A 44,880-nucleotide genomic window follows, 5' to 3' on the forward strand; every position below is an offset into this window, starting at 1 on the left:
GCCGCCGCCCTTGACATGCATTCCGTTCCCGCTTATACTGCAAGAAAGGGAGGCCGGAATAATCCGCCCTCCCGCAATATATTATTTTTGCTCTGTTTTACACCATGCTTCGGACTTTACACAAATTTTGGGACAGACCCTCGCCTTACGGCTCCTCGTCTTTCTCAAATTCGCACATATAACCTTCGTCATATTTTTTCGGGTGAAGTGTCACACATCATTGACGACTCTACAAATAAAAGCCAAAGCGAGGCTTTAATGATGTTGATTCTCCATGGATCGTTTGGTATAATAATAGTACCTTTAAAAATCCCTCCGTACCTGCCTTTGGCTCGGCCTTGAGCTTTGTCTGTATCTTTTCTATATTCTGCTCAAGTTCTTTTTTTCTGTTCGCAAGCTCCGCTGTAGGCGGCCCTATCTTCTCATACTCTTTATTGACCTTCTCAAGCTCGGCTTCCTCGGTTTTTAGCTGCTGTGTAAGCTTCTCAACGTCCTGTTGCTGCTTCTGATACGCACTCATGTCCTTCTGCACTTGATTAAGCTGCTTTATTTCCGCATTTAACCTTCCAAACTCCGTCTGTGCTCTCTGCAGCGAAGTCGCAAAAGCTCCGTTCAATTGTGCGCTGAGTTGGAAAAGGAGTTCATACGTTTTTCCCGCCATTTTATATGCTCGCCTTTTTTCATATATTGACATTTATTTAACTATGGTATATTATATAAATAGATAGATGATTGTTTAGTTCATATGAAGGGAGGGCTCGTAATGTCGATAGCATATTTCTTAATAAAAAAACACAGGGAAGAGAGAGAAAGAGAGCGCGAAGCAGAGCTTTGGGCAACTACGCCTTATGTTGTCTGCGAGCATAATTGCTACGACTGCAGAATAAACGCAAAAAATACATACGATATCTGCAACGATTTCGAAAAAGAAGATCTCTGGCTGCACTGTGGGCATTATTGCTACGACTGCCCCAAAGACATCTTCGACTCCTGCCATTATTCTCTTAAAGGCGTTTATAACAAATACTCGAACCCGATCCCTTTCAAAAAACCGCCCAAGATTATTCTGCCGTAGGGCAAATGACCGCGATCCAAGTAAGTTACAAAAGCCGGAGCAAAACGCTCCGGCTTTTTTACTTCCTCGCCTTCTCCCGCTCCCTCTCGATCTCATTGTGCGCCTGTATCCACCGCCCAAGCTCTCTAAGAGAGCACGATACGAAGAACTCAATCCCCGTATTGTTCCCACGGGCCATAAGAAGGCACTGCCTTCTTATCCATCCGCCGCCGTCTCCTGCTACGATCCCGCACGAAGCAAAAAAGAGCGCGTCTCGCTTCTTATCACCGAAAACGCCGCAAGCGGAAGCGACATGAATACGTCGCTTCCCAGCCTCCTGCCGTCCGCGCGCTTTGTCTCACATGCCCTCGCCGCTATCCTTATAAGATACTCGCCCGAAAATTTGGGCACCACCATATTTACGCCCGCGCCCCTAAGCTCTGCCTCAGCCGCAAGCGAATCCCTTGCCGTAAGCTTCCCGAAGTTGAATGTAAGCGCATCAAAGCTCTCGCCCTCAACGCTCCATCCGTTCTCAAATTTATATGTAAATACGTCCTTGCCGTTCATCTGCGCCTCGCGCTCGGCCTCTTCTATCTGTATTTTTCGCGCCCTTCCGGCAGCCGATCGATCGTCTTTGGGCGATAAAAGCCAAAGCGAACGCTTTAAGGATATTGATTCTCCATGTATCGTTTGGTATAATAATAGTATCTTTAAAAATCCCTCCGTACCTGCCGCAGCGCTTCTATGGAGGAATATAATACGGAGAACAAACAAAGTTATTCCGCAAAGAAATATGGAAAGGAGAAACAACCAATGAAATGCAAGCTTTTATCTATTGTTCTCGTTGCCATTCTTATGCTCTCGCTCTTTGTTCCTACTGCGATGGCGGAGGATTACTACTCCCCCTTCTCGGATGTGAGCCCCAACGATTATTTCTATAATCCGGTACTCTGGGCAGTGGGCGGCGACGTCACTCAAGGCGTCGGCGACGGCAAATTCGCACCCTACACCATCTGCACCCGCGGTCAGGTAGTTACCTTCCTCTGGCGGGCAATGGGCCAGCCGGAGCCGAACACCAAGACAAACCCCTTCACCGACGTGAATGAGAACAACTACTTCTACAAGCCGGTACTCTGGGCGGTGGAACAGGGCATTACGAACGGTACGACCGCCTCCGCCTTCTCGCCCGATCAGACCTGCTCATGCGCCCATATCATCACATTCCTCTGGCGCTCGATGGAAGCACCGGAGCCCGGCGCTCCAAGCACTGTCTCGGCACGTTTCCCGGACGGCTGGTACAGCGGCGCTGTGAGCTGGGCCGAGTATCAGGGACTGCTTTCGGGCTTTGAAGACGCCTTCGACATTAACGAGCCCTGCTCAAGGGCGCTCACCGTCACCTACCTCTTTAGAGCGCTTGTCTACAATCAGGCTCAGTGGGGCGGCGAATGGGATCCGACCGTCATACAGCGTCAGGTGCTTTTTGACGAGGACGTTCTCTGCGGCGCGGTGCTTGTCGGCGTCTTTGGCGACCAGCGCGGCCAAAATGAGATGATCAATGACATGGATTACTGGCGTCAGGTCATTGAGGACTCGGGACTTACGGAGGATTTTGAGTTTCTTCGGGAGCTGCCCGCAGGTCAGATCGTTCAGACCGGCGGGGGCCGTGAACTCTATCTCATAATCCCCACCGACCGCTTCGCCTCAGTTACGGTAAACAAATGGATAATGAACGAATCGAACGGCTGGGTCGGAGAGACCGGCGAGGTGCTCTACAAGAGCGACACCGGCAAGCCCTTCATTCTCTGCTGCAACTGGGTAGACAGCTACCCCGATGCACAGGTCATCATCGTAGACTCAAACGGCCGCGTCCTTGATTGGAAGCCGCAGCTCAGCATGATGGACGGTCATATGGTCACCGTCTCGAACGGCATGTATATCTACGATTTCACCAACTATCCCGGTGACGGCGGCGTGGGCTGATATCGCCTTAAGCACAGTATAAAATACAGAGGCTGCAGCGACATAAAAATCGCTGCAGCCTTTTTTGTATGCCCGATGCGATCACCCTGCGCCTTCGGCACGGGCATAAGTTCCGCCGTCCAATCACGCTTCGGCGCGGCCTCGCGCTCCCCGCGCGTCACTTATCGAACGGGTGCGTTCTCGTGTACATCCGTTATAATCCGAAACAGACACCCATGCGGGTGCCTGTTTCGGATGGTATGCCCGATGCGATTCGAACGCACGGCCTTTGGAGTCGGAGTCCAACGCTCTATCCAACTGAGCTACGGGCACATATGACAGGCGGACTTTAATATCCGCCTGTTTTTTTATTATCTCTTTTGTTCTGTTTAAGACTTAATTATATCGCATCGCCCGATGCGATTACCCTGCGCCTTCGGCGCGGGCATAAGTTCGGCTTCGCCAATCGTGCTTCGCCGCAGGCTCGCACTCTTGGAGCCTCACTTATCGAACGCACGGCCTTTGGAGTCGGAGTCCAACGCTCTATCCAACTGAGCTACGGGCACATATGACAGGCGGACTTGAAAATCCGCCTGTTTTTTTATTATACCGCAAACCGCAAGAAAAAGCAGTCTTTTTTTCTTACAGCTTTCGCCCTCCTCCGCCGAACGAGCCTCCGCTCGACGAATGGAACGTAGTGCTTCTTGAACCGCCGCCGAAGCCGCCGCTTCGTCCGCCGCCTCCGCCTCCGGATGCGCGCGGAATGCGCCTTCTTGAGCGTCTTGTGTCAATGTGTCTGTCTTCCCTGACATTCAGATCAAGAGAAGAATTGCCTCTGTAATCATAACTGTAGCGCTGCGTTGCAACAGTATACCCGCGGCGCGAAGCCGCACATACGATAAGACCAACGACTACGGCTATCGCTAAGAATATTACTGCCCACATAGGCGTAAGCCCGTGCTTCGGGCGCGAATACTCGCCCGTTTCCTCATCATAATACCGAAGGTCGTCCGGCTCTCCCTGTTCATAATAATAAACGGTACCGCTTATGAGAGAAAGCGTTGCATTATAATAATCCTTCTCTCCGGCGTAAACATACGCCTCGTCGAGCATATCGTTTATTCGGCTGTCGGTGAGATAATTAAGCGCCTTGCTCTTTGTCAAAATATACATCTCGCCGTTGTCAAAGTCGAAAATGTACATGACTCCCGTTTTATCTACGCCCCGGCCGAGGCCCTTGCTTTCGTAAAAATCCGCGCCGTACGTCCTCGTAGAATATCCTTCGGCGTCGTATATCGTAAGCACCGATATATCAAAGCCCGTCTGACTTTCTGCGCTCTCGATTCGGCTTTGTATCTGTGACGCCTCTTCATCCGAAAAAACGCCTGCGTAATCGTATACGCTTTCGTAATCTCCCGACGCGCCCGCCGCCGCAAGTGACAGCACGGCAATAAGCATTATCATAATCAGGGCCGCCGCTCTTTTTACGCTTTTTTTCATCATAACAAGAGCCCTCCCAAAATGCAGAGCGCCGCAAATATCGGAGCGGCCACGCATAAAAATCTTATCAAGAGCTTTTTCATGGATATCGGCACGTCGCCGCATATCTTGCCTGTCTGACCGTTCATCGCATAATAATATATCTTATCCTTGCCCTTATACGTAAGTACCCATACAGGCATGAGCGCATATTGATTTTTCCTGGCCTTAACGTGCGTCTCCACATGAACGGAGTGAAGCTCGTCGTAATTATCGAGCGTATCGCGCAGTATGTTTTCCGTATACTGCATTACCTCCGCCTTTATTTCTTCTTTAAAAGAATCTATCTCGAGATTTCGCTTTTCCGCAAAAAAGCCCGACAGATACGCCATGGAAAAGGGTTTCGACTTTTTCATGTCGAACGGCAGCACATTATCTACAAGCACCTTTTCTTCTTTGTTTAAAGCATTTTTCGTTATATTTTTTAAGATTATCGTTCCTTCTCTTGCAACATGGTAGATATTTCTTTCCGTATGCTCCGTGTCGCCGCTTATCCAGGTGCGTACATTGTGCGCTTCTGCATTAAGATTGCCGTTGATCTTTTCGGATACCAGGAAAAACGGGAAATAAACTCCCGACATCTTCTCTATGTTTTCCTTGCCGTAAAAATCGTTTGGGGCAAGCTTTTTTGTTTTTATCCATTCAAGAAGCCTGTTTTCCGCCTCTTTTCGCTCTATCGTAAACGGGATCACCAGGTCCGGCTTGTATTCTCCCGCCAGCCTTCCCGAAAGCACGACCGGGTTATGGCAATAATAACAGAACGAGGCCGCCGTCGTTGCGTCGGTAACTATCTCTGCGCCGCATGAGGGACAGTTGTACATGAGCATATCGCCGTCTTCTTCATTATGCGTATGCTCGTGAATGTGCTCCCGTTCCTCCTTTGCGTCCTGTTCCGCCTGTTTGGAAAGCTCCTCTTCATTGAAATGAGCCTTTAGCTCATCCATTGTAAATTCGCTCATGCAGTATTCGCATACGAACTTCTGTTTAGCCGCGTTAAATTCAAGACCGCCGTCACAGTTGGGGCATTTATATGTAAATACAGCCATAATAACACCTCTTAAAGACTGTTATGCGAGCTTTTCTCCACATTCGGGGCAGAATTTCGCGCCGGCGTTCAAAGACGTTCCGCACTTGGGGCATACGGAGGCTGCGGGCATCGGCTTTCCGCATTCGGAGCAGAATTTGCCCGTATTCTTCGTGCCGCACTCGCATACCCATTCAGCTTTGGGAGCAGGCATAGGCTTTCCGCATTCAGAGCAGAACTTGCCCGTATTCACTGCGCCGCATTCGCACGTCCAGCCGTTCTGAGCCGGGGCTGCCTGGCGCTGCACCTGCTGTGCCTGCTGCTGCATGCGCATCTGCTCAAGATTGGTATTGGACGCCGCGCCCATAGCGCCTGCCGCGTTCATTCCGAGACCCACGCCCATAAATCCCGTGGCCGCGCCTGCCGTATTGGAGCCCGCGCTCTCTATGCCCTGCGCGATGGAGCCCTGAACGAAGCCCTCTCTTATCGTAGCGTCGGAGAGCATTGCGCCCTTGTTTCTCATATTGATAAGCTTCTGAGATTCCTCATCGTAGGAAATGCTTGCAATACCTACCGACTGTATCTCCATGCCGCGCATACGGCTCCAATCCTCGTCGAGGGTGTCGGCCATATACTTTGAAAGCTCGCGTCCCTTGGACGATACGTGAGATACGCGCACTCCGTCGACCGACATCTGGTTAAGCGAAGTCTGAAGCGCTTCCAAAAACTCGTTTCTGTACTGCTCGTTGATATCGTTTATGTCAACGCGCTTTGCATTCTTCGGTATAGCCTCTGCATAGAATAAAAGCGGATTGACTATCTTGAGAGAATATGTGCCGTGTGCGCGAAGGAACAGCTCTGAATTGTAGAAATTGTCAAAGTAATTGACAGGATTTCTCGTTCCGAACTTTATTCCCTTTATCTCCTGCATGTTGATAAAGAACACCTTCTGCGCTGTGGACGGTACGCCGCCGAATTTGATGCGCTCGAAAGCCTCCTTTATGCTTGCTCCCAGATCGCCCATGAAAAGCGAAGGTTGAGTAGAATTGTTTACAGTATAGTAGCCTTCCTCAGCCGTAAAGTCAACGACCTTGCCGCCCTCTACGAGAAGCATGAACTGGTTTGGATATACGTGTATTTTGGAGCCGTTCGAGATGGTGTCGGCGTTGGCGCTCGTATTTGAGCCGCGCTTGCCGTCCTTTCTAACGCTTACTCCCGAGGTAAATACCGTCGTATCGCTCATATTGTCGGCTTCTATGACTTCGAGCCAAGAATCCGCCAAAGTGCCGCCTACTGCGTCTAATGCTGCTTTTATAATACCCATTTTACTGCCTCCCACTTGTTTTATTTTGTTATATTATAAAACAAAATAATACTTATTTCAATAACAAGAAGCGTTATTCTTAAAGCATACTTAAACGCGACCACAGTTTCTGTTGTTTTTTGGCGGTTACTATGCCACTTTTTCGTAATACTCGTCGGCATAGCGGATAAGGTTCGCGTCGGATGATACGATGTTCTCCTCAACGCCGAAGGCATCGTAGTCATACGTCTTTCCCGAAGTGCCGTCGGGCTTCGACGTATCTATTACGTCGCCGTGCTTTGTACGACGTTATTGCCGTCTTTTATCGTCTTATTTGTAAGGCTGCCGTTATTGTTATACCCGTATGTCACAGTCTGAACGGTGTTGCCGCTTAAGTCATATACATAATACTCGGTCTGACAGAGCAATCTTTTTCAGAAGGGCGGATAATCCGCCCTTCTGAAATATATTATTTTTGCTCTGTTTAACGCTATTCTTCGGACTATATACAAAATTTGGAACAAGCCACAAAGCGGCTACCTTGTTTGTATTAAGACTGTTTACTTAATCTGTATCTATCAACTGATACGCATGTTTTTGTGTTGCACAGAACCAATTTGGTGCAAGCTTTCTTACATTATCATATTCAAAAAACACATTCGTAGCTGGAGAAAAATCTGTCTCTTCTATTCCTACATCTGTTGAGTCAAAGACAATTATTTGTTTTTTTGAAAAACGAGTGTAAACATAAAATTTCATCTTTAATTTATTACCGTGTTCCTGTACAACGATTTGTCCATTGTACGATGTTAAAGGATAACAAGCTGCGTATACATTGGCTTCAGCGTGGTAATGCTCCAACTCGCCCTTTTTAAAGGCTTCAACCGAGTTTAAATAGTTGTCTTTGTTTAAGTTATAGTTTATCTTTGAGGTTGTATATAAATACGGCCCAAAATTCAATAATAAAAGTGTAGCTGCAATAACGAGAGATACGGCTATAGCTCTTGATTTATTTGTCCTTATAGCAGAAAACACTTTAAAAAGAGATATAATTGCAATAATTATGTAAATCACATAGATGATATATATAGATGATATATATATAAGGATCTACTAAATACGATGCTTTACCTCTTAATCCGTCGATGACAAGTAGCAATATACTACTTATAATGCATAAAATTAGAACCGAGCAATGTTTGATTTTCATCTATATCATCGGCCTCTCTTTGCTAATGATATTCCGTAGTTTATTGCATATATGTCTCCTTCTTCGTCTTTAGTCTCAAAATTGAGCAGCAATTCATTATCGTATCCCATTTTAATTCCTACATAACCTAAGTTCATATTAGAAAACTTATCTGCCGACCACAACTTTCCGTCGAAATATATCCAAGGAATCCAGTTCCTCACGTTTTTTAGCGTTAAATCAATTCCGTCAAAATTATTGTCAAAATTATTATTGTTTAAATATGCTTGCGGCAATCGCCAAGTGTCATCGTATTTATAATTCCAATATGTAAACTCAATAGCAACGAACCATATATATGGTTCAACTAACATGTTTTTATCATAAGCATTATCATAAACTTTTCGATATTTTAGTCCAATATCAGCATTGTTATGTAATGTTTGAATTATAACATTTTGACCATACATATATGGTGTACCGATTCGTCCATTTTTTCGAGCTCTTTCTGCCAGATCGTGGTATTCATCCCGTTGGCTTTGTGAAGATGTCGCAGTCCACCGGTTTCCCAAATCAACAAGTATCTTATATGTATCAGAGTTTTTGCCAAACTCAGCCGCATCCGGGTCGGCGTAGTATCCATAAACACCGTTTATGGTATAATAACCGCCTTCGCGTATATACCCACTCGGGTCGACGTACATCACCGGATTATTCCCGCAGTACACATACCAGTTCGTGCCGTCCCTCACGGGGTCTTCTGTGATAAACCTGCCTGTCTCAGGATCGTAATACCGTCCCCGCAGATAATAAAGCCCTATCTGCTTCTCGTAATACTCGTCCGCATAGCGGATAAGGTTCGCGTCGGACGATACTATGTTCTCCTCAACGCCGAACGCGTCGTAGTCGTACGTCTTTCCCTAGGAGCCGTCGGGCTTCGACGTATCTATTACGTCTCCGTGTCCGTTATGGAGATAGTACCGCTTCGTGCCGTTAGAGTTTGAACGATATACAAGCTCTTCCTCATAATCATACTTTGCAACCATGTCATTGCTGGTTATTGTGTTCTTAATAACACGTTTGAAGTCAGAGAAAACTACCGTCCTTTTTTTGTGATTCTTTTTAAAAACTTAATAAGGCAAAAAACAAGTACCACAGATACAGTAATAGCATAACGAATAATGCAAGATATCACTGAGAACGCAAATGAGGATGTAATTTCAAATCCCCACTCAAGCAAACCATTATGCGGAGAAAAACTCGTCAATAATACCGTAATAAGCGAGTACACACCTAACCACACAAAAAAACATACTGCAAAATGTTCTTCTAAGCTATTTAATAATATGCAAAAACATACCGAAACTGCTGCAGCGAAACATATCGCCCATACAAATCCGTAATAAGCATAAAGAGTTTGAGAGACAAGCCATTCAATAAGCGAGAGGGCAGATAATGAAAACCATATTATTAGATTTCTCATTTAAACCACCTCGGTACCGAACTATCGGTTGTATAATTACTTGGTTTATCGAAAACTCCAATATATACCATTACATTTTTAAGCATATTCGACTTTAATCGACCTGTCAAGTCTTTGATAATAAGTTAGAACTATAATTACTTCAGTTTGATTTTAATTCCTTAATTTATTCCATATACCAATAAACCACCTATATGTTAAAAACGTATTGCTATACCAAATTATCATTTATAGTAAAACTTAATTACTAATAACTTGAGATCCCGAAACGCATAATGAACGCCGAGGTTTTTTATCACTTAAGAACCATCCCTGTTTCCATAACATATATGCTCCGTGTTTTTGCATAAACGGACGTGATTATATTTAAAATACGGTTGTAATCTCAGAACATCTTTGATATAATTTAAACAGAAATAATAGTAATATTATCCGTTTGCATAAGACGAACGAAAAAAACGCATCCGATCTTCGGGCGCTTTCTTAGGAGGTAAAAATATGGCTTCAGAAAAGATACTCGATCTTAAAACGCATGAATTTGACGAGCAGGTAATAAATTCCGATATGCCCGTCTTGGTCGATTTCTGGGCTTCGTGGTGCGGACCGTGCAAGATGATCGCACCCGAGGTGGACAAGCTGGCCGAAAGCTATGACGGCAGATTAAAGGTATGCAAGGTAAATGTTGATGAGGAGCCGTCTTTGGCGCAGGAATATATGGTAATGAGCATACCTACGCTTATATTCTTCAAGGGCGGAGAAATACAGGACAAGGTCATAGGCGTACAAAAATTTCAGGAGTTGAGCCGCAAAGCCGATTCCGTTATAGGATAGTTTAAAAAAAGCGCGCCTTTCGTCCGCAAAAAAACGAAGGCGTGCTTTTTTTCGGAAACACTTTATTATTAAAATGCTTTTTTACGATAAGGAGGCATAAGTATGGATCCCGATGTAAAATTCGGCTCTGCCGTCATGGGCTTTAACAAACAGGACGTAATGGAATATATCGAAATGCTCATAAACAAAGCAGACAGTGAGCGCGAAGCCTTTGAGGAGCGGATAGCTGCCCTCGATTCACAGCTTGAAGACAAGACAAGGCTTTACGACGCGCTTCTTCAAAAAAACAAGGAATTGCAGGATCGGCTCGATAATGCAAGCCCGACTTCCTCAATAAACGCGGGCGAAGACCCGAAAGTGCTCAAAGCGCGCCTGGAGGAAGAGGAGATCCGATTTAATGAGCTTTCAAATGAGGCTGCGCATTTAAAGGGCGCTCTTGAAGATATGACCGCCGAAAACGAGCAGCTTAAGCAAAGCCTCGAAGAATCAAGAACGGAGCTTTCGGAATACAGACTTCAAAAGCAGAACATCGGTTCCGTGCTCATGCGCGCGCAGAACGAAGCCGATATGATGATGACCGACGCCGAAAACAAACGTCTTCAGGTTGTAGATAAAACGAACGAATACATAAGCGGAGTGCGCGTTCTTTGCGACGAATACCTTACAAAGGCGGCCTCTGAGCAAAATCGCATCAAATGTTCCGCCGACAACATCGTTTCGGAGTTTGAAAAGATAATGTCCGCCATTGAAGATGCAAAAACCTTGCTTGACGACATGGCGCCTAGATTCAAAGCGCAAAACTGAGCTTTGGGAGGCTGATCTGTATTGAATGACGACATAAAACAAATTGATATTGCGCGTCTGCGCGACGCGGCAAATACACTTTTTGCAGGCGACAGCGTAAGCCTTACCGGAACGATATATACGGCCCGCGACGCCGCGCATAAGCGCATCGCCGCAATGCTCGACCAAGGCGAGAAGCCGCCGTTCGGGCTTAAAGACGCCGTTATATATTACGCAGGACCTACGCCGGCGCGGCCGGGGCAGATAATAGGCTCTCTCGGCCCCACGACCTCCGGGCGTATGGATCCTTACTCGGAGAGATTTTTGTCTTTAGGTCTTGCCGGAATGATAGGCAAAGGCGACCGCAGAGAGGATGTGTGCGCCGCCATAAAAAAATACGGCGCAGTCTACTTCATAGCCACGGGAGGAGCGGGCGCGCTGCTTTCAAAGTGCGTTCGTTCGTGCGAGGTCATTGCGTTTGACGATCTCGGCTGCGAGTCTGTTAAAAAGTTATACGTTGAAAACTTCCCCGCTATAGTCGCCGTAGATGCTCACGGCGGCAATATATACGAAACGGGGCGCGAAAAATACCGCGAGGCGCTCTCTCGCTGAAAACCTCCGCCTATGTATATGCTTTATGAAATAGAGACCGAAAGGCTTCTGCTCCGTCCTTTTCAAAGGTCGGATGCGAACGATATTTTTGAATACTCGCAAAACCCTAACGTAGGGCCTAACGCCGGCTGGCCACCTCATAAAACGCTGCGCGACTCAAAGCAGGCCGTTAGATCATTTATCGAAAACGGATACGTATGGGCCGTAGTTGACAAGGTATCAAACAAGGTGATAGGCACCATAGGCCTTCATCCCGATGAAAAGCGCCAAAACTCAAAGGCGCGGATGCTCGGCTATTCGCTTTCCGAGGATTACTGGGGACGCGGACTTGCAACGGAGGCCGCCAAGGCCGTTATACGATATGCTTTCAATGTCTGGCATGTCGAGCTTTTATCCATATACCGCTATCCCGAAAATGTACGCTCGGGGCGCGTTATAGAAAAATGCGGCTTTACTTATGAGGGAACGCTTAAAAAGGCATTTGTGCTTTACGACGGCACTGTGCGCGATCATGTATGCTACTGTATGACGCGCGATGAATTTGACAAATTATACGGATATTAAAAAAAGGAGATGCAAATATGTTTAAACAGTACGAACTTACCTTCCCCTACAATGCGCTTGAACCCCATATCGATACGCTTACCATGGAAACGCACCACGGAAAGCATCATGCAACGTATACGAAAAACTTCAACGACGCCGCACAGAAGGCGGGCGTTGCCGACAGCGATATCGAAACGCTGCTCGCTTCTCTCGATAAAATCGAGGATGCGGCTTTAAGAAAAGCTTTAAGGAACAACGGCGGCGGCTACTATAACCACAATCTCTACTTCTCTACCATATCGCCCGATCCCGCGAAGGCGCCCAAGGGCGAGCTTTTAAAGAAGATCGAAGCCGAGTTCGGCAGCCTTGACGCTTTAAAAGAAAAGCTCACCGCGCTTGCTTCGGGTCAGTTCGGCTCCGGCTGGGCATGGCTTTCCGCAAATAAAGACGGAAAGCTCATGGCTTCGGCAAGCCCGAATCAGGACAATCCGATAATCGAGGGCACCGGCTTTGTGCCGATACTCGCCATAGACGTATGGGAGCATGCATATTACCTCAAGTTCAAGAATTTAAGGGGCGAATATATAAAGACGCTCTTTGAAGTGATCGACTGGGCTTTGGTCGAAAAGAATTACGAGAGAGTAACTAAGAAATAAACCTCAACAAAAACAATGGGGCTGCAGTTCATTTGAAAACTGCAGCCCGCTTTTTACGCCAATGCGGATAAACAAGTCTTTAATGTTTCAACCTGAAACTTTTATTTCTTCTTCGCACGCCCTTATACGATATAAATTCAAAAAGGGCGTAAGATATGCATTATCCAAGTATTTTCAGCGCCGCTTCAAGCTGGTCGTCGTATAATACGGGAGTATTTGCATATGCGGCTATATCCTCCGAGAGCCATCTTACAATAGTTGCGGAAATGTATCCGTCCTGATTCATATGATGCGCCTTCTGATACGCTTTTACGGCGTTCTGCGCACGAACATCGTAATTTCCGTCCGGTACGTTCGTAAGATAGCCTAAAATATTAAGTCTTTCCTCAACGGCGCGTACAACATCGCTCGATTTCGACTCCTCGGAGCCGGGCTTTATCTGAGAAGTATATTTAAACTCCGTAAGCTCCGGCATAGCGGGCCGTCTCATCTCGTTTTCCACTCTTACGGCGGGCGTTATACCTTCGCCGTGATATTTGCCAGTAACGGGCAGTATTACTTCGGTCATCGTAAGCGAAAGCACGCTTCCGTCCTCAAATTCCATATGATTCTGGCCTACGCCTTTGCCGCCCGTAGTCGTTCCGACAAGTATGCCCAGCTTTAAGTCCTTAACTACGCCTGCAAATATCTCCGCTGCACTGAACGACGTTTCGTCTGCTATCACAACAAGGTTTTCAAACGGTCTTCCCACTCCCGTGGAAAAGCTGTTTGTCGTTGCAATGCTCGTTCTGAAATCGGCCATGAGGACTCCCTCTTCACCTATCATCTGATTTAAAATATTCAAAACAACGTTTCCGCTGCCGCCGCGGTTTGCGCGAACGTCGATTATCACTTTTTCTATATTGTTTTGTGAAAGCATGTCCTGTATCTCGCAGAAACCGAGCACCGTATCCAAGCTGTCAAAGCCCTTTATATATATGTATGCAACGTCGTCCTTTATCATTGAGCACGAGATGGACGGCGTTGATACGGGGCCGCGCTTTACACTCAAAGAAAGCGTTTTATCCTCCGACGGTCTGTATATGCCCAGGTTCACGCTCGTTCCCGCCTCGCCGCGGATAAGCGTGCCGGTATACTCTATCGAAGCAAAAGATACGTCCTCGCCGTTTACCGAAACGATCCTGTCGCCTTCAAGTATTCCGGCCTCTTTTGCCGGACTTTCGTCATAAACCGTGACCACGGTTATATAGTCGGAAGCATCCACCTTGACAATAACGCCGATACCGTAATACTCGGTATCTCCGAAAGCCGCTTCATATGTGTCCGCGTCATAATAGCCCGAATACTGCTCGTGCGTTTTTACCATGGCGTTCATTAGATCCTCGAACGTTTCCGGATTCGTAGAAAGTATCTGCTTTACTACGGAGTCCAAAAGTTCTCCCGCGTTCGCGCCGTCAAGCTCATAAAACTCATAAAGCTCTCTTATGGTAGTATATTTTTCATAAAGCTCTTCAGGCGTATAATCCTTGTCCGAAGCAAAAGCCTGAGAGCTTAGCGCAAATACGAGCGCCAAAGCCATAACTAGGCTTATAATTCTTTTTTTCATTGTCTTTCTCCTATAAAACGATCATTATCACATTTTTTCGGGCGCCGTTATTTTAAGTATGCCTAATATATTGCTCATTGCTATTCTTACGGCTTCTACAAGCTTTAAACGAGCATGAAGCAGCGCCTCGTCCTCCACCTTTACGCGGTGAGCGTTATAGAAGCGGTGAAACAGCGTCGCAAGCTCTATAATATATCGCGTGAGCCTGGACGGGTCAAGCGTGCGCGCCACCTCGTTTATTTCCTCGGGCAGAGCGTTAAGGTGATTTATAAGGTCAAGCTCCTCCTCTTCACGAAGGAGCGAGAAGTCCACCTTATCGGGCGAAAGCGGCTTATATCCGTCCTTTTCGAGCACACCCATCATGGAGCAGATACGCGCATACGCATACTGCACGTAGAACACCGGGTTCTGACTGCTTTCCTCGATAGCGAGATCAAGATCGAAATCGAGGTGCGAGCTGTTTTGTCGCATATTGAAGAAAAAGCGCGCCGCGTCTACCGACGTTTCCTCCAGAAGATCTGTAAGCGTTATAGCCTTGCCGGTGCGCTTTGACATGCGTATCACCTCGCCGCCGCGCACGAGGCGGACAAGCTGTATGAGTACGACGTCGAGCTTGTCCCCCGAAAGGCCTACGGCGTCGAGCGATCTCTTCATTCTGGCCACGTGTCCGTGATGGTCTGTGCCCCATACGTCTATCGCCCAGTCAAAACCGCGCGTTTCTAGCTTGTTTCTGTGATATGCGATGTCGGCTGCAAAATACGTGGGTATGCCGTTCGCGCGAACGAGCACCTCATCCTTTTCAAGTCCCAGCTTAGTAAGCGCGAACCACTCCGCTCCTTCGGAAATATATGTGAGTCCCTTTTTTCGAAGCATCTCAAGCGTGCGCTGTACCTCTCCCTTTTCATAAAGCGTGCTTTCAAAGAACCAGTTGTCGTAAGTTATGCGATACTTTTCAAGGTCGCGCTTTAACGCCTCGACGTTCTTCGTAAGCGCGTAGCCTACGAGCGCCTCCTTTTGCTCTTCGTCGGAGACGTTAAGATATTTATCGCCGTGTATATCATAAAACTCCTTCGCGCGCGCCTTTATATCTTCGCCGTGGTATCCGTCCTCGGGGAATTCACATGCATCCTCGCCTAAAATGATCTGCGTATAGCGAGCTTTGAGCGAGCGATAGAACTTTTCTATCTGATTTCCCGCGTCGTTTACATAAAACTCTCGCGTAACGTCGTAGCCCGCCCATGAAAGCGCGCCGGCAAGACAGTCTCCCAAAGCGCCGCCTCTTGCGTTACCCATATGCATGGGGCCGGTGGGATTTGCTGAAACGAACTCCACCATAACGCGTTTGCCCTTGCCGTGATCGGTGCGTCCGAAGCTACAGGGATCTTTAAATATCGCCTTAAGGCCCTCGCGCCTGTAATCGTCAGAAAGGCTGAAATTTATAAATCCGGGGCCAGCTATCTCAAGCTTTGATACGCACGTCCCCTCCGTTTTCATGCGCGCGGCAAGTATCTCGGCAAGCTTTCTCGGCGCCATTTTAGACTGCTTTGCCGCCTGCAGGCAGAACGTGCAGGAATAATCGCCGTGCGACTTTTCCTTCGGCTTCTCCAAAGAGACTTCTATCCCCTCTATATGCGGTACGAGTCCTTCTTTCTGTGCCTCATCAAGCGCCCCCATAAGAAGCGCTGTTATTTCTTCCTTAGCTGATTTTATCAGATTTACCATTCGAGCCTCCGGCCTCCTTTAATATTATCTCAAACGTATTGTTTCCCGCGTGCGTATTGTCTATATCTATTGAATACTTGATATACAGTCGTCCGCCGTCGCTTTTTAAAGCGTTGTTTATACGCCTTGTCGAAACGCCCATATTCATTATTCCATATCCCGTATCATAATGGCATATATGCTTCTCGCCGCTTTTAAATCTCATCTCCGTATTTGCAGCGCGGCTTTTCCTGCGCATGAGCACGCTGTCGTCCTCAACTTCGAGCATTACGGTGGAGTCCTTAAATCCCGTTTCATCGGATTCGTCGTATTTTATATAATATTTCCCCGACTGAGACTCCATAGTTCCGCTTACTATAAGCTCTATCTTGTCAAATGCATTGTCATATCTTTGCGTCCCCTTTATGGAGATTATCATATCTTTTTTCATATCTGCTTTCTTTCCGTAACCTAATACTTCTCTATATCTATCTTTTCAACGTCTCCGCCTATGTCTTCTCCCAAAAACATCCCGGCGAGCGCGGAAAAATTATATACGTTCGCATCGCTCACAAAAAAGCGCGCGGGCTTTGCGCTCTCTGCGGCAAGGCCGTTTTCGCTTATAAAGCGCGATATCTTCAAAGCCGCGCTCCTTCCGCTGTCGATAAGCGCCGTGCCTTCGCCGAGATATTCGGCTATCGCCTCTTTTAAAAGCGGATAATGCGTACATCCCAGTATGAGCGCATCGCATTGCGCTTCCTTTATGTCCCTTAAATACTCGTCAACGAGTATTTTTATTATCGGGTCGTCCTTTCCGAAGCGACCGTTCTCCACCATAGGAACAAAAAGCGAACACGCGGCACTTTTCGTATATACGTCGGGACGAAGGCTTTTGAGCGTTCGTTCGTATGCGCCCGAGCCTATTGTTGCGGGCGTACCGATAATACCTATCCTGCCGTTTTGCGCGGCGGCAAGCGCGGCCTCGCTCGCAGGCTCCACTACGCCTATAACGGGTATATCCCCAGCAGCCGCCTGCGCCTCGTCCAAAGCGAGCGTAGACGCCGTTCCGCAGGCTGCGGCTATGAGCTTTACGCCGAACGTCTTTAAAAAGCGTATGTTCTGACCTACGTATTTAATGATCGTCTCGCGGGAGCGCGTACCGTAAGGCACGCGTCCCGTATCTCCGAAGTAAATTATCGACTCGTTAGGCATGAGGCGCTTTAATTCCTTAACGCATGTAAGACCGCCAAGTCCGGAGTCGAACACGCCTATCGCACGATTATTCATATTTTCAGTCTGCCCCTTTGCGTATGCTGTTCAAAGGCGTCGTCAATAAGCATATCTACCTGCTGCGTTATCGAAAATCCCCATGACGCCTCCATCATCTGAGGGAACATACTTTTATTCGTAAAGCCGGGTATAGTATTCATTTCATTGAAGATGATCTTATCGTTTTCGGCATCGTAGAAAAAGTCTGCTCGCGCCATACCGGTGCAGCCCAGCGCGGAGTACACCTTTAGAGCCGCCATGCGTACGTCGTCGGCCTTCTCCATATCCATGCGGGCTTTGGCAAAGGTTTGCGCCGTGTCGTTGTTGTACTTCGCGTCGTAATCATAAACCTCGGTGCCCTTTATTATCTCGCAGCATGTTGAAGCAAAGGGGGCCTTTGTTCCGATTATCGCCACTTCAAGCTCTCGCCCTCTTATCTCCTCCTCAACGATGACCTTTGAATCGTATTGCATCGCAAGCTTTAACGCTGCGGAAAGCTCTTCGCGGTCCTTTGCGCGGCTTACTCCTATCGACGAGCCTGCCGAAGCCGGCTTAACGAATACGGGATATCCTATCTTCTGCTCTGCGTGATCGAGGCAAGCCTTAAAAGCGAGCTTCAGCTCACGGTAAGTAAAATGTATCCACTTTGCCTGGTTTATATCTACGTCCGCAAGCATCATTTTTGTGCATACCTTATCCATGCATACGGCGCTCGATGTGACATTACAGCCCACATAAGGTACGTCCGCCAGCTCAAAAAGCCCCTGCACCGTCCCGTCTTCACCGTACATGCCGTGGAGTACGGGAAAGGCAACGTCTATCTTTACGACCTCATACGTGCCGTCGCCGTTGTGGATGAACACGCCCTTGGCGTTCGGGTCGGGAGGCAGAAAAGCCGTGCGGTTGTCAGGCAGATCTTCCCAGGCGCCGCTTTTTATTTTTTCAGCATCGGCACATGTCATAAGCCAATTTCCGGCGCGGGTTATGCCTATTTTTACTACCGTATACTTGTTATAATCTATATTTGAAAGAATCGTTGCGGCGGATCTCAGAGATATTTCATGCTCGCTAGAACGTCCGCCGAATAAAATAAGTACCGTCTTTTTTTCCAAAAAAACCACTTCCTAAGAATAATAATCAGATTTTTGTGTTAAAAGCTACATATCTTAATGATTATACTACAATTCTATGACTATAGCAATTTATTTGTGACGGTTTTTTCGATTTTTATAAAAATATAATCCTTTACCGCATAAAAAAGCTTCGGCGAAGTGTGTTCCGCCGAAGCCATATTCTTTTATTCTTTTGCATCCTTTGCCTTTCGCGTCTGCTTGGCGCCCTTATTCGCAAGGTCTTTGAGTTTATCAAGGAAATTCTTGTTTCGCTCATACGAGCCTCCGCCCGTGCGGTCAAACTCGCGAAGCAGCTCCTTTTGACGTTCGGTAAGGTTCTTCGGTATTTCTACGTTCACCTTAACGAATTCATCGCCGCGCCCCTTGGAACGGATATACGGTATGCCCTTGCCCCTCAGTCTGAAAACGGTGCCGTTCTGCGTGCCGGCCGGCATATTGTACTTGACGTGGCCGTCAAGCGTAGGCACCTCAAGTTCCGCGCCCAAGGACGCCTGAACAATCGTTATCGGGAAATCCAGGATAACGTCCGGACCCTGACGTTCAAATATGGGATGAGGCCGTATACCTATCGTTATAAGCAGGTCGCCCGCCGGGCCTCCCTTTGCTCCTGCGCTGCCCTGGCCTCTCATGGATATCGTCTGTCCGGAATCGATGCCCGCAGGTATGGATACCTCTATCTTCTTTGAACGCCTTACCCTGCCTTTGCCCTTGCATGTTGGACAGGGTTCTTTTATGACCTGGCCGCGTCCGCCGCACGAATCGCACGGGCGCGATGAAGCGAACGTGCCGAACGGTGTGCGCTGCTGAACGCGTACCTGACCCGTGCCGCCGCATACGGTGCACGTAGTCACAGATGAGCCCGGCTTCGCGCCCGTGCCCTCGCATTCGGAGCATACCTCGATGCGCTTTATGTCTATCTCTTTTTTACAGCCGAATGCCGCTTCTTCAAACGATATGTTTATACCGTACTGTACGTCGTCCCCGCGCATGGGGCCGCCTCTTCTTGAGCCTCCGCCGCCGAAGAACGACTCGAATATATCGCCGAAGCCGCCCATGCCCATATTGGAAAAATCGAAGCCGCCCGCTCCGAAGCCTCCCTGTGCATTGGGATCGACTCCCGCATGGCCGAACTGGTCATAGCGCGAGCGCTTGTCTTTGTCGGAGAGTATCTCGTAAGCCTCGTTTATCTCCTTGAACATATTCTCGGCTTCTTTGTCGCCCGGATGCAGATCGGGATGATACTTTTTTGCAAGACGTCTGTATGCTTTTTTTATGGTATCGTCGTCGGCGCTTCGCTCAACGCCGAGCACCTCGTAATAATCTCTCTTTTCCGCCATATACACAAAACCCCTTCCGCTCCGTTATAACTGTGCGTCATACGGAACTCGCACGCATGACCCGCCAAAAAAGCGGATCATGCGTATTACAACATTTAAGTATTATATTTAAAAATACTCTTATTGTAAAGTGCGATTTTGTAAACTAATTATGAAGTAAATTCAACAATTATTTTTTGTCGTCGTTTACTTCCGTGAAGTCGGCGTCAACAAAATCCTCGCCGCCGGGAGCCTTGCCGCCGGACGAAGATGCGCCGCCCTGGTCGCCCGTGGGCTGAGCGTTCTGATAGATCTTTTGCGAAACATCAAAGAACGCTTTTGAAAGCTCCTCGGTAGCGGCCTTTATAGCGTCACTGTCGGTGCCCTTGAGCTTTTCCTTTACGTTATCGATAGCAGCCTGTACCTTTGCTTTTTCGCCTGCGTCAAGCTTGTCGTCAACTTCTTTCAACGTCTTTTCCGACTGATATACCATCTGGTCCGCATTGTTGCGTACGTCGATCTCTTCCTTGCGCTTCTTGTCTTCCTCTGCGAACATTTCGGCTTCCTTAACGGCCTTGTCTATCTCAGCGTCGGACATGTTCGTATTAGACTGAATGGTTATGCGCTGCTCCTTGCCGGTGCCGAGGTCCTTAGCCGATACGTGAACTATACCGTTCGCGTCGATATCGAACGTAACCTCGATCTGCGGTACGCCTCTCGGCGCCGGCGGAATGCCGTCGAGAACAAAGCGTCCAAGAGTCTTGTTGAACTGCGCCATCTCGCGTTCGCCCTGAAGAACGTGTATCTCAACGCTCGTCTGTGAATCTGCGGCTGTCGAGAATATCTGGCTCTTTTTTGTCGGAATGGTGGTGTTTCTGTCTATAAGCTTAGTAAATACGCCGCCCAGCGTCTCTATGCCGAGCGAAAGCGGAGTTACGTCGAGAAGGAGCAGGTCTTTTACGTCGCCGCCTAAAACGCCGCCCTGTATTGCTGCGCCCGCAGCTACGCATTCGTCCGGGTTTATGCCCTTATGGGGCTCCTTGTCGATTATCTTTCTTACTTCCTCCTGTACGGCGGGGATACGGGTCGAGCCGCCTACCAGGAGCACTTTGTCTATCTGCGAAGCGCTCAAACCCGCATCGGAAAGCGCGCGCTTAACGGGCTCTATCGTCTTTGCGACGAGGTCAGCCGTAAGCTCGTTGAACTTAGCGCGCGTAAGCGTTACGTCAAGATGCTTCGGGCCGCTTGCGTCAGCAGTTATGAACGGCAGGTTTATATTGCTCGTGGTAACGCCGGAAAGCTCGATCTTTGCCTTCTCAGCCGCTTCCTTAAGTCTCTGCATTGCCATCTTGTCGCCGCGAAGGTCAATGCCGTTCTCGCGCTTGAATTCATCTGCAAGATAATCCATTATCCTCTGGTCGAAGTCGTCGCCGCCGAGACGGTTGTTGCCGGCCGTCGCCAGAACTTCAAATACGCCGTCGCCTATTTCAAGTATGGATACGTCGAACGTACCGCCGCCAAGGTCGTATATCATTATCTTCTGCTCGTGGTCCTTGTCAAGGCCGTAAGCCAATGCGGCAGCCGTAGGCTCGTTGATTATACGGAGCACGTCAAGACCGGCTATCTTGCCTGCATCCTTGGTCGCCTGGCGCTGTGCGTCTGAAAAGTACGCCGGAACGGTGATGACCGCCTGAGTCACCTTTTCGCCCAGGTATGCTTCTGCGTCGCCCTTTAACTTCTGGAGTATCATCGCGGATATCTCCTGCGGAGTATAATCCTTGCCGTCTATCGATACTCTGTAAGAGGAGCCCATCTCTCTTTTAATGGAGGATATCGTTCTGTCGGGGTTTGTAATAGCCTGACGCTTTGCAACGGTGCCCACCATTCTTTCGCCCGTCTTTGAAAACGCAACAACGGACGGGGTAGTTCTTGCTCCCTCTGCGTTAGGGATGATAACGTACTCGCCGCCTTCCATAACGGCTACGCACGAATTAGTCGTTCCGAGGTCTATACCTATGATTTTTCCCATGATGCATATCTCCTTTATGATTAGATTTATTTTTTATACGATGTCAGTTCGCCACTTTTACCATGGCGGGTCTTATAACGCGCTCACCCATTACATATCCATCCTGGAACACCTCTACAACTGTGTTTTCGGGATACTCGTCGCCTTCCACATGCATGACTGCATTGTGGAAATTCGGGTCAAAGTGAGCGTTTAAGGCGTCTATCTTCTTTACGTTCATGCGTTCAAGTGCCTCGTTAAAGCTTTTGAACACCATGTCCACGCCGTTTTTATACGCCTCGTCGCTGCACGGCGTATCCTTTGCGCGTATAAGATTGTCTAAAACCGGCAGGAATTTGTTCATACATATCAGCGTTGCATCAAAAAGCAGCGCCTCTTTTTCCCTTGCCGTCCGCTTTTTAAAATTATCATACTCGGCCATAAGCCTAAGATGCGAATCTTTTAAAGCGGCTATCTCCTCGCGCATGCGCGCTGTCTCGTCGGGCTTTATGCCCTCTTCGCTCTCGCCTGCCGAGGCTTCGTTTGCGCCGTTTTCTTCGGCTGCAGTTTCGTTTATTTCATCGTTTTCGTTTATTTCCTCGTTCTTCTCCTCTGTGTTTTCCATGTTTTCCTTCTCCAGATTGTCTTTTTCGTTTGCTGTCAACTTATATTCCCTCCCTGAAGTAAATTATTTATCTCTTCTCTAAGACTCGCCGCCGTGGAATATCTCCTCAAACAGAAGGCTCAGCCTTCTTCCGAAATATTCTATATCCGATACGGCTTTTCTGTAGTCCATGCGTATAGGTCCTATAAGCCCAAGACAGCCGTATGACGAATCATCTATCTTATATGTCCTGAGTATCAGACTTGAACCCTCCATATGAGGATTATTATTCTCGCTGCCGATGATTATGCTTGTCTGCTCGGCGTCCCCCGGAACGCTCTTTATTATCTCGCTTACAGCCTCTCCGTCCTCAAGGAACTCTATAAAGCTTCTCGCCTTGTCGAGATCGGCGAATTCGGGGTATTTAAGTATATTGTTCGCGCCCTTCATATATAAATTCGAGCGGTCAAGCTCAGTTACGACCTCGTGAACGAAATTTAAGACCGGCACGAGCTCGTTTGCATATTCCGGCATTGCCCGTTTAAGTGAATTTATCATATCAAACGTTATGCTTCCTATGCTAATATTTGCAAGCGTTTGATTTAATATGCCCGAAAACATCTTAAGCGTTCGCTCATCTATCTTGTCGGACGTGCGAAACAGCTTGTTTTTTACAACTGCGCTGTCGGTAACTATAACCGCAAGAAAGCTGTGCGCATCTATCATTACAAGATCGAGCTTCTTGATACGGCTCTTATCGTGCTTAGGCGTTACGGCTACCGTTGTGAAGTCGGTAACGTCGCTCATTACCTGGCATACGCGCGATATTATTTTATCTATTTCCTCCGTCTGAAGCTTAAGCGCCTGATTTACGCGCTCCATATCGGCCATAGTCATAAAATAGCGTTCCATCAGCTGATCCACGTAAAACCGATATCCCGCCTGACTCGGAACGCGTCCCGCCGAGGTATGAGGCTGTTCAAGATAACCCATTTCCTCAAGATCGGCCATTTCGTTTCTTATCGTCGCGGGCGAAAGCGAAAGATCGTTCTTCTTTGCGATATAGCGCGAGCCCACCGGTTCCGCAGTTTCGATATAGCTCTCAATTATAAGCTGTAATATTTTTTTCTTCCTGTCGCCAAGCTCCAAAGGGCTCACCTCCCAGATCCCACAGGATCTTCATGTTAGCACTCGCTTTCCTTGAGTGCTAACAATAATTTACCACTGTTCGCGCCGTTTGTCAATAACAAATTTAAGTTGAATTGTAAATATAGTTTGAACATTTTAAATGACCCATGCAAAACGCCCCGGGAAAATCTCATTGACAGGGCGTGTCTTTTAAGATAAACTTTATTCGAGCAAACGAGACGGCCGCGTGCGGGACAGTCCGCATGAGGAAAGTCCGGGCTCCACAGGACGAGGGTGATGGATAACGTCCACCGAAGGCGACTTTAGGGAAAGTGCAACAGAAATAGACCGCCTGCCCCGCGGCAGGTAAGGATGGAAAGGCGAGGTAAGAGCTCACCGGCGGCATAGGCGACTTGCCGGCCATGTAAACCCCACCCGGAGCAACTAACGGGAGAGGCGCGAAAGCGCGGCGACGTCCGGCCAATTCTCCCCGAAAAGGCTTGAGGCGCGCGGCAACGCGCGTCCCAGATAGATGGTCGTCTATTACAGAACCCGGCTTATTGTTTGCTCATAAAAACCGCGCACAGGCATTCACCTGTGCGCGGTTTTTTTGTAACTTAATAAACTTTCGCAGCGATCAGCTTAAATACAATAGTGCGAATTTGCTCTTTGCCTTGAATCCGTCGGCATTTATCCACAAAAGCTTTGCCGTACTGCCGCCGCTTACGTCTGCGCTGCCGGGCGCGCTGAGTATCTTGATCGAAATAAGCCGGCTTTTTTCATTGTATACGGCAACATATACTGGAGTCTCTGCCGCAACGTCGCCCGTGACGTTAACGGCGCTGTCCTCCAGCGCGTAATTTACGGATTCACCCGTATCCGCATCAATAAGGGTACCCGAATTTCCGCCGGCCGAAACCGTAACGTTTATTTTAAACGGCACACCTACGTCGTTTCCGTTATATCCTATATGGGGATATATCTCAAAAACATATTCTCCCTCAGGCAGCCCCGGATCAAGCGAAACGTTCAATGCGTCGCCGCTTACGCTGTTCTCGCACACAACATACTCACTGAAGTCAGCCGTCTGAGGATATAAAGCCTTTACCGTGTGACGGCGTCCGAGCGTAAACGGCAGCATTTTCCCCATGCTGTTTTTAACGCTTACCTTGACCTCCTGCGGGCTTACACTATCGTAGCCCTCGTTCACGCTGAAACTTAAATCATTCGGGTCGCAGCTTACTATGATATCGTCATCGCCGCCCCCGCCTACATTGAGATAAATATATACAGGGTCGGAGTCGCACGGTTTCCAATCGCCCGTAACTATAGTGGTCAACATCCATACGTAAGATCCCGCCGGCATAGACGCGGGGCGTATGTCTACGGTCAAAACGCTCATCGTCGTACCGCGATCTACGGTTATATACTGCATCGGGTTTATCCCGGCAAGGTTGGAGCCATTAGGAGCCGTGGCCGATACGAGTTCTGTGGTATAAGCCGAGATATACGTATTTTCAGCATAGCTGTCGTCGGAATAATAACGTGCCGACGCGGAAATGACGCTTTCGATCGTCGGCGTATTTCCCTTTTCAACGTCGAACGATAATTCATCGGGCGTAAACTCGGTATACAGCTCATTGTCCGTTGCGTTCACAGTGACCGACACGGTAAACGGCGTATCGCCCAGATAACAGTTATAACCCTCACATTCTACGTTTATTGCTTCAAAATCGCATGAATACGTGCCCGCATCAAGACCTTCGGAAAGCCTAAAGGTGGTCTTATTACCGCTTGACTCCCACGATAAATAATAAAGCAGCGTATTTTCAGCATCATACGTACAGGGAGTCATTTCCGCATACTGCACATCGACTTCGGACGCCGCAGTAATTTCGTACGCCATTATTTCCATGCTGTCGCTTGGCGATTCGGTATACCCCTCATCAACGATGAATTCAATGGAGTCGGGCTCATAAGCTATCACGGCGTCGCCCTCTATGGTTCCGCCGCCTCCTCCGTCTGCCAAAACGCGGAGATACCCGTTGCCGTCTTCTCCGTTAAATACGACGTTTCCTATGATCTGAGGCTCGAACCACCAGTCGTAATATCCTGGGGGCAGCTCCGAACCGTCAGGCGCGCTGTGGAGCTCGAAGGTTATGGTATTATTTGCGCCGATGGTGTATCCTATATAATCTCCCAGATCGCCGTCAAATTCATAGAAAGACACGCTGTCAACAAGTTTCAGTCCGACCAGTTGGAAATCTGCCGTGCAAACGGGTTCCGCCACAGCGTATCGCAGCTGACCGGGCGCCTCGGCGGCCCCGAACATTATGTGATTCTCATCGCCGTAGACCACTTCCGGCAAAGCCGGTTCGGCCATTGCGAACACACCCATGCCAAGGAGCATGGCAAGCGCCACGATAAGTGCCGTCATCTTTTTTAATGATCTTGGTTTCATTTTCATTCCCTCCGTTTCTTTATACTTAAAAACATAGTTTTATCGCGCCGATCAACGTTTGTCACTGCGCCTACTGCTTCTTTTTACCGTCTGCAAGCGGCAGGTCGAAGGCGAACTCCGTATATTCGCCCATAACGCTCTTTACGGTTATGTCCTCGCCGTGGCGGTTTATTATCGTCTTGCAAATGTAAAGGCCGAGTCCCGTGCCCCGTTTGTCAAGGCTTCGCGAACGGTCGGACTTGTAAAATTTCTCGAAAAGGCGCGGCAGCTCGTCGGGCATTATGCCCTCGCCGGAATTCTTAACAGATATGTGCGCTTTCTTCCCCTGCGGCATGATCATTATCTTTAGGCTTCCGCCCTGATTTGTGAATTTCACCGCATTGTCGCAGAGATTGTATATTACCTGGAATATGGAGTCGTAGTCCGCCGTCACGTTTATCGTCGGGGACAGAAAATCCACGTCTACCTCTATTTGCTTGCTCGATATGGCCGCCTCAAAGCTCAAAAGTATATTCGACATCATCTCACAGACATTGAAATCCACCAAATTGAGCTTAAGCTCGCCCGCTTCTATCTTTGCGATATCCAAAAGGTTTTTAACGAGCCTTGACAGGCGTAAGACCTCGTTTCTTACAACAATAAGATATTTCCTGTGCTCTTCCGGCTTTATCGTATTGTCGAGAATGCCGTCCATAAATCCTGCGATCACCGTCATAGGAGTTCTTAAGTCGTGCGACACGTTTGCGATAAAGTCGTTTCGCATCTTGTCAATGTTGCGAAGCGACGCCGCCATATTGTTGAACGCCATGGCAAGGTCGCCTATCTCATCGTTACTTGTGACGGGTACATATACGTCAAAGTTCCCTTTTGCGAACTGCCTTACCGCCACGCTCATGCGCTGGAGCGGTTTTATCATGCGAAGAGACATTATATATGTCGCAATACAGCACAGTATAAGTATTATAAGCACGGCTATGATATAATAGCCCTTTATGTTATTTATAAAGTAATTGAGTGGCAGCGTAGTGGAAACAAATACCGCGCCTATCACTTTTGAGTCGCTGCCGTATACGGGCACGCCCACAACATAGGCATTCTTCGGATAAAATCCCTCTTCGCTCGCGCTTTCCGCAAAGGTGTCTCCCTTCATCACATCATTAAGATACTCCTGTGGTACGTCCGTCCTGTCAAAAGGCATGTCGGTGCGCACCGCCGCGTAAAGTATCTTGCCGCTCGTATCGGTCACTATCGTATCGGAGTTCATGCTCTCGTTGTAAATATTTAAGAAGGTCACATATGAATACTCCGCCGAAACCGTATAATTCTCCATAAGCACCGTCGTCATGTCGCTCACCTTCGTTGCTACGGAATAAAGCTGGTTTTGCTTTTCCGTTTCAACGTAGCTTGAAAGCATGTTGAAAAGTATCGCTCCAAAGGCGACAAGGCACATTACGAGGATGAGCACGATGCTGAAAAACAGCTTAAGATACAGACTGCCCGAACCGCGCTCTCTCGACGCGGCTTTATTATAATCGTATTCCGCCTTCGGCGCATCAATCCGAGTCGACTTCAAATTTATATCCCACTCCCCAAACAGTTTTGAGTCTCCACTTGTCGCTTACGCCCTCGAGTTTATCTCTTAAGCGCTTAACATGTACGTCTACCGTGCGGCTGTCTCCGAAATATTCAAAGCCCCACACCGCATCCAAGAGCTGGTCGCGCGTAAATACGCGGTTAGGATTGGACGCCAGATGATAAAGAAGCTCAAGCTCCTTAGGAGGAACGTCTATCTTCTTGTCGTTTATTTTAAGCTCATAATTCGCAATGTTTATGTACAGCTTATCAAACGAAACGGCCTTCTGCTCGTCGGAGTCGCCTCTGAAGCGGCGAAGCACGGCCTTGACTCTGGCCATTACTTCCTTTGCGTCGAACGGTTTCACAACATAGTCGTCGGCGCCAAGCTCCAGCGCGATTATCTTGTCGAACGTCTCGCCCTTTGCGGTGAGCATTATAACGGGGACGTTGTGCTTTTTTCTAAGCTCTTTCAAAACGCTCAATCCGTCCGTTTTGGGAAGCATTATATCAAGTATCATAAGATCGGGATGGAACGACTCAAAAAGCGCTACGGCCTCGTCTCCGTCATGTCCCATCTTAACGCTGTATCCCTCTTTTTCAAGATAAAGCCGCAAAAGCTCGCATATGTTTACGTCGTCGTCTATAACCAAAACTTTAATAGGCATATTAAAAATCCCTGCTTCCTTATTGATAAAAATAATATTACAATATAATTATACCACTAATTATTCGCATATGATAGCGTTTCATAAAAAAATTCGGTTGCCAACTTCGTAAATAACAATTATAATATACATCGAATAATAAATAAACTAAAAAGGATATGATGATATATGAAATTAGGTATCGTAGGCCTTCCGAACGTCGGAAAGTCAACGCTTTTCAACGCGATAACGAACGCAGGCGCGCAGTCGGCAAATTACCCCTTCTGCACCATCGACCCTAATGTGGGCATAGTTGCAGTACCGGACGAACGACTCGACGTGCTCACTAAGATGCACGCCTCGAAAAAGACTGTGCCCGCAACGATAGAATTCGTTGATATCGCAGGTCTCGTTAAAGGCGCGAGCCGAGGCGAGGGACTGGGAAACAAGTTCCTCTCGCACATACGCGAGGTCGACGCCATAGTTCACGTCGTGCGCTGCTTTGAGGATACGAATATCGTCCACGTTGACGGAAGCATCGACCCGCTTAGAGACATCGAAACGATAAACCTTGAGCTTATATTCTCCGACATAGAGATGATAGACCGCCGCATCGACAGAACGAAAAAGGCGATGAAGGGCGACAAGTCTCTTCAGTTCGAGGTCGACCTTCTTGAGCGTGTAAACGCCGTTTTAAACGAGGGAAAGTCGGCAAAAAGCATCGACTTCTCCGAAAAAGAGTGGGAAATAATGAGGACGATACCGCTTTTAAGCTTAAAGCCCGTCATCTACGCCGCAAACATGAGCGAGGACGATTTTAAGGGCGGATATACGAACAATCCGCACTTTCAGAAGGTAAAAGAGCTTGCCGAAAGCGAGCATACGATAGTTCTGCCCGTATGCGCCCGTCTCGAGGAGGAGATACAGGGACTCGAGCCCGACGAACGCATGATGTTCCTTGAAGAGCTCGGCATAAAGGAATCAGGGCTTGACGCGCTCGTTCGCGCCTGCTACTCGCTTTTGGGACTTATAAGCTTCCTTACGACCGGCCCCGATGAAACGAGAGCATGGACCATAAAGCGCGGCACGAAAGCGCCGCAGGCCGCAGGAAAGATACACAGCGACTTCGAGCGCGGCTTCATCCGCGCGGAGGTCGTGTCCTACGACGACCTTGTGACCTTGGGCTCCAATACCGCCGCGAAGGAAAAGGGCCTCGTTCGCAGCGAGGGCAAGGAATACGAGGTAAAAGACGGCGACGTTATCCTTTTCAGATTTAACGTATAATATGACCGAAAATAAGCTGTCCGCAAAAAAGCCGCGCCTGCTCTTCATAGACGCTTTGCGCGGCTTTTCCGTCATATCCATGATATTTTATCATCTTGCCTTCGATATATACGATTTCGGCATATATCCCTTAGGTATAGGCACGCCTCCGTTTGAGGTGTGGCGCATGAGCATCGTGACGGTGTTTTTGACGCTGAGCGGCATCTCGCAGAATTTAAGCCATAGCAGACTGCGGCGCGCGCTTATCACGATCGCGGCGGCGTACGTCGTTACCGTCGCTACCTATTTTTTCGATCCGCACGAATACGTAGTGTTCGGCGTACTGCACTGTCTGGGCTTTTCGGCGCTCATCTATGCGGTGTTTAAAAAACATATAGACCGCATACCGCTTGCGCCGTTTGTTTTCATGGCGGCGTTTATAATTCTGCTCGTTGTAAAGTTTCCCACCGTAAGCGTGCCGCATCTTTACGCCTTCGGGCTGCCAGACGCGGACTTCGTGTCGAGCGACTATTATCCGCTTCTTCCGAATGTCTTCTTATTCCTGTTCGGCACGTCGCTCACGCCGTATCTTTTAAAAGAAAAGCCTAAGTCTTTTCTTATGCGCACCCATGCGCGCCCGCTTGACTTCGTAGGCCGCCATGCGCTGATAATTTATCTTCTCCACCAGCCTATAATGGTGGGGATAATAACGCTTATTATGAGATAAAACCGCCGGATAATGAATCTACCCGGCGGTTTTGATTTGCGGAGTCTCCGAATGGGGCTGTTTAAGTTTTTTGTGGGAGTTTTTCACATTAGGCATTAAAATTCAGGGACGAGAAATCCTAACCCTTTGATATGTGCGCCTCACGGCGAACTGTTGTAGTGGATAGCGGCATCGGTGAGGAAATTGTTGTATTCCCCTATGATTATATTGTTCCACTGTATCCTTAAACCGGTGTAATACGCATCTTTAAGATTGAAACAACCGGAGAATGCGGAGTCGTAATTGCAGCCATTAAAAGCATATCTGCCAATATATCCCGCACTTAAAGGCAGGCTCATATATGTAAGGTCTCTGCAACTATTTAACGCATACTCACCTATGTACGTCAACTCTTCGGGTATTGTCACGGACCTGAGCACACTGCGGTCTTTGAATGCATTGCCGCCTATACTCGTCACACACTCTACGTTTGTCACTTACTTAAGCGCGCTGCAATCCTCGAATGCATAACTGCCTATACTATTCACAGCACGGACATCTATATACTTTTCTTTTTAAACAAAAAACAACGTTCGGATTTATGATTCCAAACGTTGTTTTATACCGTCAATGCCGAGCGTTATTCTATTCTCTTCTCAAATCTGAACATTCCCTCTTCAAATTGCGCGGGCGTTTCGCTGTTTTCATTCTCGGGGTCGTTCGGATCCGGATTAAGACTCCAGAAAAACTCCACAATGTGAAAGCCGCATCGGTTTACATAAAAATGTATATTGCGTTTTTCAAAATACGGCGTGACCGTCTCCCATACCTTTACCTCGGGATGAATCCGCTCTATGGCTCGCCACGCCTCGTATCCTATGCCCTTACTGTGAGCGGCTGGCGCTACGAACAAAAGCTCAAGCTCGCCTCGTTCGCCGTCCGTCTTTAACACCGCGCCGCCGACTTTCTCGCCTCCGCGCATGATACGGTACGCTTCGCCTTCGCTTATAGCTTTCTCTATCGTTTCTATCGATATTATCTCGCCGTCTTCTTCAAAACGATCGTCTCTTTTGCCGAATTCTTCAAGCGCGCCATAGTTGAAAGCGTCCTGATTGTCCCTTATAAATTCGGCATGATCGTCCGGCGAAAGAGGGACGATCCTTATTTGTGACAGACTCGCATCCTCGCCCATTCTTATCTTATTCATCACATCTCGGAAAGCATATGCCTGCATTTTTCAAGCATTGCTTCTATACCCTCTATCGACTTTGAAAGGCGCTCCTTTTCCGCTGCAAGCTCATCCTCGTCGTCGATAACGTCGGCCTTGTCGAACGGGAACTCGTCCTCCATATCGTCTATCATCGTTCTTATCTGACCGCGCGCCGTTTTTAACGCCTTTTGGCGTTCCGCGATCTCTTCGTCGGTCATAGTGTCAAAATCGGGCGTTCTGAACTTCTTCGCCGCTTCAAGCGCTTCGCTCAGCGCGTCAAGTCTGCAATATTCATACGCCGACGACGCCGTTATAAAAAGGCTTGCCGAATCGAGCGTCTGGTAGGGGTTAAGATCGGGATTCAGTATTTTTAAAATCTCGGCATATGTCTCGTCAAGCTCTTCGCATTCATCCTCGGAAAGAGCGGCGCGCACGTCCTGCAAATGCATTTGCATCTCATAGAACATCTCGTCCGAAATAAGCTCCTCCTCTGCACGTCTCTCGGCCTCCCCCCTATCCACGCCGTCCTGTACGGCGGCGAGCACATACTGAAGCTTTACCATATCTATCTGAAGGCGCTGCAGCTTTAACGGCAGTCCCTCCGTCGCTTTGTTATATCGTATCTGAAGCGACTTACTCTCAAAATAAGTCATTCTGTCGCGTTCCAAAAGAAGCTCTATGACCTCATCGTACAGTTTTTTCATCTTTTTTACTGCGGTTCGGCTCTCTGCCATCATTATTCTCCTTGATCTTTACTGTATTTTTCGTTAAATCATCGTTACGGGATTGCCCTTTCGCGCAAGCGGCTCACGCACGGGAAGGCCGTCCTCAGTATCGGCATATCCCAGCGCCACCGATACGAATACGCGCTCGTCGGGCTTCATGCCGAGCGACATAAGATACTCGTTTATAACGTCGTTCTCATTAAGCCACTTTAATTGGTTTATATAACAGCTCCCCAAATCGAGCGCGTTCGCCATGAGCATCATATTTTCGGCCGCCAGCGCGCAGTCTGCAAGATTATTGGTATAATCCTTTTTGTTTGCAAGCACCGCGAGCACGGGCGCGTTGTAGTGGAACGTATAATTCTCTCTTTTCGAGGCTGTTACAGCGCGCGCCATCGCGGGATACATGCCCGGCTTTGTTTCCCACAGGGCGAACTGCTCCATTACGAGTTTTGAGAGCGTATCCAGCGCGGCGCGGTCGGTTATCACGATAAAATGCGTGCTTTGGCTGTTGCTGCCGCTGGGCGCATATCGCCCCGCCTCAACGACCTTTTTTATAAGCTCGGCCTGAAGCGGCGCGTCCTTATATTTTCTTGTGCTTCTTCGAGTTCTCATAAGCTCGAATGCATCCATAGCTTTACCTCCTTTATGATATGCCCGATAATCATAAAGCAGGGCATGGCCCTGCTTTACTATCATTGATATTTTATTTTGCAAACGCAGAGTTTATCCATACGGGTATGTTCCACAAAAGCTGCAGAAGTATGATGATAAACGGCGGGATATGCGTCATTCCGTTGAACATCGCAATGAGAGCAAGCAGTATAGGAGCGCCTATCATTGCCGCCATCATAAATATCTTGTTCATATGCGTTGCAAATCTTATTGATTTGAGCGCGCCTATAAGAGCGGTGAACGAAAGAACGCTCTGCTTCGTAAGATACATACCGCTTCTGCCTATCTGGTCCGAAGTGGACAGAAGGTCCTTGAACTTCATGATATCCTGCGGATGCATAAGCTTTAAGCTGTCGTCGTCCGTTATCTCAAACAGCGTTTTAAGGCCGTGTTCGGTAAGATTGGGGTCGAAAGTCGCAATTACGCTCTTAACGTCCTCTCTCTCAAGTTTCATAAGCGCTTCTCCCGCATGTATGTCAAGCAGATATGCCATGGAAAATACGCATACGAGCTTGCCGTCAAGCGCAACGTACATATTGAATCGCGCCTTGCCCTCCTTGAAGAACTTTTCGGGATATGACGCAGGTATAACGCCCTGGCTTATCATAAAGTCGCGGTTTCCGAGGAGTATCTTTGCTCCGTCAACAAGCGCCAAGAGCCCCTCTCCGTCTATTCGCTCATAGAAGCTGACGGGCTTTAGCATATCCTCTCTATGGTCTATTATATCCATAAACGCATACTTCGCCGGACTGTCTATCGTAACAAAGATGCTTGCCACATCGGGCAGAATATTCGTTATAACGTCTTTATCAATAAGCTTTAAGCTCTTGATAAGAACGGTCCCCTGTCTGAAAACATCGCTGTCGTCAAGCAGTACCGCTTCCATCTCGCTGTACTTTGATGCGCAGACAACTCCGCTTATAACGGCGCCCTGCCTGCGCGCGTTAGACGTTGATCTTGCAAATACAAGCGCGCCAATAAACTCGAACATAGAGGGCAGGACCATTGCAAACACGGCTGCAAGCAGACCGAACCAACGTTCAAAACCGCCCCTTTGTCCTAATACTACCGCAACAAGGATAAAGCACACTACCGATACGGCCAGGATTATGCTCGTCATTTTGCTGCCAAGCGAAGTCTCGCGTTCTCCGCCTCTTGCATAATCAAGGAAGCCGCCTGTCGTTAAAGCGTTGTTCTTATAATAGAAGTTTTTGCCGAGCGTTGAAAACTTGTTCGTTATTTTCGTAAGCTCGCCGTCAGTCACGCTTTTAACTTCCATTATATTGCTGCCTGCTTCGTATATGGCCTCAAAATTCTTGATATGCGTGCTGTCGTACACCCGGCGGCCTATACCGTACAAAAGCATTGCCAGAGCAACTATCGATGCATACGATGAAAATGCATCTCCGGCGATAAGGCATCTTATAAATGAGTAAAGCGCATGTACGGAGACTATTGCGGTCGAAAGGAACACAAAGCTTACGCCCTGTTGGCGTCCGTTTGAAAACAGCGTTTTTGCGCCGTTTTTCATAACGTCTATGTTCATTATGATAACTATCGCAAGGATCACTATCGCAACTCCGGCGTATATCTTATCGCCGTTCGTGCCCATTGCTCCGGGCGGAACTATGCCCGCAAAGTCGAATATGTCTATAAGCGCAAGCAATACGAACGCTATTGCCGATACGATTATCCTTACCCATGAGTTTGAGCTGTCTTCGGTAAGCGTATCGTATACCTCGTCGTATTCATCTGCCTCCACGCTCACTTCTTCGGGGTCGTCGAACTCCTCGGGGATCTCGCTTACAGCTTCGGCCTCATCCGTATCGGAGTCTTCGCCTTCGATATCTTCTTCGCCGCTTTCACCCGCGCCGGGACGTATTTTCTTTATAAAGCCTATCTTGTCTTCAAGTTTTTTCTTTAATTCATCGGCAAGATTCTCTTCCGGCTCTCCCCAGTCTTCCCATTCGTCTTCGCCGGATCCATCATCATCCCAGTCGCTCTTTTCACTGCGCATCTCACCCGTGCGCTCTATGCGTATCGTCTTATCGGTAACGCCCTGTTCGTCTGTGTCCCCGCCCTCGGCGGTCTCTTCGGCTTCACCTTCAGACGCTTCTTCATTTGCGCCGTCTGCGTCTTGTGCCTTTTTTTCGGGCTTTCTTTCAAATACCGCAGTCTCGTCCGCCTCAGTCTCATCTTCCCGGCTTAGATCCTCTTCGACTGCACCTTCGTCATGTGCCTCATCGGGCTCTTGTGCCTCATAACCGTCATTGGCTTCAGCTGCGGCGGTCTCGCTTTCAGTATCGTCGCCCGCCTGCTCTGAAGACGTCTCTTCTGCGCTTTCTTCTTCATAAGCTTCCCCGGACTTTTGAGGCGTTTCTTTCTCTTTCTTCTTAACTTCCACTACAAGCCCCATCTTTATGAGATCGGACACGTCTTCCTCAACACGGGACCTCGGAATATCCTCCGCCAAAACTTCGGGCTCGGGCGGCGCGGCGTCTTCCTTTACAAAACGCGGCTTGAGCGGCTCTACCTCAGCGTCGATATCTATATCGATGACCGGCTTATTCTGAAGATCCTCCTCCGTTTCTTTCTGCGCTCTTTGTTCAGCTTCCTTTTTCGCCTTCTCGCGCGCCGACTCGGCAAGTATCTCCGCATAATAATCAGACGGATCCTTTTTGTTCTTTTTCTCGATATACGCTACAAGATCCGAGGCGTCCTCTTCAAAATAGTCCTCGGCGTCTGCGGGACCGAACGCCATATCCAAAAGCTTCGCCTTTCTGTTCTGAGCCTCTATGGGGGTTTCCTCTACGAAATCTTTCACGGCGTCGGGCGCGTTCTCAAACGATATTTTGTATTCCTTTACCTCGTTGTTGAAAATATCGCCGTCATCAGAGCGCTTGTCAAACGCAAAAGCGTCTTTTTTGCCCCTGGTGTCCTTTACAGGTTTCCTTTCCAAAGCTTCGGCAGGCTTTTTCGGCATATCCGCCTTCGGCGTCTGCTGCGGCTCGGGCTTAGGTTCTGCTTTCACAGTCTCCTTCTTTGCTTCGGTCTTAAGCGGCGCTGCCTGCTTTTTTACAGACTTGGGTGCATTACGCTCGTAACGCTCACGGTCGCTTGTAAATTCTTTTAGTATCGCCTCAAACTCGGCGTCGTCGTCATGACCCGTTATAGCGTCTGCGTATCGCTTTAAGTTTCTGAACTCCTGTTTTTCCTCGAGGTTCTTCTTTTTATCCATATAAAAATTCCACCCTTTGGTTTATTCTTTATTCGTTATACTTCTGTCTCTCAACAGCTCATACATAAGTATGCCGCCCGCAACGGACGCATTGAGCGAATTTATCTCACCCTTCATGGGAATCGAAAGCATATAATCGCATTTTTTACGTATGAGAGAGGATATACCTGCGCCTTCGCTGCCTATAACGAGCGCAGCGGGGCCGGTTATGCGTTTTTTCTCAAAAATCGACTCGCCCTGTGCATCCGAACCGTATATCCAGACGCCTGCGGTCTTTAATTCGTCTATCGTCTGCGCCAGATTTGTCACTTTCGCTACCGCGACATATTCAAGCGCGCCGGCCGCCGCCTTTACAACGGCTCCGGAAAGTCCTACGCTTCGGCGTTTGGGGATTATGACGCCGTGCGCTCCCACGGCGTTCGCCGTGCGTATTATTGCTCCGAGATTATACGGATCGTTTATCTCATCGCAGATTATGATAAGCGGATCCTCGCCTCGTTCTTTTGCCGCATCCAGCATATCGGAAACGGTCGAATACTCCTTTGCGGCGCAAAAGCATACGACTCCCTGATGCGCGCCGCCCTGGCAAAGCGTGTCAAGCTTCGGCTTTTCGGCTTCGCTTATGACGATGCGCCTTTCCTTCGCCAAAGAAATAATTTTCATTATAGAGCCCTCGCGCGAGCCCTTTTGAACAAACAGCTTATCGACCGCGCGGCCGCTTTTCAGCAGTTCAATTACTGGATTTCGGCCGAAAACCACCCATTTTGAGTAATTGATGTCATTTTCTGTGGTTTGGGTCCTCATTTGTCACTATACCTCACTTTAATTAAAGAATATTATAACACATAACTATGCATTTTTACATGTGTAGACAAAAAAAAATAAAAATTAAGTGGGAAATATTTTTGTTCTTACATGATGTTTTTTGTATAAATCTCTCAAAAAGTATTTAAAAGCAACAAAAATCATGATAGAATAACTAAAAACTGTTTTTTAAAACTATTTTGGGGGGAAATAAACCATGACAAAAGTCAACAAGGACAAATGTACGGGATGCGGCAGATGTGTTCAGGCCTGCACCAAGTACCTGTTCACGATCAAAGACGGCGTTGCGGTGTGCGACGACGCCGACTGCTTTGAATGCGGACATTGCGCGGGCGCTTGTGCGTTCGGCGCGATCGAATACGACTGGAAGAAGGCTTCCGTCGGCGACAAAATCGAATTTGCAACGGAAAAGGATTTTGAAAAGGTCATTTATTCAAGACGCAGCATAAGACATTACAAGAGCGATCCGGTTGACAAAAAGACGCTCGAGCGTCTCGTATTCCTTGCAAATCAGGCTCCGACGGGTTCGAACCAGCAGGGCGTTAAATACATAATAACCACGCCCGAAACTACGGCAAAGCTTGAGGCCGCTGCTCAGCGTGCAGTACCGCTCTCGAACGACTATATCAAAAAATCGGCCCCGAACAAGCGCGAAGGCATAACGATGGGCGCGCCGCACGTTGTATGCATAGTCGGAAACAAGTCGCTCGGCGGACATAACGCGGCCATCGCGGCGTGCGCCCTCGATCTTGCTGCTGAGCCGCTGGGACTCGGCGCGTGCTATAACGGCATACTCGTAAGCCTTTATTTCGTTTCCGATGAAATGAAAGAGATAATCGGTCTTGCGCCCGATGAAAAGATGTATATGATGGTATCGGTAGGATATAAGGGCGACGAATCTTACGTTAATAAAATAATACGTCCCGCTCCCGAAACGAGATACGTGTAAAGTAAATATAGTTTGCGGTATATATAAAACGCCTCAGGCTTTCGCCTGCGGCGTTTTGTTTTACAACGTAGCTTGCCGTCCTTAATTATCATTCTTTGTTCTTCATTACATAAACGTACGCTGGAGGGACGTTATGCTGCGCTCTGAGGCAGTCGGCTATCACGAATCGGCTTTCAAACAGCGCCTGCTTCACTTTGGAATACTGGAAGGTTATAAATATGCCGTCGCTTCCGATAAGACTCTTCGTCGCCGCAAACACGTTTTGGGTGACTCTGTCGGGAAGGGATGTAAACGGAAGCCCCGATACTATATAATCGGCATGGCCAAGGCCCTGCTCCCTTAAGATCTCGTCCGCGCGTTCGGCGGTGTCCAAAAGCACCGTCGTGTTGTTCTTCCCGTGATACATCTGGGAGACAGACTTATGGAAGGATGGATTCTGTTCTATGAGTATAAGCCTCGTTTCCGGGCGTTTGCGTGAAAACAGCTCCTGTGTGAACGCGCCGGTGCCGGGACCGTATTCCACTATAGTTTCGGCTTTTTCAAAGTCGATAGGCTCCATCATGCACAGGGCGAGCTGCTTGCCGCTTGGCGCAACAGCTCCGATCCGTCGCGGATGCTTTAAGTATTCTAAAAAAAACATTCTTGTTCCCTTTCAGTTCGCTTTACGTTTCCTTCTCTTTTGAATGCATAAAAAGCCGACGAGCACGATGACGCCCGAGATGATCGTGCACAGATAGAACGAGACGCCGCGGCTTAAGAGCTGCACACGATATACGTCGTCGCCCAAAAGCAGCTTTTGAAATCCGTCGAGCATAAGATAATCCGCAACGCCCATGCCTCCCGGTATCGGTATGCAGTTCGAGCCTATAAGAGAGAGCGCCTGTACCGACCACATGTCCGCGCCGAGCTTCGGGTCGCCCCCTTGGGAAAGATATACGAGCGGCGTCACGGCGATCTGGGATACGCGCTGCGCCAGGCAGAAAAAGAACGACATTATCTGCATTCCGGGTCTTCCGTGTGCGGTGGCGGCGCACAGCTTGTACTCATCTACCATATGATCGAGCTTTTTCATCCATTTGTCAGGATGCTTCACGAGCCGTATCCTGTTGAGGAAACGAACGAGCCTGCGTCCGAGTCTGTCAAGAAAATCGCCTCGCTGCAAAAGCAAAATAAACGCGGCCATAAGAGCGGCAAAAAGCGCCATGCCCAAGATGATCAGCGTTTGGGACAACGGGCCGAACAGTCTGAGCACGTGCGGCCGCAGAACGAAAACGCCCGCCCCGATGACTATCGTGGCCGCCGTATATTCGATAAGATTTAAAATAAGCGTCACAGTTATTGATCCGGCAGGAAGCCCGTATGCGCCCATGAACAGCGCGCTGGCAGGCTGTCCTCCGGAGGCCGATGGCGTGATAGCGGAAAAGAACTGGTCTCCGGCGCTGTATAAAAGGGCGTGTCCGAAGTGCGTCCTGTATCCGAGGCCCTTAACTATGCATCGAAGCGACAGCGCCTCAAAGATGATAAATCCCATCGAGGAGATAAAAATCAGAAGCATCCATTGTGGCGGCGTAGCAAGCACAGTCGATAACAGCGACTCCAAAGACAGCGTCGCACTCTGTGCAAACACAGCCCGAATAACGAGTACAGATATCGCAACGGCGATAACGCCCCAAATCAGTTTTCGCCGCATATTCTCAGTTTAAACAGAACCGGGCATATCCCGTTTCTTTTGAATATCATGTCAACGTTCCTTCCTTTTGTTGGCGACGTTTAATTCATATATCTTCTCTCGGAAGCGCCGTGCCTATCTGCTTGCCGTACTCCACTCTTACTTCCTCTTCGTCATTCAATGATGACTGTAGCTGCGGCAGAAGCCTGATGCGGTCCTTCTGAAACAGAAGCACGATGGTGGATCCGGCAAAATCGAAATAACCCATTTCGTCGCCCTTTTGAACGCGGCAGTTCTCATGATGGTTGACGATACCGCCGACAGCCATGGCTCCTACCTCGATTTGAGCGACCGTGCCGAAATTATCCGTTTGGAAAATGGTTCGGCAGCGTCGGTTTAGCGTGTAGACCGGATAGCGTTCGAGAGCAGCAGGCTGTACGCTGTGAAGCGTGCCCTCTATGTATTTGTTTTCCTTTTGCAGGCCGCTGTCTATGTAGCAGTAGCGGTGATAATCGGAAGGGGTCAGGCGAATGATAAGGCAGTCCCCTTCGGAAAACAGCTGCGCCGAGTCAGTATCCAAAAGCAGCTCGTCGAGCTGATAGCGTATACCCTTTATGATGAAGCTTTTATCCGAAGATATCGGAAACGCGCAAAGCCAGCCGTCACACGGGCTAATAAGATGGTCGGGTGTTAAGTCCACGTCGTCCTTTTCGATTTTCCGGCAGAAGAAATCCCTGAAGCTTCGATACGCGCTTCCTTGTTCCAGCTTGATATTATGATTTCGCGCATACGTTCCTATCCACGGTCTCGACGCGCCGGAAGAGAGAAAACGCACTACTGCCCGCTGCACCGGAGCGCTCAGCATCAGGCGAAGCAAAGCATGTCCCACGGCGGAGCCGTATAGGAAGATCACGCCGCCGCTTTCCTTCACGATCCTTCCCTCCGAAGCTTCACCGTCCGATTCGCCGCAAATAGCATCGTCGGCGGCTTGGCGGTTGAAGCGCGGCTTTCGTATCTTGAACGGCGTCAAGAACAGACAGGACATAACCAAAAGAAGTATCGGCGCTATCCAGCGTATCGGCCACGAAAAGATATGTCCTGCCGCCATAAGCGCCGGAAAAACGAGCGCCGCCATGGTGACGGGAAGGCCGTGATAGAACCGACGCGGGCCGGACTCCAGCCGCTGCCTCTCCTCCTCGTCCACGTTGAACCATGCCAGACGTATAAGCGTACAAAGCATATATACGTCGCAGGAAGCAATGACAAAAGCGCTTCGACCTGCGGCATACCAAACAATCAGCGCAGGCAGGACGCCGAAGCAAACAAGGTCGCTGAAGGAGTCGATTTGAACGCCGAAGCGTTTCTCCTTCGCCGTACGCTTCATGGTAGACGCCAGAGTGCCGTCAAACATATCGCACACGCCGGCGATCACCAGACATATGAGCGCCGCACGCAGATCTCCCTGCGTTGCAAGCAGAATGCCGGTAAAACCTATGATCATTCCTGCATAAGTCAGGATGACGGTATAATTGTATACGCCGAGCATAAAACACCTTCCAGTAAGTCTCGTCTGCGGACTTTAGTAAATCGTTTCGGAGATCGTTAAGCTTCTTATTGAGAAGGCATAAACAGATCTAAAACGTTCGTCGGCCGACGCACTAAAAACAATACATGATTTTCTTATAGTTACAGCCTAAGCCATTGGCTTTCGGCACTTTATTCATTCTACCGCGACCTCCGCCGCATCGGAGGGATATTCCTCCGGCGCAGGCTCAGTGTATTCCTCCTCGACGGGCGTCGGCGCAGGCTCCGGCTCATGATAGCCGTGGCGGCTGCACAGCGACGAAAGTCCCGACGAAGCGTAGATTATCCTGCCTCCCGAACCGACTCTCACGACATACGGGCTGTCCAGCGTATTTACATACGTCGGCCGCGATACGTTAAGCAGCGCAACCGAGATAAGATTTCCGCTCGGGCAATAAGGCGTTGCTATCTGATGAGTCGTTTTATCCATCGTAACAAGGTAATGTACGCCGCACGTTTCTGTCGGCTGCGTACCGTCTATATACAGCGCCGTTCCCACACGTCCGCCGCGGTAATCGAGCTTGCAGTAGGATCCGGGCAGCATTCCGCTGTCCTTGCAGTAATATCCCGTTACGACCTTTGGGTTGTCGGCCGGGAAGTATTTCACCTCAAGATTTGCGTGTACGTTCTCCATTACCTTTCTCCAAAGCTGGAGCGCCGGATTAGAAGAAACGCCCGATACGGATTTCGGCTGATCGTATCCGAACCACACAGCACCCACATAATAAGGCGTGTATCCTACGAACCAACGGTCAAAGTCGTCGTCGGTCGTACCCGTTTTGCCTGCGGCAGGCTGCGCGCCGCCCTTTATCCTTGCGCCCGCTCCGGTGCCCGACTGCACAACGCCCTGGAGCATATCGTTCATTATAAACGCCGTCTCCGAGCTCATTGCAACGCTCGACTCCTTCGCGCATTCAAGTATAACATTGTCTTTTCCGTCTACTACCTGAGAATATATTCTGGGTTTGTTATATATGCCGTCGTTGTCAAACGGAACGTATGCTGCGGCAAGCTCCAAAACGGAAATTCCCTTAGTAAGTCCGCCCAGCGCCATGGGCGCCAGATCCTTGTCAGCCTCAACTATACTGGATACATGAAGATTGTTTTTAAGGAAGTTCCACGAAGTTTCCGCGCCCATCTGATTAACTATCTTCACGGCCACGGTATTTATCGACTGCTCCACTGCATATTTTACCGTAACAAGTCCCTTGTAATGGTCGTAGTAATTCTTCGGATATTCCTCATAAAGCGGGGTGTCGTCATAAACGGACGCCTCTGTTATCGCGCCGCTCTCTATTCCCGGAGCGTATACGGCTATCGGCTTTATCGAAGAGCCCGGCGAACGAGTTGTCTGAACTGCTCTGTTTAAAACGCGGTCGGCCGTTTTCGGTCCTCTGCCTCCGTACATTGCTACTACGTCGCCGTTTGTCGGATCGATTATGGCTATCGCCGCCTCAGGCTGTATCTCGCCTTCCAGCGTCGGGAAATTTGACGTATCCGAGAACACCGCATCCACGGCCGCCTGTACGTTAAAGTCCATCATGCAGTATATTTTAAGACCGCCTGAATACAAAAGATTTGTAGCTGCTGCGCGCGAATAGCCCTTCTGCTCCTGAAGATCCTCAAGAACCGTTGCTATTACCTGATCCACATAATACGACTGATAGCTTGACGCCTCGGTCTTTTGTGTACCGGCGTTCAATATGAGCGGCTCTGCCAGAGCGGCGTCATATTCCTCGCGCGTTATCATGCCCTGATCGAGCATCTCTGCCAATATAATACGTTGGCGTTCTACGTTATTGTCATAGTTAAGGAACGGATTATACTTCGTGGGCTTATTTGTAATGCCGGCGATAGACGCGCATTCAGCCAGAGTAAGCTCGCTTACGTCCTTGCCGAAATACCCCTGCGACGCCGCCTGAACGCCGTAATAATTCTGCCCGACATAGAGCGTATTAAGATAAAGCTCCATTATCTGTTCTTTCTCAAGCCTGTTTTCAAGCTGTGTTGCGCGCACTATCTCGCGTATCTTTCGGCTGGGCTTGTGAGAATTGTCGCCCGTTATATTCTTTACGAACTGCTGGGTTATTGTAGATCCGCCGTAATTATCGTTGCCGGAAATAAATCCCGCAACGGCGCCTATCGTGCGCTTCCAGTCAACTCCATGATGCTTCCAGAAGCGTTTGTCCTCGATCGCAACAAATGCGTCGACAAGATCCTGGGGTATTTCATCGTAATCTACCCATATTCTGTTCTCGCCGCTGTGCAGGCGCTCTATCTCAACATAATCTCCCACATTATCGTCGTATGCATATATGACCGTAGCAAGGTTCATAGTCAGATTGTCAATATCGTCGATAAATGCATCGTTCTTAAAATTGTTCGCATAAACAAATAAAGCGACAACACAAATAACGATAACCAGTACAAGTACGATCGCTACGTTAATAAGAAATCTAAGAAATTTTTTCATTTGCTTCCTCCGCATTTTTTAAAAAATGCAAAAAAAGGTGTTATTTCCTTCGTGCCAAAACACCAAGCCGGGTTTTTCGCTCTACACATTTTAACAAAAATATATTTATAGTATATTATATTACTGCAGAATAGTTTTGTCAAATTCAATACACAATATCATTATAAGTTAAAAAAACATTTCCATACGAGGTATTTATAATGAATAAGCCGTATTTATTCTTGCTTCCGGCTGTTTTATGCCTTTCGCTTATCTGGGCGCTTTTCCCCCTTTCACATAACTCTCCGCTTGCGCCCCTGTCTTCTTCGGAATATTATAACACGCGCTCGGATGATGCGTCTTCATTCGCCGTTTCGGCATTTTCGGACGAAGCAAAGTCGCCTGTCTACATGACTGCAGTTATACTCCAAGGCAGGCTGTGCCTCGTTCGGCCCGAAACGGGAAAAGTCGAGAAGGTCCTCGACGTGAACGTAAGGGCCCTGTCACCCGAAGATCTCAAACTGTTCTCATCTGGCTTTAAGCTCTACTCAAAAGAGGATGCGGCGCGGTTTATTGAGGATTATACTTCATAATGGAAGCTTTTTAACATAGCCTTTCTAAACTTTCAGCCAGTGTTTTCAATTTTGTCGCTGAAATTTTATATTTGTTCCCCAAAAAAGATAAAAGAAATTTTATCCCGTATCCATCCGGATACCGGCGCGTTTACAACAAAAAACCGCCTCGCGGGCGGTTTTTTTATTGGCGGACAGGGTGGGATTCGACCTGCGCTGCGGCGCAGGGCGGGTCGCGATTCCTCTCCGTTAAATAAAAACTTCAATCCACTCTCCCCGTGCGGGGAGAGACCCGGTTGAGACGGGCAATATCGTTATAGCCATGATATTTCAATCCACTCTCCCCGTGCGGGGAGAGACCGTATAATTTTGAAACTGTTGGCACTGCTTCAAGTGATTTCAATCCACTCTCCCCGTGCGGGGAGAGACGTCTCATCGTGCTAGTTGTGATTTGCAGCTCATTTTATTTCAATCCACTCTCCCCGTGCGGGGAGAGACTTTAATCCAAGCATTAGACAAAACAGGCATAGAGATTTCAATCCACTCTCCCCGTGCGGGGAGAGACGATGTATCATAATACTCGTCCAC

General features: G+C 48.5%; 40 protein-coding genes, 1 tRNA gene, 1 other RNA gene and 1 CRISPR repeat array. Of the genes, 12 read left to right on the forward strand and 30 right to left on the reverse strand.

What is annotated here, in order from left to right; genetic code table 11:
- Positions 1-229: 229 nt before the first annotated feature.
- Positions 230-661: a hypothetical protein gene (locus tag IJG50_08695; GenBank protein MBQ3379919.1), complete on the reverse strand. Its 432-nt coding sequence runs from the start codon at positions 659-661 to the stop codon at positions 230-232.
- Between the two features lie 102 nt (positions 662-763).
- Here IJG50_08695 and IJG50_08700 point away from each other — a divergent pair, with 102 nt between their 5' ends.
- Positions 764-1,075, forward strand: a complete 312-nt coding sequence (locus IJG50_08700; GenBank protein MBQ3379920.1) for a hypothetical protein — start codon at positions 764-766, stop codon at positions 1,073-1,075.
- A gap of 219 nt (positions 1,076-1,294) precedes the next feature.
- On the opposite strand, the gene IJG50_08705 is transcribed toward IJG50_08700, so the two are convergent.
- A complete protein-coding gene (locus IJG50_08705; protein ID MBQ3379921.1) occupies positions 1,295-1,828 on the reverse strand; it encodes a hypothetical protein in 534 nt (177 codons plus the stop codon).
- A gap of 39 nt (positions 1,829-1,867) precedes the next feature.
- On the opposite strand from IJG50_08705, the gene IJG50_08710 reads away from it, so the two are divergent.
- A complete protein-coding gene (locus IJG50_08710) occupies positions 1,868-3,034 on the forward strand; it encodes an S-layer homology domain-containing protein (protein MBQ3379922.1) in 1,167 nt (388 codons plus the stop codon).
- A 235-nt stretch (positions 3,035-3,269) separates the two neighbouring features.
- On the opposite strand, the gene IJG50_08715 is transcribed toward IJG50_08710, so the two are convergent.
- From IJG50_08715 to IJG50_08740, 6 genes are all read right to left on the reverse strand, one after another.
- Positions 3,270-3,346: transfer RNA gene (locus tag IJG50_08715), tRNA-Arg, on the reverse strand.
- 309 nt (positions 3,347-3,655) lie between these two features.
- Positions 3,656-4,516 carry a TPM domain-containing protein gene (locus tag IJG50_08720; protein MBQ3379923.1) on the reverse strand — a complete coding sequence of 287 codons (861 nt, stop codon included), beginning with the start codon at positions 4,514-4,516 and terminating at the stop codon, positions 3,656-3,658.
- Complete coding sequence (locus IJG50_08725) at positions 4,513-5,598, reverse strand: TFIIB-type zinc ribbon-containing protein (protein ID MBQ3379924.1); 1,086 nt, start codon at positions 5,596-5,598, stop codon at positions 4,513-4,515. Before IJG50_08725 ends, IJG50_08720 begins: the two co-directional genes overlap by 4 nt.
- A 21-nt stretch (positions 5,599-5,619) precedes the next feature.
- Positions 5,620-6,900: an SPFH domain-containing protein gene (locus IJG50_08730; protein MBQ3379925.1), complete on the reverse strand. Its 1,281-nt coding sequence runs from the start codon at positions 6,898-6,900 to the stop codon at positions 5,620-5,622.
- A 543-nt stretch (positions 6,901-7,443) separates the two neighbouring features.
- A complete protein-coding gene (locus tag IJG50_08735) occupies positions 7,444-7,953 on the reverse strand; it encodes a hypothetical protein (protein MBQ3379926.1) in 510 nt (169 codons plus the stop codon).
- A gap of 141 nt (positions 7,954-8,094) precedes the next feature.
- Positions 8,095-8,946, reverse strand: coding sequence for an RHS repeat-associated core domain-containing protein (locus IJG50_08740; GenBank protein MBQ3379927.1), 852 nt, complete (start codon positions 8,944-8,946; stop codon positions 8,095-8,097).
- Positions 8,947-10,049: 1,103 nt separating this feature from the next.
- Between IJG50_08740 and trxA the strand changes: the two genes are divergently transcribed.
- The 5 genes from trxA to IJG50_08765 all read left to right on the forward strand — a co-directional run bounded on the left by trxA (position 10,050) and on the right by IJG50_08765 (position 12,979).
- A complete protein-coding gene (trxA, locus tag IJG50_08745) occupies positions 10,050-10,382 on the forward strand; it encodes a thioredoxin (protein MBQ3379928.1) in 333 nt (110 codons plus the stop codon).
- 102 nt (positions 10,383-10,484) lie between these two features.
- Positions 10,485-11,186 (forward strand): hypothetical protein, encoded by a 702-nt coding sequence (locus IJG50_08750; GenBank protein ID MBQ3379929.1) that lies wholly within the window; start codon positions 10,485-10,487, stop codon positions 11,184-11,186.
- Between the two features lie 33 nt (positions 11,187-11,219).
- Entirely contained in the window at positions 11,220-11,777 is a 558-nt protein-coding gene (locus IJG50_08755) for a Fe-S-containing hydro-lyase (GenBank protein MBQ3379930.1), read from the forward strand.
- A 12-nt stretch (positions 11,778-11,789) separates the two neighbouring features.
- Positions 11,790-12,341, forward strand: coding sequence for a GNAT family N-acetyltransferase (locus tag IJG50_08760; protein MBQ3379931.1), 552 nt, complete (start codon positions 11,790-11,792; stop codon positions 12,339-12,341).
- A gap of 17 nt (positions 12,342-12,358) precedes the next feature.
- The gene (locus tag IJG50_08765) at positions 12,359-12,979 is read left to right on the forward strand and encodes a superoxide dismutase (GenBank protein ID MBQ3379932.1); all 621 of its coding nucleotides are present in this window, start codon (positions 12,359-12,361) and stop codon (positions 12,977-12,979) included.
- 160 nt (positions 12,980-13,139) lie between these two features.
- Here IJG50_08765 and IJG50_08770 read toward each other — a convergent pair whose 3' ends face one another.
- The 9 genes from IJG50_08770 to hrcA form a co-directional block, all read right to left on the reverse strand.
- Complete coding sequence (locus IJG50_08770) at positions 13,140-14,585, reverse strand: PDZ domain-containing protein (protein ID MBQ3379933.1); 1,446 nt, start codon at positions 14,583-14,585, stop codon at positions 13,140-13,142.
- 27 nt (positions 14,586-14,612) lie between these two features.
- Positions 14,613-16,307 carry an arginine--tRNA ligase gene (locus IJG50_08775; protein ID MBQ3379934.1) on the reverse strand — a complete coding sequence of 565 codons (1,695 nt, stop codon included), beginning with the start codon at positions 16,305-16,307 and terminating at the stop codon, positions 14,613-14,615.
- Entirely contained in the window at positions 16,282-16,737 is a 456-nt protein-coding gene (locus IJG50_08780; GenBank protein MBQ3379935.1) for a DUF1934 domain-containing protein, read from the reverse strand. The genes IJG50_08775 and IJG50_08780 overlap by 26 nt, the downstream gene beginning before the upstream one ends.
- Positions 16,738-16,757: 20 nt before the next feature.
- Entirely contained in the window at positions 16,758-17,573 is an 816-nt protein-coding gene (locus IJG50_08785) for a glutamate racemase (GenBank protein MBQ3379936.1), read from the reverse strand.
- Positions 17,570-18,667 (reverse strand): D-alanine--D-alanine ligase, encoded by a 1,098-nt coding sequence (locus tag IJG50_08790; GenBank protein MBQ3379937.1) that lies wholly within the window; start codon positions 18,665-18,667, stop codon positions 17,570-17,572. Before IJG50_08790 ends, IJG50_08785 begins: the two co-directional genes overlap by 4 nt.
- Before the next feature lie 185 nt (positions 18,668-18,852).
- On the reverse strand, positions 18,853-20,025 hold the full coding sequence (gene dnaJ / locus IJG50_08795) for a molecular chaperone DnaJ (GenBank protein ID MBQ3379938.1): 1,173 nt from the start codon (positions 20,023-20,025) through the stop codon (positions 18,853-18,855).
- Between the two features lie 169 nt (positions 20,026-20,194).
- Positions 20,195-22,033: a molecular chaperone DnaK gene (gene dnaK / locus IJG50_08800; GenBank protein MBQ3379939.1), complete on the reverse strand. Its 1,839-nt coding sequence runs from the start codon at positions 22,031-22,033 to the stop codon at positions 20,195-20,197.
- Positions 22,034-22,076: 43 nt separating this feature from the next.
- The gene (gene grpE / locus IJG50_08805; GenBank protein ID MBQ3379940.1) at positions 22,077-22,676 is read right to left on the reverse strand and encodes a nucleotide exchange factor GrpE; all 600 of its coding nucleotides are present in this window, start codon (positions 22,674-22,676) and stop codon (positions 22,077-22,079) included.
- 39 nt (positions 22,677-22,715) lie between these two features.
- On the reverse strand, positions 22,716-23,765 hold the full coding sequence (gene hrcA / locus IJG50_08810; GenBank protein ID MBQ3379941.1) for a heat-inducible transcription repressor HrcA: 1,050 nt from the start codon (positions 23,763-23,765) through the stop codon (positions 22,716-22,718).
- A gap of 206 nt (positions 23,766-23,971) precedes the next feature.
- Between hrcA and rnpB the strand changes: the two genes are divergently transcribed.
- An RNA gene (gene rnpB, locus IJG50_08815) (RNase P RNA component class A) lies at positions 23,972-24,319 on the forward strand.
- 62 nt (positions 24,320-24,381) lie between these two features.
- On the opposite strand, the gene IJG50_08820 is transcribed toward rnpB, so the two are convergent.
- The 3 genes from IJG50_08820 to IJG50_08830 form a co-directional block, all read right to left on the reverse strand.
- Entirely contained in the window at positions 24,382-26,205 is a 1,824-nt protein-coding gene (locus IJG50_08820; protein ID MBQ3379942.1) for a hypothetical protein, read from the reverse strand.
- A gap of 70 nt (positions 26,206-26,275) precedes the next feature.
- Positions 26,276-27,778: a HAMP domain-containing histidine kinase gene (locus IJG50_08825; protein ID MBQ3379943.1), complete on the reverse strand. Its 1,503-nt coding sequence runs from the start codon at positions 27,776-27,778 to the stop codon at positions 26,276-26,278.
- The gene (locus tag IJG50_08830) at positions 27,759-28,445 is read right to left on the reverse strand and encodes a response regulator transcription factor (GenBank protein ID MBQ3379944.1); all 687 of its coding nucleotides are present in this window, start codon (positions 28,443-28,445) and stop codon (positions 27,759-27,761) included. Before IJG50_08830 ends, IJG50_08825 begins: the two co-directional genes overlap by 20 nt.
- Before the next feature lie 168 nt (positions 28,446-28,613).
- Here IJG50_08830 and ychF point away from each other — a divergent pair, with 168 nt between their 5' ends.
- A complete protein-coding gene (gene ychF, locus IJG50_08835; GenBank protein MBQ3379945.1) occupies positions 28,614-29,708 on the forward strand; it encodes a redox-regulated ATPase YchF in 1,095 nt (364 codons plus the stop codon).
- A gap of 1 nt (position 29,709) precedes the next feature.
- A complete protein-coding gene (locus IJG50_08840; GenBank protein ID MBQ3379946.1) occupies positions 29,710-30,414 on the forward strand; it encodes a DUF1624 domain-containing protein in 705 nt (234 codons plus the stop codon).
- A 140-nt stretch (positions 30,415-30,554) separates the two neighbouring features.
- On the opposite strand, the gene IJG50_08845 is transcribed toward IJG50_08840, so the two are convergent.
- The 6 genes from IJG50_08845 to rlmB all read right to left on the reverse strand — a co-directional run bounded on the left by IJG50_08845 (position 30,555) and on the right by rlmB (position 37,045).
- On the reverse strand, positions 30,555-30,890 hold the full coding sequence (locus tag IJG50_08845) for a leucine-rich repeat protein (GenBank protein ID MBQ3379947.1): 336 nt from the start codon (positions 30,888-30,890) through the stop codon (positions 30,555-30,557).
- A gap of 143 nt (positions 30,891-31,033) precedes the next feature.
- A complete protein-coding gene (locus IJG50_08850) occupies positions 31,034-31,585 on the reverse strand; it encodes a GNAT family N-acetyltransferase (protein ID MBQ3379948.1) in 552 nt (183 codons plus the stop codon).
- Positions 31,586-31,599: 14 nt separating this feature from the next.
- Positions 31,600-32,337, reverse strand: a complete 738-nt coding sequence (locus IJG50_08855; GenBank protein MBQ3379949.1) for a hypothetical protein — start codon at positions 32,335-32,337, stop codon at positions 31,600-31,602.
- Positions 32,338-32,370: 33 nt separating this feature from the next.
- A complete protein-coding gene (locus IJG50_08860; GenBank protein ID MBQ3379950.1) occupies positions 32,371-32,961 on the reverse strand; it encodes a nitroreductase in 591 nt (196 codons plus the stop codon).
- 73 nt (positions 32,962-33,034) lie between these two features.
- Positions 33,035-36,241 carry a hypothetical protein gene (locus tag IJG50_08865; protein MBQ3379951.1) on the reverse strand — a complete coding sequence of 1,069 codons (3,207 nt, stop codon included), beginning with the start codon at positions 36,239-36,241 and terminating at the stop codon, positions 33,035-33,037.
- 21 nt (positions 36,242-36,262) lie between these two features.
- Positions 36,263-37,045: a 23S rRNA (guanosine(2251)-2'-O)-methyltransferase RlmB gene (gene rlmB / locus IJG50_08870; protein ID MBQ3379952.1), complete on the reverse strand. Its 783-nt coding sequence runs from the start codon at positions 37,043-37,045 to the stop codon at positions 36,263-36,265.
- A gap of 217 nt (positions 37,046-37,262) precedes the next feature.
- Between rlmB and IJG50_08875 the strand changes: the two genes are divergently transcribed.
- Positions 37,263-38,015 carry a nitroreductase family protein gene (locus IJG50_08875; protein MBQ3379953.1) on the forward strand — a complete coding sequence of 251 codons (753 nt, stop codon included), beginning with the start codon at positions 37,263-37,265 and terminating at the stop codon, positions 38,013-38,015.
- A gap of 88 nt (positions 38,016-38,103) precedes the next feature.
- Here the strand turns inward: IJG50_08875 and IJG50_08880 are convergent, their stop codons facing one another.
- The 4 genes from IJG50_08880 to IJG50_08895 form a co-directional block, all read right to left on the reverse strand.
- Positions 38,104-38,655 (reverse strand): SAM-dependent methyltransferase, encoded by a 552-nt coding sequence (locus IJG50_08880; protein ID MBQ3379954.1) that lies wholly within the window; start codon positions 38,653-38,655, stop codon positions 38,104-38,106.
- Positions 38,656-38,667: 12 nt separating this feature from the next.
- Positions 38,668-39,705, reverse strand: a complete 1,038-nt coding sequence (locus IJG50_08885; GenBank protein ID MBQ3379955.1) for a flippase-like domain-containing protein — start codon at positions 39,703-39,705, stop codon at positions 38,668-38,670.
- An 85-nt stretch (positions 39,706-39,790) separates the two neighbouring features.
- Positions 39,791-41,230, reverse strand: a complete 1,440-nt coding sequence (locus IJG50_08890; protein ID MBQ3379956.1) for a phosphatidylserine decarboxylase — start codon at positions 41,228-41,230, stop codon at positions 39,791-39,793.
- A 174-nt stretch (positions 41,231-41,404) separates the two neighbouring features.
- Positions 41,405-43,741 carry a PBP1A family penicillin-binding protein gene (locus tag IJG50_08895; protein MBQ3379957.1) on the reverse strand — a complete coding sequence of 779 codons (2,337 nt, stop codon included), beginning with the start codon at positions 43,739-43,741 and terminating at the stop codon, positions 41,405-41,407.
- 200 nt (positions 43,742-43,941) lie between these two features.
- On the opposite strand from IJG50_08895, the gene IJG50_08900 reads away from it, so the two are divergent.
- A complete protein-coding gene (locus tag IJG50_08900; GenBank protein ID MBQ3379958.1) occupies positions 43,942-44,313 on the forward strand; it encodes a hypothetical protein in 372 nt (123 codons plus the stop codon).
- 238 nt (positions 44,314-44,551) lie between these two features.
- Positions 44,552-44,857: direct repeats of the CRISPR family, unit length 33 nt; unit sequence ATTTCAATCCACTCTCCCCGTGCGGGGAGAGAC.
- The last annotated feature ends 23 nt before the right edge of the window (positions 44,858-44,880 follow it).

It is taken from the genome of Clostridia bacterium (genome assembly GCA_017405765.1).
Taxonomy (GTDB): domain Bacteria; phylum Bacillota; class Clostridia; order Oscillospirales; family RGIG577; genus RGIG577.

Excerpts from the sequence above, each read along its gene's own strand:
- IJG50_08840 (MBQ3379946.1), top strand. The coding sequence starts at position 29,710 with ATGACCGAAAATAAGCTGTCCGCAAAAAAGCCGCGCCTGCTCTTCATA.
- IJG50_08725 (MBQ3379924.1), bottom strand. The coding sequence starts at position 5,598 with ATGGCTGTATTTACATATAAATGCCCCAACTGTGACGGCGGTCTTGAA.
- IJG50_08710 (MBQ3379922.1), top strand. The coding sequence starts at position 1,868 with ATGAAATGCAAGCTTTTATCTATTGTTCTCGTTGCCATTCTTATGCTC.
- IJG50_08695 (MBQ3379919.1), bottom strand. The coding sequence starts at position 661 with ATGGCGGGAAAAACGTATGAACTCCTTTTCCAACTCAGCGCACAATTG.
- IJG50_08785 (MBQ3379936.1), bottom strand. The coding sequence starts at position 17,573 with ATGAATAATCGTGCGATAGGCGTGTTCGACTCCGGACTTGGCGGTCTT.
- IJG50_08765 (MBQ3379932.1), top strand. The coding sequence starts at position 12,359 with ATGTTTAAACAGTACGAACTTACCTTCCCCTACAATGCGCTTGAACCC.
- IJG50_08780 (MBQ3379935.1), bottom strand. The coding sequence starts at position 16,737 with ATGAAAAAAGATATGATAATCTCCATAAAGGGGACGCAAAGATATGAC.
- IJG50_08700 (MBQ3379920.1), top strand. The coding sequence starts at position 764 with ATGTCGATAGCATATTTCTTAATAAAAAAACACAGGGAAGAGAGAGAA.
- IJG50_08720 (MBQ3379923.1), bottom strand. The coding sequence starts at position 4,516 with ATGATGAAAAAAAGCGTAAAAAGAGCGGCGGCCCTGATTATGATAATG.
- IJG50_08820 (MBQ3379942.1), bottom strand. The coding sequence starts at position 26,205 with ATGAAACCAAGATCATTAAAAAAGATGACGGCACTTATCGTGGCGCTT.
- ychF (MBQ3379945.1), top strand. The coding sequence starts at position 28,614 with ATGAAATTAGGTATCGTAGGCCTTCCGAACGTCGGAAAGTCAACGCTT.
- IJG50_08895 (MBQ3379957.1), bottom strand. The coding sequence starts at position 43,741 with ATGAAAAAATTTCTTAGATTTCTTATTAACGTAGCGATCGTACTTGTA.
- dnaK (MBQ3379939.1), bottom strand. The coding sequence starts at position 22,033 with ATGGGAAAAATCATAGGTATAGACCTCGGAACGACTAATTCGTGCGTA.
- IJG50_08775 (MBQ3379934.1), bottom strand. The coding sequence starts at position 16,307 with ATGGTAAATCTGATAAAATCAGCTAAGGAAGAAATAACAGCGCTTCTT.
- IJG50_08885 (MBQ3379955.1), bottom strand. The coding sequence starts at position 39,705 with ATGCGGCGAAAACTGATTTGGGGCGTTATCGCCGTTGCGATATCTGTA.
- IJG50_08900 (MBQ3379958.1), top strand. The coding sequence starts at position 43,942 with ATGAATAAGCCGTATTTATTCTTGCTTCCGGCTGTTTTATGCCTTTCG.
- IJG50_08760 (MBQ3379931.1), top strand. The coding sequence starts at position 11,790 with ATGTATATGCTTTATGAAATAGAGACCGAAAGGCTTCTGCTCCGTCCT.
- trxA (MBQ3379928.1), top strand. The coding sequence starts at position 10,050 with ATGGCTTCAGAAAAGATACTCGATCTTAAAACGCATGAATTTGACGAG.
- IJG50_08855 (MBQ3379949.1), bottom strand. The coding sequence starts at position 32,337 with ATGGCAGAGAGCCGAACCGCAGTAAAAAAGATGAAAAAACTGTACGAT.
- IJG50_08860 (MBQ3379950.1), bottom strand. The coding sequence starts at position 32,961 with ATGGATGCATTCGAGCTTATGAGAACTCGAAGAAGCACAAGAAAATAT.
- IJG50_08770 (MBQ3379933.1), bottom strand. The coding sequence starts at position 14,585 with ATGAAAAAAAGAATTATAAGCCTAGTTATGGCTTTGGCGCTCGTATTT.
- IJG50_08750 (MBQ3379929.1), top strand. The coding sequence starts at position 10,485 with ATGGATCCCGATGTAAAATTCGGCTCTGCCGTCATGGGCTTTAACAAA.
- IJG50_08875 (MBQ3379953.1), top strand. The coding sequence starts at position 37,263 with ATGACAAAAGTCAACAAGGACAAATGTACGGGATGCGGCAGATGTGTT.
- IJG50_08890 (MBQ3379956.1), bottom strand. The coding sequence starts at position 41,230 with ATGCTCGGCGTATACAATTATACCGTCATCCTGACTTATGCAGGAATG.
- rlmB (MBQ3379952.1), bottom strand. The coding sequence starts at position 37,045 with ATGAGGACCCAAACCACAGAAAATGACATCAATTACTCAAAATGGGTG.
- IJG50_08880 (MBQ3379954.1), bottom strand. The coding sequence starts at position 38,655 with ATGTTTTTTTTAGAATACTTAAAGCATCCGCGACGGATCGGAGCTGTT.
- IJG50_08830 (MBQ3379944.1), bottom strand. The coding sequence starts at position 28,445 with ATGCCTATTAAAGTTTTGGTTATAGACGACGACGTAAACATATGCGAG.
- IJG50_08850 (MBQ3379948.1), bottom strand. The coding sequence starts at position 31,585 with ATGGGCGAGGATGCGAGTCTGTCACAAATAAGGATCGTCCCTCTTTCG.
- IJG50_08865 (MBQ3379951.1), bottom strand. The coding sequence starts at position 36,241 with ATGGATAAAAAGAAGAACCTCGAGGAAAAACAGGAGTTCAGAAACTTA.
- IJG50_08730 (MBQ3379925.1), bottom strand. The coding sequence starts at position 6,900 with ATGGGTATTATAAAAGCAGCATTAGACGCAGTAGGCGGCACTTTGGCG.
- dnaJ (MBQ3379938.1), bottom strand. The coding sequence starts at position 20,025 with ATGGCGGAAAAGAGAGATTATTACGAGGTGCTCGGCGTTGAGCGAAGC.